Source organism: Huintestinicola butyrica (assembly GCF_025567215.1).
In the GTDB taxonomy this organism is placed as follows: Bacteria; Bacillota; Clostridia; order Oscillospirales; family Ruminococcaceae; genus Huintestinicola; species Huintestinicola butyrica.
The window spans coordinates 406971-463931 of the sequence record NZ_JAOQKB010000001.1; the positions used below are offsets into that span (position 1 = coordinate 406971).

The 56961-nt window shown below is 42.9% G+C and carries 64 protein-coding genes (1 of these 64 cut by a window edge); 50 read left to right on the plus strand and 14 right to left on the minus strand.

All coding sequences use genetic code 11. The features are described from left to right. The 34 genes from OCV68_RS01885 to OCV68_RS02050 form a co-directional block, all read left to right on the plus strand. Positions 1-573: phosphate propanoyltransferase (locus OCV68_RS01885; RefSeq protein WP_262570316.1), on the plus strand; the 573-nt coding region annotated here is incomplete at its 5' end. A 120-nt stretch (positions 574-693) separates the two neighbouring features. Further along, complete coding sequence (locus OCV68_RS01890) at positions 694-1431, plus strand: DUF134 domain-containing protein (protein ID WP_147621771.1); 738 nt, start codon at positions 694-696, stop codon at positions 1429-1431. A 34-nt stretch (positions 1432-1465) separates the two neighbouring features. Then, complete coding sequence (locus OCV68_RS01895) at positions 1466-1663, plus strand: ferredoxin-thioredoxin reductase catalytic domain-containing protein (protein ID WP_022475904.1); 198 nt, start codon at positions 1466-1468, stop codon at positions 1661-1663. Between the two features lie 12 nt (positions 1664-1675). Beyond that, the gene (trxA, locus tag OCV68_RS01900) at positions 1676-1990 is read left to right on the plus strand and encodes a thioredoxin (RefSeq protein ID WP_147621770.1); all 315 of its coding nucleotides are present in this window, start codon (positions 1676-1678) and stop codon (positions 1988-1990) included. A 46-nt stretch (positions 1991-2036) separates the two neighbouring features. Continuing rightward, positions 2037-3176, plus strand: a complete 1140-nt coding sequence (locus tag OCV68_RS01905; protein ID WP_178086055.1) for a D-alanyl-D-alanine carboxypeptidase family protein — start codon at positions 2037-2039, stop codon at positions 3174-3176. Positions 3177-3315: 139 nt separating this feature from the next. Next, positions 3316-4662: a glucose-6-phosphate isomerase gene (locus OCV68_RS01910; protein WP_147621768.1), complete on the plus strand. Its 1347-nt coding sequence runs from the start codon at positions 3316-3318 to the stop codon at positions 4660-4662. Between the two features lie 38 nt (positions 4663-4700). Then, positions 4701-5228, plus strand: a complete 528-nt coding sequence (locus tag OCV68_RS01915) for a hypothetical protein (protein WP_262570319.1) — start codon at positions 4701-4703, stop codon at positions 5226-5228. A gap of 86 nt (positions 5229-5314) precedes the next feature. Next, positions 5315-5758, plus strand: a complete 444-nt coding sequence (locus OCV68_RS01920) for a YceD family protein (protein WP_022475899.1) — start codon at positions 5315-5317, stop codon at positions 5756-5758. A gap of 44 nt (positions 5759-5802) precedes the next feature. Next, a complete protein-coding gene (gene rpmF / locus OCV68_RS01925) occupies positions 5803-5985 on the plus strand; it encodes a 50S ribosomal protein L32 (RefSeq protein WP_022475898.1) in 183 nt (60 codons plus the stop codon). A 76-nt stretch (positions 5986-6061) separates the two neighbouring features. Beyond that, on the plus strand, positions 6062-7363 hold the full coding sequence (locus tag OCV68_RS01930; protein WP_022475897.1) for a DUF512 domain-containing protein: 1302 nt from the start codon (positions 6062-6064) through the stop codon (positions 7361-7363). 17 nt (positions 7364-7380) lie between these two features. Further along, positions 7381-8712, plus strand: coding sequence for a ribosome biogenesis GTPase Der (gene der / locus OCV68_RS01935; RefSeq protein WP_022475896.1), 1332 nt, complete (start codon positions 7381-7383; stop codon positions 8710-8712). 18 nt (positions 8713-8730) lie between these two features. Further along, positions 8731-9438: a glycerol-3-phosphate 1-O-acyltransferase PlsY gene (plsY, locus tag OCV68_RS01940; RefSeq protein WP_022475895.1), complete on the plus strand. Its 708-nt coding sequence runs from the start codon at positions 8731-8733 to the stop codon at positions 9436-9438. 19 nt (positions 9439-9457) lie between these two features. Continuing rightward, complete coding sequence (locus OCV68_RS01945) at positions 9458-10465, plus strand: NAD(P)H-dependent glycerol-3-phosphate dehydrogenase (protein WP_022475894.1); 1008 nt, start codon at positions 9458-9460, stop codon at positions 10463-10465. Between the two features lie 366 nt (positions 10466-10831). Further along, positions 10832-11770 (plus strand): stage III sporulation protein AA, encoded by a 939-nt coding sequence (locus OCV68_RS01950; RefSeq protein WP_262570321.1) that lies wholly within the window; start codon positions 10832-10834, stop codon positions 11768-11770. Then, the gene (locus OCV68_RS01955) at positions 11763-12284 is read left to right on the plus strand and encodes a stage III sporulation protein AB (protein ID WP_022475892.1); all 522 of its coding nucleotides are present in this window, start codon (positions 11763-11765) and stop codon (positions 12282-12284) included. Before OCV68_RS01950 ends, OCV68_RS01955 begins: the two co-directional genes overlap by 8 nt. A gap of 31 nt (positions 12285-12315) precedes the next feature. Beyond that, positions 12316-12510 (plus strand): stage III sporulation protein AC, encoded by a 195-nt coding sequence (gene spoIIIAC, locus OCV68_RS01960; RefSeq protein WP_022475891.1) that lies wholly within the window; start codon positions 12316-12318, stop codon positions 12508-12510. Between the two features lies 1 nt (position 12511). After that, entirely contained in the window at positions 12512-12907 is a 396-nt protein-coding gene (locus OCV68_RS01965) for a stage III sporulation AC/AD family protein (protein WP_147621766.1), read from the plus strand. Positions 12908-12916: 9 nt separating this feature from the next. Continuing rightward, complete coding sequence (locus OCV68_RS01970; protein WP_147621765.1) at positions 12917-14053, plus strand: stage III sporulation protein AE; 1137 nt, start codon at positions 12917-12919, stop codon at positions 14051-14053. A gap of 10 nt (positions 14054-14063) precedes the next feature. After that, entirely contained in the window at positions 14064-14546 is a 483-nt protein-coding gene (locus OCV68_RS01975) for a stage III sporulation protein AF (RefSeq protein WP_262570322.1), read from the plus strand. Further along, the gene (locus OCV68_RS01980; protein ID WP_262570324.1) at positions 14536-15048 is read left to right on the plus strand and encodes a hypothetical protein; all 513 of its coding nucleotides are present in this window, start codon (positions 14536-14538) and stop codon (positions 15046-15048) included. The genes OCV68_RS01975 and OCV68_RS01980 overlap by 11 nt, the downstream gene beginning before the upstream one ends. A 29-nt stretch (positions 15049-15077) precedes the next feature. After that, entirely contained in the window at positions 15078-15653 is a 576-nt protein-coding gene (locus OCV68_RS01985) for a SpoIIIAH-like family protein (protein ID WP_147621762.1), read from the plus strand. 156 nt (positions 15654-15809) lie between these two features. Continuing rightward, positions 15810-16271: a transcription antitermination factor NusB gene (gene nusB, locus OCV68_RS01990; RefSeq protein WP_022475885.1), complete on the plus strand. Its 462-nt coding sequence runs from the start codon at positions 15810-15812 to the stop codon at positions 16269-16271. Next, positions 16271-17221, plus strand: coding sequence for a tRNA (adenosine(37)-N6)-threonylcarbamoyltransferase complex transferase subunit TsaD (locus tag OCV68_RS01995; RefSeq protein WP_022475884.1), 951 nt, complete (start codon positions 16271-16273; stop codon positions 17219-17221). The genes nusB and OCV68_RS01995 overlap by 1 nt, the downstream gene beginning before the upstream one ends. Further along, positions 17222-18427 (plus strand): exodeoxyribonuclease VII large subunit, encoded by a 1206-nt coding sequence (gene xseA, locus OCV68_RS02000; protein ID WP_262570326.1) that lies wholly within the window; start codon positions 17222-17224, stop codon positions 18425-18427. After that, on the plus strand, positions 18427-18612 hold the full coding sequence (gene xseB / locus OCV68_RS02005) for an exodeoxyribonuclease VII small subunit (RefSeq protein ID WP_022475882.1): 186 nt from the start codon (positions 18427-18429) through the stop codon (positions 18610-18612). Before xseA ends, xseB begins: the two co-directional genes overlap by 1 nt. Beyond that, the gene (locus tag OCV68_RS02010) at positions 18612-19490 is read left to right on the plus strand and encodes a polyprenyl synthetase family protein (protein ID WP_022475881.1); all 879 of its coding nucleotides are present in this window, start codon (positions 18612-18614) and stop codon (positions 19488-19490) included. The genes xseB and OCV68_RS02010 overlap by 1 nt, the downstream gene beginning before the upstream one ends. A gap of 45 nt (positions 19491-19535) precedes the next feature. Continuing rightward, the gene (locus tag OCV68_RS02015; protein WP_022475880.1) at positions 19536-20009 is read left to right on the plus strand and encodes a divergent PAP2 family protein; all 474 of its coding nucleotides are present in this window, start codon (positions 19536-19538) and stop codon (positions 20007-20009) included. A gap of 24 nt (positions 20010-20033) precedes the next feature. Further along, positions 20034-21911, plus strand: a complete 1878-nt coding sequence (dxs, locus tag OCV68_RS02020; protein WP_022475879.1) for a 1-deoxy-D-xylulose-5-phosphate synthase — start codon at positions 20034-20036, stop codon at positions 21909-21911. A 4-nt stretch (positions 21912-21915) separates the two neighbouring features. After that, on the plus strand, positions 21916-22701 hold the full coding sequence (locus tag OCV68_RS02025) for a TlyA family RNA methyltransferase (RefSeq protein WP_262570329.1): 786 nt from the start codon (positions 21916-21918) through the stop codon (positions 22699-22701). Positions 22702-22713: 12 nt separating this feature from the next. Further along, the gene (locus OCV68_RS02030) at positions 22714-23574 is read left to right on the plus strand and encodes an NAD(+)/NADH kinase (RefSeq protein WP_022475877.1); all 861 of its coding nucleotides are present in this window, start codon (positions 22714-22716) and stop codon (positions 23572-23574) included. 11 nt (positions 23575-23585) lie between these two features. Next, positions 23586-24035 (plus strand): arginine repressor, encoded by a 450-nt coding sequence (locus OCV68_RS02035; protein WP_022475876.1) that lies wholly within the window; start codon positions 23586-23588, stop codon positions 24033-24035. Next, a complete protein-coding gene (gene recN / locus OCV68_RS02040; RefSeq protein WP_022475875.1) occupies positions 24025-25701 on the plus strand; it encodes a DNA repair protein RecN in 1677 nt (558 codons plus the stop codon). Before OCV68_RS02035 ends, recN begins: the two co-directional genes overlap by 11 nt. Beyond that, positions 25701-26594 carry a helix-turn-helix transcriptional regulator gene (locus OCV68_RS02045; protein WP_022475874.1) on the plus strand — a complete coding sequence of 298 codons (894 nt, stop codon included), beginning with the start codon at positions 25701-25703 and terminating at the stop codon, positions 26592-26594. The genes recN and OCV68_RS02045 overlap by 1 nt, the downstream gene beginning before the upstream one ends. A gap of 2 nt (positions 26595-26596) precedes the next feature. Further along, positions 26597-27043, plus strand: coding sequence for a GNAT family N-acetyltransferase (locus OCV68_RS02050; RefSeq protein ID WP_022475873.1), 447 nt, complete (start codon positions 26597-26599; stop codon positions 27041-27043). Here OCV68_RS02050 and OCV68_RS02055 read toward each other — a convergent pair. The 7 genes from OCV68_RS02055 to OCV68_RS02085 form a co-directional block, all read right to left on the minus strand. Beyond that, a complete protein-coding gene (locus OCV68_RS02055; RefSeq protein WP_262570330.1) occupies positions 27024-27290 on the minus strand; it encodes a recombinase family protein in 267 nt (88 codons plus the stop codon). The genes OCV68_RS02050 and OCV68_RS02055 overlap by 20 nt on opposite strands. Positions 27291-27405: 115 nt before the next feature. After that, entirely contained in the window at positions 27406-27750 is a 345-nt protein-coding gene (locus OCV68_RS02060; RefSeq protein WP_262570331.1) for a sigma factor-like helix-turn-helix DNA-binding protein, read from the minus strand. 126 nt (positions 27751-27876) lie between these two features. Then, a complete protein-coding gene (locus OCV68_RS02065; protein WP_022411892.1) occupies positions 27877-28146 on the minus strand; it encodes a hypothetical protein in 270 nt (89 codons plus the stop codon). 45 nt (positions 28147-28191) lie between these two features. After that, the gene (locus OCV68_RS02070; protein ID WP_022411893.1) at positions 28192-28884 is read right to left on the minus strand and encodes a helix-turn-helix domain-containing protein; all 693 of its coding nucleotides are present in this window, start codon (positions 28882-28884) and stop codon (positions 28192-28194) included. Positions 28885-28927: 43 nt separating this feature from the next. Next, positions 28928-29617, minus strand: a complete 690-nt coding sequence (locus OCV68_RS02075) for a helix-turn-helix domain-containing protein (protein WP_262570334.1) — start codon at positions 29615-29617, stop codon at positions 28928-28930. Between the two features lie 35 nt (positions 29618-29652). Next, positions 29653-30975: a DUF6017 domain-containing protein gene (locus OCV68_RS02080; protein ID WP_262570335.1), complete on the minus strand. Its 1323-nt coding sequence runs from the start codon at positions 30973-30975 to the stop codon at positions 29653-29655. 210 nt (positions 30976-31185) lie between these two features. Next, the gene (locus OCV68_RS02085) at positions 31186-32784 is read right to left on the minus strand and encodes a recombinase family protein (protein WP_262570336.1); all 1599 of its coding nucleotides are present in this window, start codon (positions 32782-32784) and stop codon (positions 31186-31188) included. A 661-nt stretch (positions 32785-33445) separates the two neighbouring features. On the opposite strand from OCV68_RS02085, the gene OCV68_RS02090 reads away from it, so the two are divergent. The 3 genes from OCV68_RS02090 to OCV68_RS02100 are packed head-to-tail and all read left to right on the plus strand — an operon-like array spanning position 33446 to position 35465. Then, entirely contained in the window at positions 33446-33778 is a 333-nt protein-coding gene (locus OCV68_RS02090; RefSeq protein WP_262570337.1) for a MobC family plasmid mobilization relaxosome protein, read from the plus strand. Between the two features lie 14 nt (positions 33779-33792). Beyond that, entirely contained in the window at positions 33793-34122 is a 330-nt protein-coding gene (locus OCV68_RS02095; protein ID WP_177496157.1) for a plasmid mobilization protein, read from the plus strand. Next, positions 34071-35465, plus strand: coding sequence for a relaxase/mobilization nuclease domain-containing protein (locus tag OCV68_RS02100; RefSeq protein WP_177496158.1), 1395 nt, complete (start codon positions 34071-34073; stop codon positions 35463-35465). The genes OCV68_RS02095 and OCV68_RS02100 overlap by 52 nt, the downstream gene beginning before the upstream one ends. Positions 35466-35527: 62 nt before the next feature. On the opposite strand, the gene OCV68_RS02105 is transcribed toward OCV68_RS02100, so the two are convergent. Continuing rightward, positions 35528-36019: a hypothetical protein gene (locus OCV68_RS02105; RefSeq protein ID WP_226942664.1), complete on the minus strand. Its 492-nt coding sequence runs from the start codon at positions 36017-36019 to the stop codon at positions 35528-35530. Between the two features lie 362 nt (positions 36020-36381). On the opposite strand from OCV68_RS02105, the gene OCV68_RS02110 reads away from it, so the two are divergent. The 13 genes from OCV68_RS02110 to OCV68_RS02170 all read left to right on the plus strand — a co-directional run bounded on the left by OCV68_RS02110 (position 36382) and on the right by OCV68_RS02170 (position 43614). Beyond that, positions 36382-36597 carry a hypothetical protein gene (locus OCV68_RS02110; protein ID WP_022411900.1) on the plus strand — a complete coding sequence of 72 codons (216 nt, stop codon included), beginning with the start codon at positions 36382-36384 and terminating at the stop codon, positions 36595-36597. A gap of 18 nt (positions 36598-36615) precedes the next feature. Next, the gene (locus tag OCV68_RS02115; RefSeq protein ID WP_177496159.1) at positions 36616-37023 is read left to right on the plus strand and encodes a hypothetical protein; all 408 of its coding nucleotides are present in this window, start codon (positions 36616-36618) and stop codon (positions 37021-37023) included. A 122-nt stretch (positions 37024-37145) separates the two neighbouring features. Further along, entirely contained in the window at positions 37146-37559 is a 414-nt protein-coding gene (locus tag OCV68_RS02120; protein WP_262570343.1) for a hypothetical protein, read from the plus strand. Between the two features lie 20 nt (positions 37560-37579). Beyond that, positions 37580-38359 carry a ParA family protein gene (locus OCV68_RS02125; protein WP_022411903.1) on the plus strand — a complete coding sequence of 260 codons (780 nt, stop codon included), beginning with the start codon at positions 37580-37582 and terminating at the stop codon, positions 38357-38359. Beyond that, on the plus strand, positions 38343-38663 hold the full coding sequence (locus OCV68_RS02130; RefSeq protein ID WP_262570345.1) for a hypothetical protein: 321 nt from the start codon (positions 38343-38345) through the stop codon (positions 38661-38663). The genes OCV68_RS02125 and OCV68_RS02130 overlap by 17 nt, the downstream gene beginning before the upstream one ends. Positions 38664-38904: 241 nt before the next feature. Then, positions 38905-39297 (plus strand): single-stranded DNA-binding protein, encoded by a 393-nt coding sequence (locus OCV68_RS02135; RefSeq protein WP_022411907.1) that lies wholly within the window; start codon positions 38905-38907, stop codon positions 39295-39297. A gap of 339 nt (positions 39298-39636) precedes the next feature. Beyond that, entirely contained in the window at positions 39637-40635 is a 999-nt protein-coding gene (locus OCV68_RS02140) for a ParB N-terminal domain-containing protein (RefSeq protein WP_262570346.1), read from the plus strand. Continuing rightward, entirely contained in the window at positions 40632-40829 is a 198-nt protein-coding gene (locus OCV68_RS02145; protein ID WP_177496164.1) for a hypothetical protein, read from the plus strand. Before OCV68_RS02140 ends, OCV68_RS02145 begins: the two co-directional genes overlap by 4 nt. Beyond that, positions 40826-41347 (plus strand): hypothetical protein, encoded by a 522-nt coding sequence (locus OCV68_RS02150; protein WP_262570348.1) that lies wholly within the window; start codon positions 40826-40828, stop codon positions 41345-41347. Before OCV68_RS02145 ends, OCV68_RS02150 begins: the two co-directional genes overlap by 4 nt. Beyond that, a complete protein-coding gene (locus tag OCV68_RS02155) occupies positions 41334-42026 on the plus strand; it encodes a conjugal transfer protein TraX (protein ID WP_262570350.1) in 693 nt (230 codons plus the stop codon). Before OCV68_RS02150 ends, OCV68_RS02155 begins: the two co-directional genes overlap by 14 nt. 33 nt (positions 42027-42059) lie before the next feature. Continuing rightward, on the plus strand, positions 42060-42848 hold the full coding sequence (locus OCV68_RS02160; RefSeq protein ID WP_262570351.1) for a hypothetical protein: 789 nt from the start codon (positions 42060-42062) through the stop codon (positions 42846-42848). Continuing rightward, on the plus strand, positions 42832-43248 hold the full coding sequence (locus tag OCV68_RS02165) for a TnpV protein (protein WP_262570352.1): 417 nt from the start codon (positions 42832-42834) through the stop codon (positions 43246-43248). Before OCV68_RS02160 ends, OCV68_RS02165 begins: the two co-directional genes overlap by 17 nt. A gap of 12 nt (positions 43249-43260) precedes the next feature. After that, the gene (locus OCV68_RS02170; protein WP_262570353.1) at positions 43261-43614 is read left to right on the plus strand and encodes a hypothetical protein; all 354 of its coding nucleotides are present in this window, start codon (positions 43261-43263) and stop codon (positions 43612-43614) included. 80 nt (positions 43615-43694) lie between these two features. Here OCV68_RS02170 and OCV68_RS02175 read toward each other — a convergent pair whose 3' ends face one another. The 6 genes from OCV68_RS02175 to OCV68_RS02200 form a co-directional block, all read right to left on the minus strand. Further along, positions 43695-45116, minus strand: coding sequence for a PBECR4 domain-containing protein (locus OCV68_RS02175; protein WP_262570354.1), 1422 nt, complete (start codon positions 45114-45116; stop codon positions 43695-43697). Positions 45117-45533: 417 nt separating this feature from the next. Further along, the gene (locus OCV68_RS02180) at positions 45534-49658 is read right to left on the minus strand and encodes an SNF2-related protein (RefSeq protein WP_262570356.1); all 4125 of its coding nucleotides are present in this window, start codon (positions 49656-49658) and stop codon (positions 45534-45536) included. Positions 49659-49739: 81 nt separating this feature from the next. Next, on the minus strand, positions 49740-53939 hold the full coding sequence (locus OCV68_RS02185) for a toprim domain-containing protein (protein WP_262570357.1): 4200 nt from the start codon (positions 53937-53939) through the stop codon (positions 49740-49742). Positions 53940-53967: 28 nt separating this feature from the next. After that, positions 53968-54228: a hypothetical protein gene (locus OCV68_RS02190; protein WP_262570359.1), complete on the minus strand. Its 261-nt coding sequence runs from the start codon at positions 54226-54228 to the stop codon at positions 53968-53970. After that, positions 54228-56855 carry a MuF-C-terminal domain-containing protein gene (locus tag OCV68_RS02195; RefSeq protein ID WP_262570360.1) on the minus strand — a complete coding sequence of 876 codons (2628 nt, stop codon included), beginning with the start codon at positions 56853-56855 and terminating at the stop codon, positions 54228-54230. The genes OCV68_RS02190 and OCV68_RS02195 overlap by 1 nt, the downstream gene beginning before the upstream one ends. Before the next feature lie 20 nt (positions 56856-56875). Continuing rightward, positions 56876-56961, minus strand: the 3' end of a protein-coding gene (locus tag OCV68_RS02200) for a hypothetical protein (RefSeq protein WP_262570362.1). The gene runs 601 nt beyond the window's last position; 86 of the gene's 687 nt are visible here — the last part of the coding sequence; the start codon falls outside the window, past its right edge; it ends in the stop codon at positions 56876-56878.

Genomic DNA, 56961 nt, shown 5'->3' on the forward strand with positions numbered 1-56961 from the left:
GCAGAATTTATTGTTGAAACTTCCGCACGTCACGTACACGTTACTCAGGAAACTCTTGAGATCCTTTTCGGCAAGGGTGCTACTCTTACAAAGAAGAAGGACCTTTCTCAGCCGGGCCAGTTCGCAAGCGAGCAGAGAGTTGAGGTAGTAGGCCCTAAGAAGTCTCTTGCAAACGTTTCTATCCTCGGCCCTGTAAGAAAGGCTAATCAGGTTGAGCTTTCCGCTACAGACGCACGTTCCATTGGAATCGTTGCTCCTATCAGAGAGAGCGGCGACATTGCAGGTTCAGGCGCATGTAAGCTGGTTGGCCCCTGCGGCGAGGTAGAGCTTTCCGAGGGTGTTATCGTTGCAAAGCGTCATATCCACCTTACTCCCGCTGATGCTGAGGAGCTTGGCGTAAAGGATAAGGAGATCGTTTGGGTAAAGGTCGAGACCAACGGCAGAAAGGCAATCCTCGGCGATGTTGTATGTCGTGTTTCCGAGAACTTTGCAAGAGCTATGCACATCGACACCGATGAATCCAACGCTATTTCCGCAACACCCGACCTTAAGGGTACTATCTACAGAATGTAATAGCTCATATACTGTAACAGGAGCCGCATCATTATTTGGTGCGGCTCTTTTTTTATCCCCTTGACATCTGCATATAAATGTGTTATAATCGACTATAGTCGGAAATAAAGGAGGGACAGTATGCCAAGACCCCAGAGATGCAGAAAGGTGTGCAGTGAGCCTGAATACTCAATGTTCTATCCCGCAGGTTTTGCTTCGGGGGATACGGTAACGCTCACGGTAGATGAGTACGAGGTCATACGTCTCGTTGATCTTGAAAAGCTCACCCACAGTCAGGCGGCGGAGCTTATGGAGATATCACGCACTACTGCTACGGAAATTTACAACATTGCCCGTGAAAAGATAGCGGAATGTATCGTCAACGGCAGACCTCTTGCGGTTTCGGGCGGAAGCTATGTGCTTTGCGGCGGCGGCAAATGCTGCGGCTGCCCCAGGGGAGAGGGCTGCTCCAAGGTAAAATCGAAAGGAAATGGTATTATGAGAATTGCGGTAACATTTGATAACGGAAAGATATTCCAGCATTTTGGTCACACCCGGTTTTTTAAGTTCTATGATGTCACTGACGGCAAGGTAACGGGTTCTGAAGTCATGGCGGCTCCCGAAAGCGGACACGGCGCACTGGCAGGTTTTCTCAAAGAAAACGGCACAGACGTTCTTATCTGCGGAGGTATCGGCGGCGGAGCGCAGAATGCCCTGGCAGCTGCGGGAATAAAGCTTTACGGCGGCGCTGACGGCGATGCGGACGAGGCCGTGAATGCCCTTCTCAACGGCAGTCTCAGCTATGATCCTTTTGTAATGTGCAGTCATCACGACCACGGCGAGGGTCACAACTGCGGCTCGCACAGCTGCACAAAATAAATTTCCCAAGGCATGACATGAAAGGAATGAGCATATGAAAATAACGTTTAATCCCGATGAAGAAGTGGTGAAGCTCATCAAGGAGGGGCTTGCCAAAAAGGGCGGCTACTGCCCATGTCGGCTTGAAAAGACCGAGGACAACAAATGTATGTGCAAGGAGTTCAGGGATCAGATAAAGGATCCTGATTTTGAGGGCTATTGCCATTGTATGCTGTACTATAAATCAAAGTAAAGGAGCATTGCTATGAGTGAGATTATGATAACCTCCGAGAATTTTGACAGAACTGTTATGCAGTCGGAAAAGACTGTGCTTATCGACTTCTGGGCAGGCTGGTGCGGCCCATGCAGAATGCTTGCTCCCATAATCGACGAGATCGCAGAGGAATATGCCGACACCGTTACTGTCGGCAAGATAAATGTTGACGAGCAGCCTCAGCTGGCGGCAGCTTTCGGCGTTGAAAGCATTCCCACGCTCATTGCCTTTAAAAACGGCGTTCCTCTGGGAGCGCTGGTGGGACTTCAGACCAAGGAAAGCGTCATTGACCTGATAACAGGCTGATTGTCCTAATACCAAAATTATCGGCATATTATATATGGGTGATAATATGCTGAAAAAAATTCTGTCGGTAATTTCCGCTTCTGTTATAATGATGAGCGCAGTGAATGTGTCCGCCGAGACCATATCGGAGGAATATTCCCGCAGCTACGTGCTGATGGAGGCGGAGACACATACCGTTATCCGTGAAAACAACGGCGATAAAAGAGTAAAAATGGGCTCGTTCAACAAGCTTATGACAGTTCTCCTTGCGGCGGAAGCCATGGACAGGGGAGAGCTGTCTCTTGAAACAGAGCTTGTTACCAGCGAGCACGCCAACTCTATGCAGGGTGCACAGATATGGCTAATGCCCGGGGAGAAAATGGCCCTCGGCGACCTGCTCAAAGGCGTGATAATAGGCAACGCCAACGATGCCTGCTGTGTTATTGCGGAAAAAATTAGCGGCAGCGAGGAAAAGTTCACGGAGCTTATGAACAGCCGTGCCGCCGAGCTTGGCATGAACGATACTCTTTTTACCGAATGTACGGGCTATTACGGCGATGATGCCCAATATACCACTGCCCATGACGCCGCTCTGCTGCTGTGTGAGCTTTCAAAACACAATGAGCTGACGGAAATGTTCACCTCACGCATTGACGAGCTGAAAGGCGGAGAGGTGCAGCTGGTGACGGCCAACCGAATGGGCCACAGATATAAAGGCTCTGTGGGCTTTAAATGCGGTACGGGCCCGTCATCGGGATATTTTGCCGCCGAGGGTGCAAGGCGTGATGATATCTGCTTTGTGACCGCCGTTATGGACTGCCCCGATGAAGATATCGCCATGGCGCTGGCAAAGGAGCTGCTTGACATCGGCTTTGACGGGTATATGATAACCTCGCCGCCAATACCCGATGACCTGCCCGAAAGTATCCTTGTGAAGCAGGGCTGCGCCGAAAGCGTGCGGCTGGCGGTGGAGCCTGTGGGCAACGTAGTGGTGTCAAAGGGCAGTGCGGGGAACATCACAGCGAGGATATCCCTGCCAACAGGAGTGTATGCTCCGCTGAAAAAGGGCGATAAGGTAGGGGAGCTGCGGCTGTACATCGGCAAAAGGCTCCTAAAGACCTGCGATATCTGTGCGGCAGAGTATATCTGCAAAAAAGATTTCAAAAATGTGTTGTCAGAAATGCTGAAAAATTTGTTTTGCTTTTAGTTAAATCAACTAATTTTCGGCTAATTAAGTTAATGTTGCCAAAAAATCTTGCAAAATCCCCGAAAATATAGTAATATAATAATGGCTATGGAATGATGCGTATGTGCATTTTGTACTGCGCAATATATATTGGAGGATAATGAAAATGGCACCTTTACATCTTAATACAAAGTATCTTGAGAGCTTCATCGCTCCTCATGAAATGGAAGCTGCTAAGGCTCAGGCTGAGCTTGCTGCAAAGATCCTTGAGGATAAGAGCGGCGCTGGAAATGATTTCCTCGGCTGGACCGATCTTCCCGTAAACTACGACAAGGACGAGTTTGCAAGGATCAAGGCTGCTGCCAAGAAGATCCAACAGAATTCCGATATACTTATCGTTATCGGCATCGGCGGTTCCTACCTGGGCGCAAGAGCTGCTATCGAGCTGATGAAGTCTCCTCTTTACAATAATCTGAAGAAAGACACACCTGACATCTACTATGTGGGCAACAACATTTCCCCCACATATCTCAATGAGATCGTTTCTCTCTGCGAGGGCAAGGATTTTTCCGTTAACGTAATTTCCAAGTCCGGTACAACTACCGAGCCTGCTCTTGCTTTCAGAGTATTCAGAGAGATGATCGAGAAGAAGTACGGCAAGGAAGGCGCTAAGGATAGGATCTTCGCCACCACCGATAAGGCGAGAGGAACCCTCAAGGAGCTTTCCGACAAGGAAGGCTACGAGACCTTCGTTATCGCTGACGATATCGGCGGAAGATATTCCGTTCTTACCGCAGTAGGTCTTCTTCCCATCGCTGTTGCAGGCTGCGATATCGACGCTGTTATGGCAGGCGCTGCACAGGCTATGAACGACCTCAAGGCTGATTTTGACAATAACGACTGCTACAAGTACGCAGCTATCAGAAATATCCTTTACAGAAAGGGCAAGTCCGTTGAGATACTGGTTGCTTACGACCCTGCATTCGCAATGATGGCAGAGTGGTTCAAGCAGCTCTTCGGCGAGAGCGAGGGCAAGGACAACAAGGGTCTGTATCCTTCCTCCTGCATCTTCTCCACCGACCTTCACTCTATGGGTCAGTTCATCCAGAGCGGCTCCAGAGTTATGTTTGAGACTGTTGTTGACATCAAGAAGCCCAAGCAGGACTTCTTCCTTGAAGACGACGCTGCAAACCTTGACGGCCTTAACTTCCTCACAAACCAGAATATGTCTGTTGTAAACAGATGCGCATATGAGGGCACTATCCTCGCTCATACCGAGGGCGGCGTTCCCAATGTTGTTCTTGAGCTTGAGGACACTGCTGAAAAGAGCTTCGGCTACATGGTTTACTTCTTCGAGAAGGCTTGCGCCGTAAGCGGATATATGCTCGGCATCAACCCCTTCAACCAGCCCGGCGTTGAGAGCTACAAGAAGAATATGTTTGCTCTCCTCGGCAAGCCCGGCTATGAGGATCAGAAGGCTGCTCTCGAGGCTAAGCTCGACAGATAAAAAAGGCTTCAGCCCCCAACGGGGTGAGTATATAAGGAGTGCTGTGTTTTGAACAGGAGCGATCCTGTTCTGCGGGCAAGACTGCACAGCGGCGTCTTATCCGTCAGCAGAGCCGCTCCGAAAAAATAATCTTCGCCGCTGAGAATGGAGTAATTATGGTAAAGATCATTACAGGTAATAAGGGTTCCGGAAAAACTAAGATTCTGATCGACATGATCAACGCTGCTTCCCAGAACACCGATGGTTACGTTGTTTGCATTGATAAGAGCGATAAGCTCAGATACGATATTCCTCACAGTGTAAGGATCGTTGACACCGACGTTTACAGAATCTATTCCTTTGAAGCTTTCTTCGGCCTTGTTGCAGGACTCGTTGCAGGCAACTACGATATTAAGGATATCTTTGTTGACTCTATCCTCAAGGTAGGCGGAGCTGATTACGATGCTCTGGGCGCTCTTCTCGCAAAGATCGACAAGCTTACAGGCAACGATGTAAACGTAGTATTCACCGTTTCCGCTGATAAGGCTGATCTTCCCGAGAGCGTTACAAAGTACGCTATCAAGTAAAATAATCAAAAAAAATCGTGCAGCCTATTGACATATCAGAAAAATAATGATATAATATAGGCTGTGTGTTGGTACAGGAGCGTTTTATGGTTATCAACTTAAAGCAGCTTTATGAGATACCCGGCGAAAAGCTGGAGCTTGATGCGCAGGTATCCCCCGAAAGGCTGAGTGAAATACATGGTTATAGCTTTATCGGTCCTGTAACTCTGAAGGGCGTTTTTCGCAACCGTGCAGGTATAGTCACATTGGAATATACCGCAGATGTGAAAATCAGCGCCGAGTGCGACCGATGCTTAAGCAGCTTTGAACGCAGTTATTCCTTCGATTTCGAGCACGTTCTCGTAAAGTCCCTTAACAGCGACAATGACGAGTACATCGTTACCGACGGTGATGACCTTGATGTGGACGAGCTTGCTGTAAATGATGTGTTGCTTCAGATGCCGACAAAGCTGCTCTGCAAAGAGGACTGCAAGGGATTGTGTCCTAAATGCGGTGCGGATTTAAACATTTCCGAATGCGGCTGTGAATAACGGCAGTATCGGGTTTATGGCTATTATGATAAGGAGGTGCTGAAATGGCAGTACCAAAGAGAAAGGTATCCAAGGCTAGACGTGATAAGAGACGTTCCGCTGTTTGGAAGCTGGACACCCCCGCTTTTTCCAGATGCTCACACTGCGGCGAGCTGGTCGCTCCTCACAAGGTTTGCAAGAACTGCGGATATTACAAGGGCGTTGAGGTAATTAAGAAGGAAGCGTAATTTCTGTTTCCTCAGAAAGCAGAGCAGGAGCAATCCGCTCTGCTTTTTTCTTAGGTTAGAATTTTCGGAGGTTTTTATGTCTGCTGAGATAACAAATGTAATAGCGGATTCACCTGCCTGGCATCACGGCGTAAAGGCGGGAGACATTCTTGTATCCGTAAACGGACATAAAATTTCTGATGTGCTTGATTATATGTATTATTCTTCGGAAAGCATGGTGACGCTTGCCCTTAAAAGAGGGGATAAGCACATTATTCTCAAATTCCCGAAGAACGAATATGACGATCTGGGGCTTGAATTTGAAACGTTCCTGATGGATAAAAAGCTGAGCTGCTGCAATAAATGCGTGTTCTGCTTTATCGACCAGATGCCCCCGAATATGCGCAAGACCCTTTATTTCAAGGACGATGACGCTCGACTTTCCTTTTTGCAGGGAAACTATGTCACCCTTACAAATCTTGTGCAGAAGGATATCGACAGAATTATTGAGATGAAGCTCAATATCAATGTTTCTGTCCATACCACAAATCCCGAGCTGCGCTGCCTGATGATGCACAATCGCTTTGCGGGTGAGAAGATAGCATTTCTCCGTCAAATGGCTGACGCAGGCATTTCCATGAACTGCCAGATAGTTCTCTGCCCGGGACTTAACGACGGCGACGAGCTTAGAAGAACGCTTACCGACCTTGGCAGCCTTATGCCAAATGTAAACAGCGTTGCTATCGTTCCCGTTGGTCTTACAAAGTTCAGAGAGGGACTTTATCCCCTTACCCTTTTCAATGAAAAAACAGCAGGGGAGGCTATCGACATTATTGAAGGCTTCCAGCAGGAGTTCCTTGAAAAATACGGTACAAGGCTGGTTTTCCCCTCGGACGAATTTTATCTTATTGCAAAAAGACCTCTCCATGATGCTGATTTCTACGAGGAATATCCACAGTATGAAAACGGCGTGGGAATGCTTCGCTCACTGTATGATGAGTTTGAGTCGGCGCTTAAACTTTCCGACCCGCCAGAGGATCAGCGGGAGGTATCCATTGCCACAGGCGCAGCCGCATTCGGGTTTATTTCAGGGCTTGCGCAGATGGCTGAACAGAAGTATAAAAACCTGAAATGCAGGGTATATAAAATTGTGAATGACTTTTTCGGTGAGACCATCACCGTTGCAGGTCTGCTGACAGCGCAGGATATCATGGCTCAGCTGAAAGACAAGCCGCTGGGAACCGAGCTTCTGCTCACAAAATCTATGATAATGCGTGACAGCGATATTTTTCTCGACGATATCACCATACCTCAGGTAGAGGAGGCTCTGGGCGTGAAAATACGCCTGACCGACAACGACGGCTTTTCTCTGCTGGACGGTATCCTTGGTGTTGAATAAAGATAGGAGATGATAATATGTCATTGCCGATAGTTGCGGTGGTGGGCCGACCCAATGTTGGTAAATCCACCCTTTTCAACAAGCTGGTAGGCAAGCGCCTTTCCATTGTTGAAGATACCCCCGGCGTTACCCGTGACCGTATTTATTCCAAATGCGAGTGGCGCAACAGGGAGTTTATGATAGTCGATACAGGCGGAATCGAGCCTGCCAGCGACGATGTTATCCTTGCCCAGATGAGACGTCAGGCACAGGTTGCCATCGAAAAGGCAGATGTTATAGTTTTTCTTACCGATATGCGCTGCGGTGTTACTGCCGATGATTATGAGGTAGCTTCCATGCTCCAGAAGAGCGGTAAGCCCGTTATACTTGCGGTAAACAAGTGCGACGGCATAGGCGAGCCTCCCCCTGAGTTTTATGAGTTCTATAATCTTGGCATGGGCGATCCGTTCCCCGTATCCGCACTTCACGGACACGGTTCGGGCGATCTGCTTGATGAGATATTCAAGTATTTCCCCAAGGAGGACACTCCCGAATATGATGAGGAGTATATCAAGGTAGCTGTTATCGGAAAGCCGAACGTTGGAAAATCCTCCCTTATCAACCGCATTGCAGGCGAGGAGAGAGCTATCGTTTCCGATATTGCGGGAACCACCCGTGACGCTACCGATACTATCATCGAGAATGAGGACGGCAAGTACGTTTTCATTGATACCGCAGGTATCAGAAGAAAGTCCAAGATAACCGAAAAAATAGAGCATTACAGCGTGCTGAGAGCTTATATGGCAGTTGACCGTGCCGACGTGTGCGTTATCGTTATCGACGCACTTGTGGGCTTTACCGATCAGGATTCCAAGGTAGCGGGCTATGCCCATGAGCAGGGCAAGGCGTGCATCGTTGCCGTCAACAAGTGGGACGCTGTTGACAAAAGCACAGGCACTATGGAGGAATATACCAATGACCTGAAGGAAAAGTTCAGCTTCATGTCATATGTTCCTTTCATATTCATCTCCGCAAAAACGGGTCAGCGTGTGGATAAGCTGTTTGAGCTTATAAACAGCGTAAATTCCCAGAACTGCATGAGAATAACCACAGGTATGCTCAACGATGTGCTTTCTTATGCCACCACAAGAGTTCAGCCCCCCTCCGACAAGGGCAGACGACTGAAGATATACTATATGACTCAGGCATCGGTAAGACCGCCCACATTCGTTGTCTTTGTGAACCGTGCAGACCTGTTCCACTTCTCGTATCAGCGATACATTGAAAATCAGATACGCCAGACCTTCGGACTTACAGGAACGCCCGTCCGCTTTGTTATCAGAGAAAGAGACAATCAGGATACTAAGTAATTTTTGGGGGTAGATCAAATGCTGATACTCACATTGCTGCTCACAGCGGTGATATCATATCTGCTGGGAAGCTGCAACTCGGCTATAATAGTTGTAAAGCTTTTAAAGCATGAGGATATAAGAGAACACGGAAGCAAGAACGCAGGGCTTACAAATACCCTGCGCTGCTACGGAAAGGTGCCTGCCCTGCTGACGCTTATCGGCGATCTGGCAAAGGGAGTTGTTGCGGTTCTGATTTCCCTGCAGATAGCAAAGCTGCTTATGGGTGCCGATTTTGAAAGTGTTCATGCTTTGGTGGATAAAAGAACTATCGGATATATCTCGGGACTTTTTTCCATAATCGGTCATATTTTTCCGCTGTACTACGGCTTCAAGGGCGGAAAGGGCGTGCTTGTTTCATGCTCTATCCTGCTGGTCATCGACCCTGTTACATTCTGCATAGTAATACCGTTTTTCATAATCGTGGTTGCTATATCCAGATATGTTTCCCTCGGTTCCATACTCTCGGCAGCGGTATATCCTATAATCACATTCTGCGTGCACATGTTCGTGTATAACGTGGGCATCGAAAGAGCGCTGATACATACGGGACTGGTGCTCTGCACAAGTATCCTGCTCATTTATATGCACCGCTCCAATATCCAGCGCCTCAGAAACGGCACTGAAAACAAATTCGGCAGCAAGAAGAAAACAGACGTAATGAACGATTCGGACGTAGTTAAATAAATTTAGGAGGTTCAGGCGCATGGAAAAAGCAAATATTGCCGTTCTCGGTTCAGGCGGATTCGGATTGAGCCTTGCAGTAATGATGGACAAAATGGGTCATGACGTAACAGTATGGTCAAAGTTCAAGTCCGAGCTTGACGATATCAGGCGTGACGGCGAAAACAAGGCAAAGCTCCCCGGTGTCAAGATAAGCGAGAGCATAAAGCTCACCGATGATATCTCCTGCGTAACGGGCAAGGACCTTGTTATTCTTGGTATCCCCGTTAATTTCGTAAGAAGCGTGGCAAAGGAAGCCGCACCTTTCATCAGCGAAAACACCGTTGTGGTAAACACAGGCAAGGGACTTGAGGGCGGTTCTCTCAAGTTTATAAGTGAAGTCGTAAAGGAAGAGATCGGCAGACCTATTGTTGTGCTCACAGGCCCTTCCCATGCGGAGGAAGTGGCTATCGGAATGCCCACAACAGTGGTCGTAGCTTCCGAGATACCCGAAGAGGCTGACTATGTTCAGAGCGTAATGTCCAGCAGTACTCTCAGAATTTACATAAACGACGATGTAGTAGGCTGCGAAATGGGCGGCGCACTTAAAAATATCATCGCTCTCTGCGCAGGCATATGCGACGGAATGGGCTACGGTGACAACACCAAGGCAGCCCTTATGACAAGAGGTATGTCAGAGATAACCCGTCTGGGAATGGCTCTGGGCGGCAAGCGAGAGACCTTTGCAGGCCTTTCGGGCGTGGGTGACCTTATCGTTACCTGCACCAGTATGCACAGCCGCAACAGGCGTGCAGGCATACTTATCGGCAAGGGCACAGATCCCGCCGAGGCTGTAAAGCAGGTGGGAACCGTTGAGGGCTACTTCTGCACCAAGGCAGCATATGAGATAGCTCAGAAAAACAACATCTGTATGCCTATCACCGAGCAGTGCTACAACGTGCTTTACAACGGCGCTGATCCCCATGACGCTATAAAGTGCCTTATGGGTCGCCCCAAGAAGCATGAGACTGAGCCTAATTTGTTTTTATAATTTCTATGGTTTATAAAAAAATCCTCTGGGAGAAATTCTCTCAGAGGATTTTTTTATCAGTTAATGGAAGAATGACTGTAAATGAAAAATTCCTCCTGACTTTTGTTGTAATACTAATCTTTAATCGTTCTATAGACAAAGCCGACAGATGAAATAAGACCAGTCTAGGAAAGCGACTGCAGGCGGGCTTGTCGCCCGGCAAGGGAGCTTGACGAAGAATGGGCTTATTTCAGCCGAGGATTTGTCTATAGGTTGATTGAGGATTAGTATAAGCCTCAAATGCTTTGTCAAACTCGTTTGCTGCATTTTTGTCATATGTTCCTTTACAGCTGAATAGACTGTACAAAAAGGAAAGGACGAAAAGCTATGGATAACAGTATTCTGAGATATTTTGGCGGCATGGTGTACAAAGCCCTTGCCGCATATGATGAAAGCATGGGAAAGCTCTGCGAAATACGTCTGCGGGCGGGAAAGGCTGTGGGGATAACCACCGAAAAGGGTTATTGTTTTCTGAATGCAAATGGACTTGCTTTGGCGATGAAATCGCCATCTCCTCAGCAGGTGCTGACGGTCACTGCCGATGATATCCGCCGCACCTTTGAGGCTTTGTGCAGATTTTCCGTTCACAGCTGTCAGGGGCAGATAAGCAGGGGATTTATCACCGTTGCAGGGGGACACCGTGCGGGTATCTGCGGAACTGCAGTTTATTCACCTGATGGGCGGGTGGAAAACTTAAAATACATAAGCGGGATAAACTTTCGCATTGCAAGGGAGATAAAAGGTGCGGCGGACAGGCTTTCCGACTGCGTGAAGCGCCCGACGGGAGTGCTTATATGCGGCGAGCCGTGTTCGGGAAAGACCACCGTTCTCCGTGACCTTTGCCGTCAGGCAGGGAACAGGTTCCCCGTTTCCCTCATTGACGAGCGTGGGGAGATCGCTGCTGCCTGCGGCGGAGTGCCCAACAATGACGTTGGAGCAAATACGGACGTGCTGAACGGCTTTTCCAAGGGGGACGGCATAATTACAGCAGTGCGCTCAATGTCACCCAGACTTATAGTCTGCGATGAGATAGGCTCGGAGGAGGATATCCGTGCCCTGCGGCTGGCGTCTCTCAGCGGAGTAAAGGCGGCGGCAGCAGTCCACTGCAGCTCACCCGATGAGTTTATGCGTCGGGAGCATCTCAGGCGGCTCATTGCCGAGGGCGTTTTTGAGTACATAGTTTTTGTTCATCAGCGTGAGATAGTTAAGATATACAGCGGCAGAGAGCTTATCGAAGCCTGCGGAAAGGAGCAGCGCAATGGTTAAGATAACTGGGATAATGCTCCTGCTTTTTATGTCGGCAATGACAGGATTTTTTGCGGCGGACAGCCTCAGGCGCAGGCTCTGCGGACTGAAAGCCCTCAGAAATATGCTTGAATCCTTGCGGCTCATGGTAAGGTACGAAGCGCTGGAGGTCACGGAAATGGTAAGGCGGCTGTGCGAGGGTGAGATATCCTCCGAGATAAGCTTCATATCCGCTCTTAACGAGCTTATACAGTCAGAGGTGGAAACGGGGAATATGACCTTCTCCGAGGCGTGGAGCATGGCGGTAAATGAAAACGGAGGAGCTTTCACCGAAGATGATAAAGCTCTTATCTGTCGGGTGGGAAACGTTCTCGGCTCATGCAGCTGTGACGGTCAGCTTTCCGCACTGTCCCTTGCCTGCGAGGAAACGGACAGGCTCATCATCGACGCAGGCGAGCAGTACAAGGCAAAGGGACGGCTGTACAGGGCGCTGGGAGCCATAGCAGGGGCAGTGATAGCAGTCATCATCGTGTAATACCAAGCAGCTTACGGAGGACAAAAAAGCAATGGATATCGAACTTATTTTCAAGGTGGCAGGCGTGGGGATAATCGTTTCTGTGCTGAACGTTCTGCTCAAAAAGGCGGAGCGTGACGAGCAGGCACTTATGACCACCCTTGCGGGGCTTGTGGTGGTGCTTATGCTTATGATAGACGAGATAGCACAGCTTTTCGAGCGTGTCCGTGACGCTTTCGGGGTGTGATATGACTGCGGACAAGCTGGCGCTGATAGCAGGCGTGTGCATCTTCACGGCGGCGCTTTGTCGGGTGTTTGATAACGGCGCAAAGGAATACGGCGTAATGGTAAAGACTGCTGCGGCAGTGGGGATAATGTGGGCGGTGGTCATGGGTGTAATGCCTGTTATAGAGCGGCTGGAGGCTATTTTTGACCGCAGCGGAGCTGATCCGTTCTATTTTACCGTTCTGTTAAAAGGCTTGGGGATATGCTTTCTGACACGCCTTGCAGGGGATATCTGCCGTGACAGCGGCGAGGGTGCGCTGGCGGTACAGGCGGAGACGGCAGGCAGAACGGCGCTGCTGGTCATAGCCCTGCCGCTGTTTGAAAAGGCGGCTGACCTTGCCGCAGGACTGATATACTGAGGGACTTATATGAAAAAGCTTTTGATGATAATGCTTTGGGCGGCTTTTCTGTTTGTTTTCGGCACAAATGTGGGAGCGGAGGAGCCTGCGGACATATCCTCACTGGCGGAGGATTACGGCGCAAATGACACTGCCGACAGCCTGCCCTATGATGCGGCGGAATTTCTGCGGGAAAATAACATCTCCCCCGATGACCCTGAGGGAATAACCTCACTTTCTCCCAAAACGGTCATTGCCTACATGACCGAAAAGCTGAAACACAGCGCTGCCGCACCTCTGCGGCTCTTCGGAACGGTGATCTCCGTGGTGATACTTGCAGCGGCAGGTGGAGCGGCAGCGGACGTGGTTCAGAGCGGCGGTTCGGAGAAGATATACCGTACAGTGGCGGTTCTGGCGGCGGTGGGAGTAACGGTGCCATCACTTGAAAGCTGCATCGACACGGCGGCTCAGACCCTTGTACAGGGCAGCGACTTCCTTGTGTGCTATGTGCCTGTGTTTACGGGGATAGCGGCGGCATCTGGAAATGTGACCGCTTCCGCAGGGTATAACCTGACGGTGCTTCTGCTGGCGCAGGCAGCGGTGAAAATAGCCTCAGATGTGCTTGTCCCCGTCATATCCGTCTGCATGGCAATGAATATAATCGACGCTGTTAACCCTGCGTTCAGCCTTTCATCAATAACCGGACTGCTGAAAAAATGGACATCTCTTTTCCTTGGGCTGATGATGACCGTATTCACGGGGCTGCTTTCAATTCAGAGCATTGTGGGCACATCTGCCGATACCCTTGGAGTTAAGGCAGCAAAATTCGTGGTATCGAACTTCGTTCCCATAGTGGGAAGCGCCGTGGCGGACGCATACACCACCATGCGCTCGGGACTGGGGCTGCTGCGTGGCGCAACGGGAGCTTTCGGCATAATCGCCCTCTGTGTGACCCTGCTGCCGCCAATTCTGGAAACTCTGTGCCTGTACCTTGCCATGACCGCAGGGGAAGCGGCGGCGGAGCTTTTCGGTGCAAAGGAGCTGGGCAGATTTTTCGGCGGAGCGGCATCTCTGCTGGCAATGACAGGGGCGGTGCTTGCCTGCTTTGTGGTGATGTTCGTTATTTCAACGGTGATACTTATGGCGGCCGGTATGACGGCGGCTTAAAGGAGAAGATATGGACATATTCAGAGGTGCGGCGGCTTCCGCCTGCTTTCTGGGGATAATTTTTTCGGCGCTGAGCGGCATAATGCCCGATGAAAAATTCTCAAAGCATATAAATATGATATTTTCGCTGGTGATGATACTTGCAGTTATCACTCCGTTCATCGGCGCTGACATCAGCTTTGATGACTTTGTGCCCGATGAGGGCATTTCCTCGGACTATGAGGAGATATATGCCAAAGGGCTGAGCGAGACCGTTCAGTCGGAGCTGTGCGGGAATATAGGCGCTTTGCTTGAAGAAAACGGCATAACCGCCGTAAAAATATCCGCAGATGTAAATAATTTTTCCGATGGCAGCATATCTATTAGTAAGGTCACGGTAAGTCTCTCCGACGGGGCGGAAAAAGATAAGACATATAAGCTTCTGCGTGATGCTCTGGGGGAGGATACCGTGGTCGAAGTCAAAAATGAGAGGAGCGCTGAAAATGAGAGCTGATATTCGGGAGCTGGTCAGAAAGCTCCTTTCAAGCAAAAAGGCAATGACAGCCGCAGCAGCCCTTGGCATAATGGGAATGCTGATGATACTTTTTTCGGGAGGGGATAAGAACGAAAATACTGTACAGACACAGGACGTGCCCGAAAGCGCCTCATGGAGCGACTACAGCACGCAGACCGAGGAGCGGCTCGAGACTATCCTATCCGCCATAGACGGCGTAGGCAGGGTAAAGGTCATGGTAACTGTCAGCTCCACGGAGGAATATGTGTATGCCGAAGCCGAAAAGCTCGGGGCAGACAGAGAGGAGCGTGACTATGTTACCGTAAAAGGCTCAGGCGGAGAGGAGGCGCTGGTCAGAAAGATAAATGTGCCCGTTATAACGGGCGTTGTGGCGGTGTGCGACGGCGGAAATTCGGACAAAGTCCGTGAAGATGTTTACCGTGCCGTCACCGCCGCACTGGGGATACCCTCAAATTGTGTATATGTAACAGCGATGGAATAATATCATTATATAAAACGGAGGAATTTATTATGCGCAAACCAAATCTTATCATCGGCAAAAAGCAGATCATACTTGCAAGCCTTACCCTTGTGCTGGGCATTGCGGTGTATATGAACTATGTGTTCGCAGAGGTGGGCAATGACATCGCCGCAGATGCGGAGATACAGTCAGCCGCCGATACTCAGGTAAATTACGGCGATGCGGCATTTGTCGGTGCGGACAGCTCCGACCCTGCGGAGCCTGCCTCAGCGGGAGCTTCCGACTATTTCGCTCAGGCACGCCTTTCCCGAATGACCTCCCGTGATGATGCGGTGCAGACCCTTTCTGCGATCCTTGGCGGCGGCGACCTTACCGAAGAAGAGAATGCAGCTTATACCATGGAAGCGGTAAACCTCTCCCAGCTTTCCGAGAGCGAAAGCAAGGTGGAGTCGCTTATCAGAGCGCAGGGCTTTGAGGACTGCGTGGTATATCTGGACGGCGAAACTGCCAGCATCGTGGTAAAGTCAGAGGGTCTTGCGGCGGAGCAGGCAGCACAGATAAAGGACATTCTGTTAACAGAAGTCACAATTCCTGCGGAAAATATCAGAATTTTTGAGGTTAAGTAGTTGTGTAATTCTTAAAGATGTGATATAATAAATATATTGCAGAAAACAGCCTGTGGAGAATATCAAAAAAAGATATTCTCTCCGGGCTTAAAAGCATTTGTTGAATAGATGATAAATTCCGTTCCGCATTCGGATACGGGGAAGGAATGAATAATTATGGGTAAGCATTTAAAAAGAAGCCACATCAGAGAGGCGGCATTTCTGCTGATATTCGAGAAGCTGTTCAGGGATGATTCCTGCGATGAGATCATTGAGTCAGCCGCAGAAGCGGACGAGTTCGATTTTAACGATGAAGTAAAGCGCCTGTTCAAGGCTGTTGACGAGAAGGCTGGGGAGCTTGACGGCATCATCGGCGAATACAGCGAAAAGAGAAAGGTCAACCGTATCGGAAAGGTGAGCCTTGCCGTGCTGAGACTTGCTATATATGAGTGCCTGTACGAGGAAGAAGTCCCCGTAAATGTTGCCATCAGCGAGGCTGTTCAGATAATGAAGAAGTACGCTTACGATAACGATACTCAGTTTGTAAACGGCGTTCTCGGCGCGTTCTCCAGAAGCGGAAGATGCCCCGAAAAAAAGTCTGATACCAAGGCTGAGGAAAAGACCGAGGCAGAAGAATAATGTCGCTTTTTCTCGGAATAGATACCAGCAACTACACCACCTCTGCCGCTCTTTACGACAGTGACAGCAAAAAAATGCTTTCCGTCAAGAAGCTTCTGCCCGTAAAGGCAGGCGAAGCGGGACTGCGCCAGTCGGACGCTGTGTTCCATCACACAAAGCAGCTGCCCGAGATGTTCGGCAGGCTCTTTTCGGAATACGGCGGAAAGGCGGATATCACCGCTATAGGCGTTTCCTTCAGACCAAGGAATATTGACGGCTCATATATGCCCTGCTTTCTCTGCGGAGAGGGGCTTGCGGACTGCATGGGTGCGGCAATGGGCATTCCTGTTATGAAGACATCTCACCAGATTGGCCATATTCTGGCGGCGCTTTTCTCGGCGGATAAGCTTTCACATATAAATGAGCCGTTCATTGCCTTCCACGTAAGCGGCGGCACTACCGACTGCCTTTACTGTGAGCCAAGCGAAAATGAGCTTATCAAAGTGACGGAGATATCCACCTCCCTTGACCTTAAAGCAGGTCAGCTCATCGACAGGGCAGGGCTTATGCTGGGACTTCGTTTTCCCTGCGGAGCAGAGCTGGAGCGCCTTTCGGACAATGCTTCCGAAACGGTAAAGGCAAGGGCTGTTATGAAAAACGGCTGCTGCTGCCTGTCCGGCTTTGAAAACAAGGTAAGGAAAATGCTGGACGAGGGCGCATCAAAGGAAACTGCCGCAAGATTTGTGCTTGATGCGGTCTTTGCCTCCGTCTATGAGATGACTGTTTTTGCAAGGGAGAAGTACGGAGATATCCCCGTGATATTTGCAGGGGGCGTAATGTCCGACAGGTACATATGCGCAAGGCTTAACGAAAAGCTTGACAAGGTGTATTTCTCCGCACCCGAATTTTCCTGCGACAATGCGGCGGGAACAGCTCTCTACGGATATTATTCATACGAAAGGCAAGTTTAAATGAGCAGTATTTTAACCGTATCACAGCTTAACAGATACATGGCTTTCAAGCTCAAGGAGGACATCAAGCTGAGAGGTCTCCTTGTAAAGGGCGAGATATCGGGCTTTACGCATCATATGCGCACAGGTCACTTTTATTTCACCCTCAAGGACAGGGAGTCGTCCGTAAAGGCGGTCATGTTCAGCAGCTTTGCTTCCCGAATGAGCTTTATGCCCCAGAACGGCATGAGCGTCATAGTTATGGGCAGCTTACAGGTGTTCGAGCGTGACGGCGTTTATCAGATATATGTCACCGATATCCAGCCCGACGGCGTGGGAGCGCAGTTTCTTGCCTTTGAGCAGCTGAAGGAAAAGCTTGCCGCAGAGGGGCTTTTCGATACAGCCTACAAAAAACCACTGCCCCGTTTTCCGTCAAAGATAGGCATTGTAACGGCAAAAGGGGGAGCGGCTTTGCAGGATATCCTGAATATCCTGAGCAGACGTTATCCTGTGGGCGAGGCTGTTATTTTCCCGTGCGTGGTGCAGGGGGATTATGCGGTGGAGTCCATATGCCAGGCACTTGTATTTGCGGACGGCTGCGGCTGTGATGTTATCATCTGCGGCAGAGGCGGCGGTTCGCCCGAAGATCTGGCGGCGTTCAACAGCGAGAAGATAGCACGAACGGTATTTGCCATGCAGACACCTGTTATCTCCGCTGTCGGTCACGAGACGGATACCACGATCATAGATTTTGTTTCCGACCTGCGTGCTCCCACGCCCTCGGCTGCGGCAGAGCTTGCAGTGCCTGAGACCGGTACAATGAAAGGCGTTATCGCAGGCTATGAAAGCGCTCTGGCAGATGCCCTGAAAAGGCTTGTGGCGGAGAAAAAGCATGAGCTCCTTATCCGTGAAGCAAAGCTTAAAAACTATATTCCCTCTGCCGAGATATCGGTGCGCAGGGAAAGGACTATATCATACGAAAAGCGGCTGAACGACGCTGTAAAGGCGTATCTTGACAAGCGCAGAATGCTTGTTGCCGCAAAGGCAGCGGAGCTTGATTCACTCAGTCCGCTGAAAATAATGACAAGGGGCTACAGCCTTGTTTATAAGGACGACAGACTTGTAAGGAATGCGGCGGAGCTTTCGGCAGATGATAAGGTAACGCTTAAATTTTCCGACGGCGAGACGCAGGCGGTAATTCTCGGAACAGATAAGGAGAATGGATAATGAACTTTGAAAATTCGGTAAAAAAGGTGGACGAGATAATCTCAAAGCTTTCCGCAGGAGATGTTCCCCTTGATGAAGCCATTGAATTATATAAAACAGGTGCAAAAGAGCTTGCCGACTGCAAAAAGCAGCTTGACGAGGCTGAAAAGGCTGTTATGAAAGTCACCTGTGCGGAGGACTTATGATGAAAGAGCAGCTTGAAAGATATGCGGCTGTCATAAACCGCAGGCTGGACGAACTTATGGGCGCATACAATGAGGAAAATGCAGGCGCTCAGCTCATCTGCCCCGAAGCTATGAGATATTCTCTCAGCGCAGGGGGAAAGCGCATAAGACCTGTGCTCTGCCTTGAGTTTGCACGCATTTTCGGCGCAGAGGAAAAAGCCCTTGACGCTGCCTGTGCGCTGGAAATGATACATACATTTTCCCTTATCCATGACGATCTTCCCTGCATGGATAATGACGATTTCCGCCGTGGAAAGCCCTCCTGCCACAAGCAGTTTGACGAGGCGCAGGCGCTTCTTGCAGGCGATGCGCTGGAAAACTACGCCTTTGAGGTCATCGCCTCCGATGACAAGCTTTCCTTTGAGCAGAGAGTGAAGCTCATCAAGTGCCTTTCCCGCAATGTGGGCGTTATGGGTATGATAGGCGGTCAGGTCATTGACGTAAAGAACGAGGGCAGCCGTTTAGACGGCGAGTCTCTCCTGAAAATGTATTCCATGAAAACCAGCGCACTGATAAAATGCGCCTGCGAAATGGGCGTTATCTGCGCAGGAAGAGACGATATGCTGCCTGTTGCCGAGGAATACGGCGAGTGCCTGGGACTTGCTTTCCAGATAGTCGATGATATCCTTGACATCACCGCAGATGAAAAGCTGCTTGGCAAGCCCGTCCACAGCGATGAGGAGCAGAACAAATCCACATATCCTGCGATCTTCGGACTGGAAGCCGCAAAGGCAAAGGCAGCAGAGCTTACCGACAGAGCCATGGCAGCCATAGAAAAGCTTCCCGACAACGGATTTATCACCGAGCTTACAGCGTCACTTCTTAAAAGGCAGTATTGATCGGATATTTAGAAAGGAGCAGTGCGGATATCCGCACGAAATCTAATGAAGTATTATAATTATATCCTTGTAACATCTATCGTGGGATGGTGCATAGCCCAGCTTCTTAAAACTATCATCAACCTGATAAAGTATAAGAAGTTCAGCTTTGAAAGGCTTTTCGGAGCAGGGGGCTGGCCCAGCGCACATTCGGCAATGGTATGCTCTGCGGCGGCAGGCGTTTATCGTGTTGACGGCGCAAATTCCACTCAGTTTGCCATAATGTGCATAGTTGCGCTCATAACCATGTATGACGCAATGGGCGTGCGCCGTGCGGCAGGACTGCAGGCAAAGGAGATAAACAAGATAAACCGCTTTCTTGACGAGGTACGCTCCGCCAAGTCCATAGAGCATTTTGCGCAGGCGGCAAACACAGGCGTTGCGGTAATGAAGGAATATCTGGGACACACCCCCTTTGAGGTGGCGAGCGGTGCGGTACTTGGCATTGCGCTGGCATTTGTAATGCCGCTTTATTTGTAACACAGGCAAAGGACAGCGATAGAGATGAGAAATAATTCAACTGTCAGACTGAGCGAGCTGAAGCTTCCCGAGGATCTTAAAAAGCTTACCGTTCCCCAGTGCAAGGCGCTTTGCAGGGAGATAAGAAGTATCCTCATAAATACCGTCAGCGAAAACGGGGGACATCTGGCTTCAAATCTCGGCACAGTGGAGCTTACCATGGCTATCCACCGTGTATTTGACTCGCCCAAGGACAAGATAATATGGGACGTGGGGCATCAGGCATATACTCACAAGCTGCTGACAGGGCGGCTGGATAGGTTTTCCACCCTCAGAACGGAAAGCGGCATATCGGGGTTTGCAAAGCCTTCCGAGTCCGAGCATGACAGCTTCATCAGCGGACACAGCAGCAATTCCATTTCCGCAGCCTGCGGCATCGCAAAGGCAATGAGGCTGAACGGCGACGATCACAACGTTATCGCAGTCATAGGCGACGGCGCATTCACAGGCGGAATGGCATACGAGGGACTTAACAACGCAGGCAAAAGCGATGATAACCTTATTGTAATACTTAACGACAATGAAATGTCCATATCAAAGAATGTGGGCGCATTTGCAAAATATCTTTCCTCTATACGTGGAAAAAAGGCGTATATGGACGTGAAAAAGAACGTTGCGGGTGTTCTTGACAAGACTCCCATTATCGGTGAGCCTATCAAGGAAGTGCTCCTTGCATCAAAGGACACTATGCGCTGGCTTCTCTACCGCTCCAGCGGACTTGTTTCGGGGCCTACCATGTTTGAAAATCTGGGCTTTGTATATCTTGGCCCCGTTGACGGCCATGACCTTGAAAGTTTGGAAGAAAATCTAAGGGCGGCAAAGGCAGCAAAAAAGCCCGTGCTTATCCATGTTAACACCGTCAAGGGCAAGGGCTACACTCCTGCGGAGAACAATCCCGGAGCGTTCCACGGCGTTGCTCCCAATGCTATAAAAAGCGGCAATCCCGAGATAATAAGCAGCGACAGCTTTTCTGCAGTTTTCGGAAAAGAGCTGGCAAAGCTTGCCCAAAGCGACAGGAAGATATGCGCCATAACCGCAGCCATGAAATACGGCACAGGGCTTAATTTCTTTGCGGAAAAATTTCCCGACAGATTTTTTGATGTGGGCATTGCGGAGCAGCACGCCGTGACCTTTGCGGCAGGTCTTGCCGTAAGCGGAATGACCCCTGTTTTTGCGGTGTATTCCAGCTTTTTGCAAAGGGCATACGACCAGCTGATACACGACGCTGCCATCAGCAGGACGCACATCGTTTTGGGCATTGACCGTGCAGGCGTTGTAGGCGAGGACGGCGAGACCCATCAGGGACTTTTCGATGTGCCAATGCTCACCTGCATACCGAATGTAACGGTTTTCTCTCCGTCGGATTATGACGAACTTAGGCTTTGCCTGAGAATGGCGATATATGATACCCCTTCCGTTGCCGCTGTAAGATATCCCAGAGGAGCGGAGGTGCAGGGCGTACATATGGAGCTTGACAGGGAAAATATGTTCTGCTATGAAAAGCACGGCGGAAAGGTGCTTGCAGTCTGCTACGGAAGAACAGGTCTCACGGCAGCTCAGGCAGTAAGGGAAAATGACCTTGAAGCGGATATACTGAAGCTTGTGAGAATTTTCCCCATAGAGCGTGCCGTGACAGATATCTGCATGGAATATGACAGGATAATCGTGTTTGAGGAGTCGCTGAAAAACGGCGGCATAGGCGAGCATCTTACCTCTGCACTGGAGGAAAAGGGCTACAAGGGCGATATCCGTATAAATGCCATGAGCGGATTTGTAAAGCAGGCAAAGACCGAAAGCGTACTTAAAAGATTCCGTCTTGACAAGGACGGGATCACGGAAATTATTAAAAAAATTGGGATATAAATGTATGCGACTTGATGTATATCTTGCAGAAAATAAGATGATAAAAAGCCGAGAGCTTGCTAAGAAGATGATATCCGAGGGCGGCGTAACGGTAAACGGCGAGGTCGTCACAAAGCCCGCCAAGGAGATATCCGAGGAGGACGAGGTAAAGGTGACGGCTGAGCTTCCCGCATATGTGGGCAGGGGAGGCTTAAAGCTTGAAAAAGCCCTCGACAGCTTTCATATAGATGTTTCGGGGCTTGTTTGCATGGATATCGGTGCTTCCACAGGTGGCTTTACCGACTGCCTGCTCCAGCGTGGGGCGGCGTATGTGTATGCCGTTGACGTGGGCCACGGTCAGCTTGACCCCAAGCTTGCGGCAGATGAGCGTGTTGCGAACCTTGAGGGAATGAATATCAGGAACGTTTCTGCTGAGGAGTTTGATAAGCCCATAAGCTTTATCTGCACCGATGTTTCTTTTATATCGCTCACCAAGGTCATACCGAAAATATACGAGCTGCTTGAAAGCGGCGGAAAAGCTGCAATGCTCATAAAGCCACAGTTCGAATGCGGCAGGAGCGATATCGGCAAGAACGGCATAGTCAAGTCGGAAAAGGCTCAGCTCAGGGTCGTAAAGGAGATATACACCTTCTGCGGCTCGGTGGGAATGGGCGTAAAGGGGCTGGAATATTCCCCCATAAAGGGCGGGGACGGGAACATCGAGTTCCTTATCCTTGCCGAAAAGGACGCGCAGAGCGATGTTATCGACTGCGCAAGGGTCGTGTCGGAAGCACGGAAAGCAAAAGCATAAGGAGCGATGATTTTGAAAACGGTCATATACCCCAACTTTTCAAAAAAGAACGCATATGAGACATCTGCAAAGGTGTGCTCGATGCTCCATAATATGGGCTTTGGCGTTATGTGCGACGAGGCGCTGAAAGAGCATTTCCCAAAGGCGGGCTATGTGGAGTTCAAGCCCATTTCCCGGGCGGCTGAGGAGTGCGACCTGATAATCGCAGTAGGCGGTGACGGAACTATCCTTGAAGCCTCCGAATATGCCGCAGGCTTCAATAAGCTGCTGCTGGGAATAAATACGGGCAGACTGGGATTTATGGCTTCCATGGAAACGGACGAGCTTTACAACCTTTCCAAGCTCATGAGCGGCAACTATACCGTTGAGAACCGCATGATGCTTGACTGCGAGTTCGTTCAGGGAGATAAGTCGGAGCATTTTACCGCCCTTAACGATATCGTCATATCCGCACAGTACGCAAGGCTGTCGGATTTCTATGTTACAGCCAACGGCGCAGAGGTAAGCTCCGTCAGGGCGGACGGACTTATTTTCTCCACGCCCACAGGCTCTACGGCGTATGCCTTGTCCGCAGGCGGCCCGATACTGGAGCCTGACCTTGAATGTATCCTTATGACCCCCGTGTGCCCCCACTCGCTGGTGTCAAGGCCAATGCTTTTCTCCACGGGAAAAAAGCTGGAGGTTACGCACAAAATAAGGGACAGCATTTCCCTTTGTCTCAGCGTTGACGGAAGAATGTCGGGAAGCCTCGGCAGGGACGATAAAATAATCGTTTCAAAGTCAGATAAGCTTCTTCGGCTCATAGATATAACGGGCAATTCATTTTACAATGCCGTAAACAGGAAGCTAATCAACCCCATAAAGGGTATGTGACGGAGGCTGTTATGAAAGCAAGCAGGCATGAAACAATCCTTGAAATAGTAAAAAGCTGTCAGGTGGAAACTCAGGAAATGCTGAGGGAAATGCTCCTTGAGCGTGGAATAAACGTTACTCAGGCAACGCTTTCAAGGGATATACGTGAGCTGGGGCTGATAAAGCGTGAGGACAAATATTACGTCCCCGAGAAAAGCTCCGCCGATATACCGCGGCTCCTGAAGGATTCGGTGATCGAAGTGGATCATGCCATGAATACGGTGGTGTTCAAGTGCCATGTGGGAATGGCGAATGCTGCCTGCGCCACATTTGACAGACTTGGATTTTCGGGAGTTGTGGGAACTCTCGCAGGTGATGACACCATTTTTATTCTTATGCGCTCCGAAAAAGAAGCTGCTGCCTTTGTCAAGGAAATGCAGGGAGTAATTTTCAGAGAAAAAGGTGATCTTGATGCTCAGTGAGCTTTATATAAAAAATCTTGCCATAATCGAGGAAGCTACCATTCCTTTTTCCGACCACTTCAATGTGTTCACGGGCGAAACGGGAGCAGGTAAGTCCATACTTATAAACGGAATAAACTCCGTCCTCGGTCAGAGGATAACGAAGGATATCGTCCGTGCAGGCTGCGACAAGGCGGTCATAACGGCGCTTTTCACCGACCTTTCGGACAAGGTGTGCGCAAAGCTGGACGAGCTGGGCATCTCCCACGATGACGGTCAGATAACCCTAACCCGTGAGATAAGCGCAGACGGAGGCAGCGTGGCAAGAATAAATTCAAGGGCTTCCACAGTTTCGGTAATGAAAGAGATAGGCGAGTGCTTAGTAAATATTCACGGTCAGCACGATAATCAGATACTTATGTCCCCCGAGCAGCACATCGGCATACTTGACAGCTACGGCGGACTGGAAGAGCAGCGTGACGACTATCACGAGAGCTTCAAACAGCTCCAGGAGGTTTCACGCAAGCTGAAAAAAATGTCCCTTGAACGCAAGGAAATGCTTGAACGTGAAGAGTCACTTAAAATAAAGGTGGAGGAGATAGGCTCCCTTAATATCGAAGAGGGCGAGGACGAGGAGCTTGAAGCCGAATATCAGATAGCAGGCAGGAGCGAGGATATTCGCAACGGTCTTGGCGAGGCCCACGAATACCTTGCAGGCGTGGAGGACAGCGACGTTCCAGGAGCGCTGGAGCTTATAACCAATGCCTGCGATGACCTTTCCGCCATTGCAGATACCATGGAGCCTGTTAAAAAGCTTTACGACCGCCTTGAAAATGTAAGGGTGGAGCTGGACGACATTATCTCCGAGATATCTTCCGAGCGTGACAATGTGGATATTGACGCAGAGCGCTTCGGATATCTTACCGACAGGATAACCGAGCTTAACCGCATAAAGAAAAAGTACGGCCCCGAGCTTTCGGACGTTCTGGAGTGCTATAACAAGGCTTCTCGGGAACTTAGCGCCCTTGGATATTCTTCCGATGAGATAGAGCGGACTGCCGAGGAGCGGGAGCATCTTCTGGCGCAGGTCTCCGAAAAGGCAAAGAAGCTTTCAGCCGCAAGAAGTCAGGCAGCGGAGAGATTTTCAAAGCAGGTCGAGGAGGAGCTTAACTTCCTTGATATGCCCGGAGTAAAGATAGGCGTTGCCATGGAAAAGGGCAAGCTTACCGCCGCAGGCATGGACACCGTTGAGTTTATGATATCCACCAACAAGGGCGAGGGTATGAAGCCAATGTCAAAGATAGCCTCAGGCGGTGAGCTTTCAAGAATAATGCTGGCGCTGAAAAACGTTATCGCCGAAAAGGACGATATCCACACCCTTATTTTTGATGAGATAGATACAGGCGTCAGCGGACGTGCGGCGCAGAAAATAGGAATAAAGCTCAAAAGTGTGTCTAAAAATCAGCAGGTGCTGTGCGTTACCCATCTGTCGCAGCTGGCGGTAATGGCGGACAATCATCTGCTTATTGAGAAGCAGACAAGAGAGGGCAGGACATTTACCTCTGTTCACAAGCTTGATTTTGAGCAGCGTAAGAGGGAGATCGCCCGCATAATGGTAGGCGAGAACATCACCGACACCGCCCTTATGAATGCCGAGGAAATGCTGCTGGCAGGCAGTGCAGAGTGATGCAGATATCCAGACTTATTGAAATGATACACATTCTGCTTGACAAAAGAGCCGTGACCGCCGCCGAGCTGGCGGAGCATTTCGAGATATCCGTGCGTACGGTCTATCGTGATATCGAAGCTCTTTCGCAGGCGGGATTCCCAGTGTATGCGGAGCGTGGCAGAAGCGGCGGCATAAGGATAACCGAGGGCTATTCCCTTGACAAGTCAGTGCTTACCGACGAGGAAAAGACGGAGCTTATAGGCGCACTGGCAGGCTTTGCCGCACTGGGGGCGTCGGACAGCCGTGCTGCCTCACATATAAGGTCATTTTTCGGCGGTGCGGAAGAGCCTGACTGGGTGCAGATAGATTTCTCCGACTGGGGCAGCTCTCAGCAGGAGCTTTATGCCGACATCAGAAAGTGTATCTTTGAAAAGCGTATGCTTTCCTTTGATTATTATAATTCCATGGGCGAAAAAAGCCGCAGAAGCACATTTCCGGTGCAGCTGCGGTTCAGGAGCAAAACATGGTATCTCAGCGCATATTGCTTTGAAAAACAGGCAATGCGCCTTTTTAAGCTCAGACGAATGAAAAATGCGGCGGTGGGGGATATCTGCGATCGCCCGAACATTTCCGAGGAAATCGCCGAAGCTCCCGATCACAGCTATGCACGCAAAATAACACTGAAAATAAGCGGAAGAATGGCATACCGTGTGTATGACGAATTTGACGAGGATAATATCATCAAAAACGCTGACGGCAGCTTCACCGTGACCTGTTCATATATCGTTGACGACTGGGTCTATGGCATGATACTTTCCTACGGCGAATACTGTGAGGTGTTGTCTCCTGAGGATATCAGGGAGACAGCAAAAGAGAAGATAAACGCAATGAAAAATGTATATGGAGAATAAAAATGACTGAACTGCGCAGACTTTCCGTTGATGATATAGATGAAATAAAATCACTTTTCAGGGATATATTCACATCTGAACCGTGGAACGACGACTGGAGCGATGACGGTCAGCTTGAGGGATACATCATCGACATCATCGGCAACAGAAATTCCCTTGCCCTGGGACTTTATGAAAACGGTGTATTGACAGGGATCTCGCTGGGAAATGTGATGCACTGGTATATGGGTACAAACTATTACATCATCGAGCTTGGCATAAAGCCCGAATGTCAGGGCAGAGGTCTGGGAACGGAATTTCTCAGAATGATAGAAGAGTATATCCATGCAAACGGCATAAGCTGTATTTTTCTGCAAACAGAGAGGGATATGCCCGCATATGATTTTTACAGAAAAAACGGCTTTGACCTTTTAGATGGCCATGTTTCCCTTACAAAATTTCTGAAATAATAATACTAATTGTACCAATCAGACCATTCTCAACATCTGTCATCATTTTTTGAAATGCTGGTCTTTCAAAGTTCGTACCGGAATAGCCATCGTCTGTGTAAAACTGATGGTTTATAAAGCCATGTGTATTTGCATATTCTGCAAGAAGTTCTTTCTGATTGGCAATGCTATTGCTGTCATGCCCCGAATTGCCTTCATCATGAGAAAATCTCGCATATAATGCTGTGATTTTTCCTGTCTGTATCATCCCATAATACCTCTCATTCGTGATGCAGACAGACGGATATAACTGTTTATTTTATTATACCGTATATCCATAGAAAAATCAAGTAATTATACAGGGTAAAACGTTTCTCTTCTATTCAATTGTCAAGGTACTCATTCTCTAAAAACGAAAGATTTTTATACGCCAATTTTCGCAGACGATGAAGATTTCTGTTTAACTTTTCACGAGCAGTGGATTCGGCAATTCCATGCCGTTTTCCTAACTCTTTATGTGTGACTTTTTCACCAAGATAGTAGTCTTCAATCAACTCATAACCTTCTGGGTTTGATAGTCGATACTCATCCATTGCTATCCTAAGAGCTAAAAGCAGCTTGTGTCGATATATTATTTCAGTTTTCTCCAGCTGCTTTTGCTCCCACACATAGTAGTCTATCTCCCACACATGGTAGTCTGCATATGGCGATGACAAAATAACACTCATCCGCATATCGCCCCTTTGAACTATATGCAGACAGATTGTTTTTCTTTGCTGTATATCATTATAGCGTATTTTGCGAAAAAAACAAGTGCCACATTTTTTTCGGTTCGCTATATGAATTCAGAATGATTACCCTACTGCTTTAGAAATCTTTTCGTTAATACTTTTCATGTCTAGGTCTATTACTGCTTTTTCACCTATAAGAAGAATAACTGTTCTTCTATCAGTCAATTTTCTACCATGAATAAAGCGATGTCGGTCAGTTGCTTTTAATTCCATAAAAGCATTTGCATCTTCCATGTTGTCAAAACGCTCTACATTGTATTTCTTATCAAGCTTGTTATAGTAAACACCATAGATACAACCATAAAGCTTGAAATATGTTGCTGAACTCATCATAATAAACAACTCCCTTTAAATATAAAACTTGAACTTTCTTTCTTTTTATTTACCTGAAAACAAGTAAGAATAATCAAGACCTGTAACGTTTTTGATATAAACAAGGTCTGAAAAGTTGAAACCATAATTAAGAGAAGAATCCTTGTTTTCTTTTCCTGTAAGAATGAAATGAAGCTTGTTCTGGTCAATACCGGAAAGAGTAGACAGTTTTTCAGTTCCAAAACCTTTTTCTGAAAGATGGTATAATACAATCCTTGAAAGTTGAATTTGCATAGCCGTATCAATATCATTATCAGGGCAACCGTCCATAATGTCCAGAATTGTAAATAATACGCTGCTATTCATATCAGAAAGCATAGCCTTCGGCTCAAATTTCACTCCATGTTTATTCATAAGCCACCCAATAGAACAACCTACATATTTAGCAATAGCAAGTTTCTGTTCATCAGAAGTTCTCACAACTGCTTGTAGACTGTTAAATCTCTGAGGAACGGAACTGGATTCTTTTAAAACAGATTTCTTGCTACTAAGTCTTACAGATACATTTACATCAGAATCAAGCAAAAAATCTATTGATACATCAAAGTAATCTGCAATTTTCTTTAGTGTTTCTCCATTAGGGATAGTTCCCTTTTTCCAATTGTTTGCTGAACCCGATGATATTTCAAGTTCTTTCAATATTGCATGAGGTTTAATCCCTTTGATTTCTGATAAATACCGAAATTTCTCCCAAAACATAAATAAAAGTTCTCCTTATCTTGCAATGCTTTTGCGATACTCTTTATTCAATGCCGGAAATCATAAACTTAATGCTTTTATTAAAAATATCGCCAAGGGCAAGCAAGTCGGATAGATTAAAAGGATAATTTCTAAGGCTATCCTTTTGTTTCTTGTCGCAAAGAATAAAATCGGCTTTTTCGCTAAGAAATTCATTTGGAATCTGCTCACCAGAACAAATTTCTAGGTTATAAAGGACGATTCTACTAAGTTGCATTTGCATATTTGCAATAAGCGGATGGTCATTAACATTATCAAATATTGCAATAAGATTATCCCAACCACGTTCGCTTATGTTTGCCACTCTTTTATACGGATTCTTTTCAACGACATTCTTATCATTTCCACAAAGAAAGAGGATACTGCAATTAGCGAATAACGCTATTTCATTTATATAATCATCCTTTATGGGTGTGCTGCTATTTAGCGAAATTGTCCTAGCCGAAGTTGCTTCATGTCCCCACAATTCTTGCTTTACTGAAGCTCCTACACCATTATCGTCATATTCTGTTCCAAGTAGAAAACCTACAGTACACTCAAGCTTCTGTGAAATTTTAATAAGCATTTCATAACTAGGATTCCCACCGTTTCTCCAGTTGGTTATGTTACTCTTACTTATTCCAAGTTCGGTTACAAGGCTGCTTGCTGAGTAGCCTTTTTCTTTGCATCTTGTTTTAAATGCTTCAAAATCCATAAATATCACTCCTTTCACTATATCAGAATCAAAAATTATGATTCTTCTACAGGCTGTATCGGAAAGAAATGACTTTCCAGTTCCATAGCCATAGGCTCATCATTATTTTCTGAAACTGTCGATGAAGATGAACCGGACACAGGATACACCTCATCTACGTTGAAATCGGATGTTGCATACTGTGTCGGTGCGTTGTATAAAGCCGTTAAAATATATGACTTTCTGTTTTTTGGCACAGTATTCGTTTTACGCAAATTATCCATAGTAAAAAGCAAGTGCCAACGATTTAGCTTGTTTAACTGTTGCCGAACTGCATTAGCATCCATTTTGACTGAATTGACGTATATATTCTTTTTGACTTTCCACGCCCATGAAATTACAGACTTAATCTCTGTAAGTAAAGCATTGTCGTAGTCATCGTATTTTCGATTTTTTTCAAACATATCCATAAACAAATCAAAAATGCCAGCATTCCTTAACTTCTTCCGGACTTCTGTTTCGTCGGTTAATGCTGCATACGGCGAAGAAATGGATTGTGCTTCATCATGGGAAGTTTCTCGTATTTCATTGCCGAGTTTATTGCCGAGAACTCTTTTTTTCTTTTTTGTTGTATTAAATTCTATATCCACAGATTTGTATAATGCAGCAAGGTAGTAAGCTCTCTTGTCATTGATTCCTTTGCCATGCTTCTTCACATTTCTGATAACATATGCAATATGCTGAGAGGTCAACTTTGAAAATTTCTCTTTTAGGTATTCGTGTTCAATTGTTTCACCATGAACTGAGATGCAATCTGTTGTTGCAATCCATTCAACGATGTCATCAATAAGACAGCTATCAAAATTGGTTTTGAGTTGTTCGGCATTTAGCTGTAACGATAAATTTTCTTTTTCTTTGATAATCTCTTCTTTTCGTTCTTGCTCTGAAAGAGCAGAAGAGAAAGAATCATCATCATAAAAAAAGTTATATGTTTTATTATTGGGTATAGAAAATGTACTACCCGTGTTTGAAAACTGGACTACCGTTTCAAAAAAATAGTCCGATTTTTCTGAATCGGAATCAGCTGCCTTTCTCAAACTTTCAAGGTAGTTCAGGTCTGCTCTATAATGATTACAATCACCTGTTGTTCGTTCCACGATAATCAATTTTTTCTGCACCAACGTTTTGATGTATTTAGAAATAGTTGACCGAGAATTGATTCTCAGCCGATTCATAAAAGTCTTATAACTGCAAAAGCAATCCTTTCCGCTTTTCGTGAATCCATAAATCAGAGCATAAAAATGACGTATACCGTTTCGCAATCCAAGAAAAGTAGACATCCACTCATAGTCGGCTGAATAATTAGTTGTAAATTCCATTGTGTTCTCCTTCCTGTTTACTTTTTCTTAATTTGTTAATGTAATTATACAACCGATAAGCAAAAGAAACCAGTTGCAATATCTGAATCATTTGAGAACTTTTTAAATGTGATTTTGTCGAATATGAATTTTTGAGAAATAGATGGAACAGCATGGCTATTTATTCAAAAAGCATCACTATAAATAAAGCAGCACAACCGCTTTTCTTCTTTATGATAAAATTTTCCCAATTCCCACAAGATAGAAATCAAGAAGTACACTCTTCTTTCCCAATTCATTTTCCTCTCTTATCTCAATTCTATCCACCAAACTATTCACAGCTGTTTCAGAGATTTCATTTAGAGATTCCAAGGAGAATTGATTTAATCTTCTACAAAATAAATCAGCACCTTTGATTTTTTCTTCTGCTGCACAAAGGACATGCTGACATTCTTCGTATTTCGATTTTAGTTGAATTGTTTCTTCGTCCATACTGAACATAATAGAATCAAAGAATTCGTCTGTAATGCGTTTTGAGAGTTTATCTGCGTATGCGGATTTTTTATAATCGCTTACTTCTCGAATTCGATTTTCGACTTTTTCACATTCGGAACGTGCTGCCATTAGTTCAGAGCTGCATTTTGCCCGAAGCAAATATCGTAGTTTTCTTAAAAATGTTTTTTTGTCGTTTTCGTATTCTTGTAGAATTTGATAAAGCAGCTTTTTCAATTCTTGCAGAATTGTTTTTTCCGGAATGTAGTGAGATGAACAAGTCTGATTTTTCTTCTTGCGGTAATTGTTGCAGACATACACGTTATAGATTCCGTCTTTTTGTTTTTTTCTCATTAAGTACATTTTGCATTTGCAGTCATAGCAAAATACTTTTCCATCCAAAATAGGTCTTTCTCTGTTACGAACATATTTTTTCTTTTGAGAAAGTTTTTCCTGTACCGCTTCATAATCTGCACGGCTAACAATTGCAGTTTGTGTATTCTGGTGAATCACCAATTCTGAATCTGGTTTGAATATCACCCGTTTATCTTTATATGATTTCCGTTCTGTTCGGAAATTTACTGTATCACCACAGTATTCCTGTTTAGATAGAATATCTGCAATAGTTCTCCCATTCCATGTATACGGGTCAGTCTGGGCAGAGCTTCCTTTTCTAATCTTACCACGATATGCACTAGGACAAAGTACTTTTTTATCATGCAGCATATCAGCAATTTCTGAAAATCCGTGTCCACTCAAATACATGGTGAAAATGAAACGCACTACTTCTGCTGCATCTTCATCTATAATCCAATGAGATTTATCTTGTGGGTCTGTGCGGTATCCGTATATCGGTCGTGTTGTTACATGTTTACCGCTTTCACCTTTAGCACGAATTGCAGCCCTTTGCTTTCTTGAAATGTCTTGTGCATATAACTCGTTGATAAGATTGAACAGCCCCATCATAATTCTATCGCCATTTTCAGAATTGAAATTTTCCCCGATAGAAATAAACTGAACATTGTAAGTTGCGAATTCATAATCTACATATCTTCCACAGTCTACATAGTTTCTGCCAAATCTGGAGAAGTCTTTTACAATCACTCTTTCAATTTTGCCTTTACGAATATCGTCCATCATTTCCTGAAAAGCTGGGCGATTGAAGTTCACTCCAGTATATCCGTCATCTGCATAAAACTGCGTATTGTAGTAACCGTGTTCTTCGGCATATTTCTCAAGCATAAATTTCTGGTGGATGATACTGTTGCTAACAGCGTCCTCTAAATCATCTTTAGACAGTCTTGCATATAGGGCTGTCTTTTTTCTTTCTGCCAGCATATTTTCCTCCTGACAATCTCACATAAGACATCCACAGAGGAAAAGCAATACAGTAACGGTTCTTGTCTTTCAATATCGGATAACAGCAGCAATGACTGACGACATCAGAATAAAAATCTGTTCTCTCCCTCCTATCATTCTGAGATTCAAGCAGCCGGAATTGCAACGCTTTTTATCTGACATAAGTCTTTCTTTTTTACGCCATGTGCTGATGTGATTGAAAGCTTTTTGTACATTCGAGCGATTCTTATCCTTACTATATTATATCACATTGATAGATGTAAATAATTTGTAAACAATGGAGCAAAAAGCACGTGGAAATGCCTTTTTTCTATCTTATAAGTAGAGGGGTATTTTTTAAGGCATATGTAATCTATGAATTTCATGCTTTGCATGAAAAATGAGCCATGCAGGAGCATGGCGAATATTTCGACAAACCGCAAAGGCGGTTTTCTAAAATAGCAAGCATCGACATTTGTATTACAAATGTCACCGTCTGGCTAATGCCAGACTATGCTTGTTAGGGGTAAAACCCCTAAGACCCCTAAATTTGCCTTCGGCAAAAAAACATGTTCAAACATATGAGGACAAAATTTACCCAATTTAAAGGCTAAAATAGATATTTCATTTTTATGAATAACACAGGAGGATTTCGCTGAAAATGAAAAACAACAAGAAACATATCATGCTTTTTCGAGTAGATGATGAAGACCGTCAACTGATTATGGACAAATGTTCAAAATCCGGTTCAAGCGTGAGTTCTTATCTTCGTCATATGGCTCTTAATGGAAATATAATTGTATATCCTGAAGAAGAATGGCGAGCAATACGCCGTGCTATTAGTAGTGTTGCAAACAACATCAATCAAATAACAGTTCGCTATCATTACAGCAAACAACTGTATCAAGACGACATTAAAGATTTGAAAAATGGAGTGGATGAAATCAACCAACAGTTATGCAGTTTGATTATCAAACTGTCGCAGATTAAGTGAAGGGGCATGACCATATGAAAGATGATAAGAGAGAAATCCTATATCGCTTTAGAGCAAATAAAGCTGAAAGCTCTATGATAGAAGCACGATATATTCAATCAAGCTGTTCCTCTATCAGCGAATTTTTCCGACAGATTGTCATCAATGATATGATAGTTCAGAACAGTGAGGAAGAATTAAAAAATCTAAATCTCCTCTTAAAAAGCATAGCTCAGAGTGTGGACAAGTTATCCGAAGAATCATGTACACATTCCGCAAAGATACAAGAGGTTAAAAGAGAGGTAGATGCTGCATGGCAACAACTTCAGTCCATTCAATTTACGTTACGCAAGCTCAAGCATTAGAGTATATTGTCAATCCTGAAAAAACAGAAGACGGTACATTGGTTCAAAATTTTGCTTGTTCTAACGACCCTGTTATTGCAGCAGAAATGTTTGATGCCGTTAGAAATGAGAAAGGAACAGGACGTGGCATAATCCTTGCAAGACACATTCATCAAAATTTTGCACCCGGTGAAACTACACCAGAAGAAGCAATGCAAATTGGTTTAGAACTGTGTCAAAAGCTTTTTGGAAATGAGTATCAGTTTGTGATTGCAACACATACGGATAAGCAGCATATCCATAATCACATCATAGTAAACAATGTAAATCTTGAAAATGGGAGAACGTTGAATTATCTTGCAGACCGAGGAAAGCAAAACTTGCTTTACCAAAAAATCAGAGATACAAGCGATATGCTTTGCCGAGAACATCAACTTTCTGTTGTAGAAAATCCTGAGTTAGGAAAAAAGCAAAGATGGTATGAATGGTCACAAGAGAAACAAGGTCTTTCATGGAAATCTAAACTTCGCTACGAATTGGATTGCCTAATAATGCGAAGTGATAGTTTTGAAGATTTTCTTGACAAATGCAGAGCTAATAACATCGAAGTTGACTACAATCCAAATCGGAAAATAGATTTGAAGTTTCGTATGCCAGAACAGCAAAAATTTGCAAGAGCAAAAACGCTTGGTTGGTATTATGAAACTTCTCAAATAAAGAAAAGAATTGAAAACTACTTACGACATAAAGAGTTATCACTTGCCTATCGACCACGCACCAAAATTATTGATACAAGTGCAGAACTATTTCAAGAAGCAAAGGGACTGGAACAATGGGCAGATATACGGAATATGCAAGAAGCATCTCGTGTAATAGACATATTAACGCAATATCAGATTGAAAGTACAAAAGAAGTTAAGCCGGCTGCAATTTCTGCTTCAATGCATCGAGCTAAATTAGTCGAAGAATTGAATCATTTACAAAAAGACATTGCTTCTATATCAGAAACTATCGAAGCCTTGCGAGTGTTCCAAAAGTATAGACCTATCATGCAGCAAATGAAGAATTTGCCGGATAGAAAGAAGAAAGGTTTTGCAGAAAAATTCTCAAATGAATTAGAAAAATATCGTGAAGCTGGAACAAAACTAAAAGCTGCTTATCCAGATGGAAAAGTTCCGAGCGAAGAAAATCTCATCAAAAAGAGAAATGAAATGATACAGCAACGTGACAAATCCAATTCCGAATATAAAGCAGTAAATTCAGAATTGAAGGATATTGATTATGCACGTCAAGCGATAGATGATTATCTGAAAACGCAGGATGTTAGTCAGGAACAAAAAAGGAAGAAGGGTGATTTGGAATGATGCTGGCAGAAAAAAGAAAAAAGCACAGGCGGTTTGCTTGTGCTTTGTATCGGTATCTGATTTTATTCATTTTCTTCTTTTTGCGATAGAATCAATTGCTCATATTGCTCTATGGCTTGATTGATAAAGGTGTTTAAACTTATTCCCATACTTTTAGAGATTTCCTGTAGATAAGCTTTTTTGCCTTTAGGGACATAAAGTGAGAATCTATCATAAATGTTGTTGTTATTTTCCGTTGTTTTGCGATACACCTCAGAACGTTCTACGTCTGACATCTCAGTCCTTTTTTGCTTCTTCTGCTGTTGGAAATGTTCCGCAGAACAATCTTCGCAAAAAATTTGATTTCCCGATTTTTTCAAAAACGATTTTTTACAGTTCGGACAGATTGCTTGGCTGCCAACAGCCACAACTAAATCCGGAGTATTTTCACGCTTTTGCTGATAAGTTGCATTACGCTCTACTTGCTTTTTTTTGCGGCATTCAGGACAATATTTTTGAACGTTAGAAGTGCGTTCGCATTCCTTGCCACATTTCTGGCATATCATCGTTGGCATTTTAGTTTCCTTTCTTGTAGAGTTTGACTTTATTTTATTGTATCATATCCCCTATGCTTTGTCAAACTCATAAAAGTGAATCATTTGTAAACATCGAACTTTATATTTAACAAACTGTAAAACACAAGGATTATATCTTGACAATAGCGTTAGTTTATGATATAATCATAGAAGAATCAAAAAGAATAATAAGAATTCGAGCCAAAAAGAAAGCAAATTTGCAATGGAATGTAACATTAGATTATATGGTGGTCGCAAGCAGAGTGACAGCAAGGAAATTTTATTGCTGGTAATGCGGATGGGTAAACGGTCACAATCCCCGATAACCCACAAGCAAATAAAAATGAAAGAGGTGGCGAAGTATGAAGTTTTATGCTGTGACAAACTGTGTTAGTAATTATACAACTCCCACAGTTACAGACACTTGTGATGCAAAGCAAAAGCCGTTGAATACAATTCTTTCTAATGGGGAGAAAGACATACGGCGTATCTGGTTTGATACGTTGGAAGAAGCTCAAGCATATTGTGATATATTTTCTTCTGTTCAGAAAGACATGAGTATTTCTCAGAATGAATAAAACAAAGGAGATGAAGTCATGAGTGAAAATACTCAAAATCTTTTGATTCTTCTAGCTGTTGGTATTCCGACAGCATACATTTATTTGAGAAGACGACAGAATAGAATCAGACAAGAGATGTTGGAACAACGGCAACGTTCTAAGCTGCAATCTTCTCAATCCGGTGATGCAGATTCAATACCGGAAGAAGCCGAGGTCATCCTTGGTGAACTAACTGAGTTGCGGTTGAAGCAAGCAGAAACGCTTGCACAGATTGAAGACATTCAGAATGGTCGAAACGTGGAAGTCAATGTTTGCAGAGAATATGGTCAATCAACCACCTTATCTCAAGAGAGCATTTTACAGGCTTTACAGGTAGAGGACAAAACGCTCTCTCAGCAAATCCGAAGAAAAAGCCTTGAATTTGCTGAAATCGTAAAACAGTAAGGACAAAACGGTAGACAGAACGGTAGACAAATCGAGGGACAAAACCGTGGGGAAGGGGTTGACGAGAGGGGTTCGGGGAAGTGGACAAAACGTGGTAGACAAAACGCAAGAGGAGGGATAGAATGCGTAAATACTGTGATATTTGTGGTATCGAAATTGCTGATACGGATTACGATAGTTGGTATCGTTTTATTAGCGTAAAGTACTGCGATGAATGCCGTATAGATGTTCGCAAAGAGCAGAAAAAAAACAGCAAGAAAAAACAGCAAGTGAAAAAACGAGCTGAAAATGCGGTATCACGAGAAGAACAACGTTTAAGTGAAGCTGAATATGTTGCCCAGTGCAAAACCGAAGCTAATCGTATTAAGGAACAACGTTCCCAAATTCGAGAAGTTCCTTCCATGGAACAGGAACTGAAACGACAGCTCCGGCAAGCTCAAAGGCAGATTCAGAAACTCGAAAATGAACGCAGACAATCCGCAGCAGATTATATCAATCTAATGCGGAGAGTACAAGAGCTTGAAAACTCAAAATGAAATAACAGGAGGAAAAGAAAATGGGAAAAATCATTACAATCAGTAACCAAAAGGGTGGCGTAGGAAAAACTACAACAACGTTTAATCTAGCTGCTGCTCTTTCCAGAAGAGGAAAGAAAGTGCTGTTAGTAGACCTTGACCCACAGGCAAATCTGAGTGAATATCTGGGGTATCAAAAGGATAATAAACCTACCATGACGGAACTGATTTCGGAAGTTTCTACAAAGTCCATGATTCACATTGCTGCTGTGAGAATGGCAATTCGCAAACATGATATGTACGAGTTGGATTACATTCCTGCCGACATCAATTTAGCAAATGCCGAGATGTTGATGATTAACGCCCTTGCGAGAGAGAGTATTTTAAAACGCATTTTGTCCGAAATCTCAGATGACTATGATTACATTTTAATTGATTGCTTGCCCTCTTTGGGAGTATTGCTTATCAATGCAATGACCGCAGCTGATGAAATGCTGATTCCGGTACAGACGCAAAAATTTAGTATGGATGGGCTTGATAGTTTGATTCAATTGTTTAAGCAGATTCAGGCAACTATCAACCCGACAATACAGCTTTCTGGAATACTTCCGACTATGATGGACTATACAACAGTAAGCAGAGCAGCATATCAGAACTTGATGAATAAGTATGGTAGTATCCTTTTCAAGACATACATACATCGCTCTGTGGAAGCTGCTAAAGCCGTAGAGGTAGGGTGTATGATTCCAGCCACAAGCAAGCTTGGAATGGAATATTCAGCTCTTGCAGAGGAGGTGTTGCAGCATGATGTTCAACGGTAAACTTACCGTTACGCACCACCATCGAGCAACGGTACAAGAAATCTCCGTAGAAATGAATGGCTTTTCCTTTCTTTGCTTGTTTGGCAGACATATAAACGGAGCGTACATTTCTATTGTATCGTTGGGGGTAAGTGCAGAACTTTCCCCCAGCAAAAATGGTGTTGGTTACAACTCTGACCGCATTTTTCATGCTTTACAGTTTGCTGATTACAGCCGAAGAGGTATGATAGATGGTTGGGAACGTGACTTTGCAAATGCATTGTCCAGAACAATCACCCCAATGTTATCAACCAAAGCACAATGAAGAAAAGGTTAAAGGTAAAAAGGGATTATGGTGTTACAGTTTACAATTGCTCTACTTGTCGGTACGTTACTTGCAGATTGGGTATGCTATATTTTTGGTCGCAGCGGAAAAGGGTTATTTCATTTTCCAAGAGCCGTTCACATTGCAGAAACCTGCCTACTCATTGTAAGTTTGCTATTGATAGATGTTTATTGTGGTTGGCTACTAACAGCCTTGTTTATCAGGAAATGAAAGGAATATCATGAACATTATCATTTTAACTGGACGTTTAGCGGTAACGCCCGAACTAAAAGAAACCGCAAATGGAAAGATTTTTTGTAGATTCAGAATTGCTGTAGACCGTCACAAGAAATCTGATGGAACAGCAACAACTGACTTTTTTACATGTGTCGCATGGGGAAAAGTTGCAGAAATCCTTGAAAAATGGTTGAATAAAGGCGATGCATTAGAAATCATCGGGCGAATTGAAAATGCAAACTATGAGCTTGATGAAAAGAAGCATTACTGTGACCAAATCCATGTCCGAGAAATTCATTTTTTACCCTCTGGAAAGTCAGAATTGAAAGAAAAAGCTAGTGATGAAGATTTTGCTGCTTTTGAAGATTTGTTAGACGACCCAGATGTATCGTTTTAATGATAGGAGATGGCATCATGAGTGATTTGATAAGAATGCGTCTTTATTGGCGTAACCAGTGTTGGAAAGAACATTCTGTATTGTATGATGTTACAGTAACTGTTTTGAAAGAATGGATTCCAATGCAGGAAGATTCAGAACAACTTTGGTGGTTGTACAATCGGTATTACGTTTTTGGTCAAAGTATAAACTATTGTACAAAAGGAATACGCCACTATTTTCCGCAAACGTGCGAAAATGTTACGGAAAAAGAGGTACGTAACAAACTGGAAAAGCTAAACGAATGCTATACTTATTTAGTAACTTTGGGACAGCCTGTCCAGAATAGGAGATACAGAAATGGCAGCAGCTTTTGACTTAGGAATGATGCTGAATACAGCACCATCAGCGAACATGGTACAGCAAATTGCATGCGATTTACTTACACCATATCATAATCATATGTTTGCTCTCTATGATGGAGAAAGACTGGAAGACATGGTGGAAAGTATCCGCAAAAACGGAGTGCTTACACCTTTGATTGTACAACCTTTAAGTGGTGGAAAGTACGAAATTTTAATCGGTCATAACCGTTGGAATGCCTCTAAAGCAGCAGGGCTTGCAACTGTTCCGGCTATTGTAAAACAGGGATTGACAGCTGATGAAGCTGAGATGTATGTAATAGAATCAAACATCATGCAACGTGGTTTTGACAATCTTAGAATCAGTGAACAAGCAGCGGTTGTAGCACAACGTCACGAAGCAATGTTCTCTCAAGGAAAAAGAAACGACATTATCCGTGAATTGAAACTACTTGAAAACCCAAATCTTGAATCTGAATTGACAGAAACCCCATCTCAAACGACCAGAGATAAGGTCGGTTCTGAATATGGATTAAGTGGAAAAACGGTATCAAGATTGATACGCATAAATCGCTTGATTGATGAGCTAAAAGAGCAAATCGACAACGAGAATATCGCTTTTCTTGCCGGAGTGCGGTTGTCTTATCTGTCAGATGACACACAGGAAACGGTTGCATTACTTGCAGAACAGTACAAAATCAGCATTAAGAAAGCAGAAGAACTACGGAAAAATGCAAGTGATGGAAGCCTATCCGATAAAGAAGTAGAACAGATTCTGTCTGGAAAAACTGATGAACCACAACAACCAAAACCAAAATCTGTGAAAATCAGTCAGGCTTCTTATTCGAGATACTTTAGTAAAAAGGCAACAAGCGAGGAAGTATCAGAAATTATTGAAAAGGCATTGGAAATGTACTTTATGAATCAGGACGATGATACGGATAAGAGCAAAGTTATTGCAACTTTTCCTGATTTTGATAAGGAGCAAGCACGATGAATCAAATGAAGTTATTGGTTTTTCAAGCAGCAGCAAAAGAGCATATAATATATGTCAGAATGCTCAATGATAATGCTGATGAAAGTGCTGTTACGATTCAGCATAACCGTTATCTGGCAATATACAATATCATTCGCTGTGGTTTTATGGAAGACGAATACAAGAGCTGGTACAAGAAGGTGTTATCTAAATGAACAAATCAAAACTACTAGGAAGTAGCTTTGGAAAAGACCTTATGAAAACCGTAAAGCAGATACATTTGTATCAATGCTATCTTGATAATCTAAGTGATTCACCGGAAGAGCATGAGTACAGGTGTTATCTAAAAAGACAGCTAAAGTATAAGTTTGAAGCGTTAGAAGCAATGACTAATGCGATTGCTTTCTTTGCCAGAATCAAATATAAGTATGTAAAAACGCCTAAAGTCTTTGGATTGTATTCTAAGGATAAAAAGGATTGGCTTATTATCATAGGGGGACTTGTTAAGATGCATTCATGTAAAAAATGCTTGCACTGCGAATGTCGTAAATCTAATAAAAGCGGTCAAAATTTTTATTACTGTGGACACCCTGACCAGAAGTACATACATGGGTATTTTAAGTGTCATGACTTAGAAGCAAAATTGACTGGATTTATTGGCATTGTAAAAAGAGAAATTTCTCCTGATTGGTGTCCGTTTCGTAAGAGAGGAGCAGCAATTGTCGTTAAATAGAAATCAACTAAAATATCTTGTAATTGTAGCAATGGTTATTGACCACATTGCAGCTGCCTTCCTTTCTTATGATTCTGGTATAACAGTTATAATGCGGATGATAGGGCGATTGACAGCCCCTACAATGGCTTTTTTCATTGTAGAAGGATATTTTCATACAAAAAACAAAAAGAAATATGCTTTTCGTTTATTTATATTTTCGCTGATTTCATGGCTGCCGTATTCATATTTTGAATACGGCAAAGCCACTTTCCATTTCAGTGTGATTTTTACACTTCTCCTAGGATTGATGATTGTATGGCTGCTTGATTCAAAAATCAATTCTGGATATAAGATTTTTGGCATAGTTCTTATATTGTTTTTTTCCTTTCTTGCTGACTGGATGATATTCGTTCCCTTATGGTGCATATCATTTTTGGCTTTAGAAAGAAACAAGAAAGCAATCGGATACGGATTATATCTAGCGACTGCTATTTTATACTCGTATCTTGTTATAAAAAGTTCTTCAGCATGGACGGGAATTTGGGCAATCGGAGTATTTTTTGTTCTTCCAATGATAAAGCTATTTTATCATGGAGAATCAGGCAGTAAAAAAGCATTTCACAAGTGGTTTTTTTACGCATTTTACCCAGTACATTTGTTATTGCTTCTAGGAGTAAAATGTGTAATTGACTTATAAAGCATTTTATGATAAAATAATGGAGGACAAGTTATGAAAAAAGCAGTCATTTCAATGGGTATGGTTCTTGGCATTGCAGCAGGAATGGCTACAATGCCGATTGGTGTTTATGCTGATGAACAAGTCAATAAGGATTACATTGCCGACTTGATTTGGGAAGAATGGTGGTTTGGTACACCAGAAGACGGCACACAATTTCCTGAAGCATCATATGAACATCATTTGATTGAATCATGGCTTGATGAAAATTTTGATGAGTATAAGGACGATGTTCCGTATGCTATATATGCGTATCGAGAATACTATAAAGACCTTGTTTCTAATTGGGCGTTTGAAGATGATGATAATGGGAATTACTATATTACAGATTTAGACGGAAACATTCTGTACCATTTTAATTTTGTCAACGGCAAATGGAATATGGCTGATGAAAATGGAAACGTAGTAGACAGTTTTATGCCGTTTAACACAGTAGAGTGGGAAAAGGAACAAGAAGCCAAAGAAGAAGCGAATCAGTCCAATTCTAATTCTGAGGAAGAAAGTAAAGATTCATCAACTTCACAACAGCATAAACAAAATAACAATCGCAGCAATAACACCGGAAATTCTGTACATAGAGTTCTTGGAAAAACCACACAACAACCAGCAACCGAAGCTGCTACGGATGAAGTCACAGAAGCTGAACAAGCAACTGTAAAGTCGTCTGCAAAAAGAGGTTTGCTTTGTGGTACGCTTCTTGCAGCAGTTATAATAATAATAATTTTTGTTGTAATGCACAAGAAAAATTATAAGAAAGGGAATGAGCATGATACTAAAAAGTGAAAAAAGGTTCTACGATGACAAAGAAAAGAAGTACAAACAGCCTTTATGCGAATTTGATACAGAGAATCTCATTGTTACAGATACAGATTCTAGCACAGGAGCATCCACACAGAACAGCTTTGTTAGCGTTTATATTCGGCGTTATATTCCATATATGCTGGAACGGAATCCTGACAAGCTTCAGGAACTTGTCAATCAAGGCGAAATATATTCGTATTTGCTGAAATTAGAAACAAGAGCAAAGGATGCAGAGTTTGACCAGATTGAGAAGTGGTTGGCGAGTGATAAGGAATACCTGCTTGCAGTAAAGAATGATGATTTTATGAAACGCACTCAACTGTACAATGCTTTTCAGGAGCAAGCAAGAGAACTGATTTTAGATAGTATAATTTTTGTGTAAGGGAGCAACAATATGTCGATACTTTTATTGCCGTTCAAAATAGTTTTTCTAATAATCGCTTTTATATTAAAAGGTATCCTATACCTACTTGCATTTATTCTAAACTTTATTTCTGAGGTTTTGGTTGCTTTGCAATACATACTCGGAAGTATCTTTGTGCTGATTGCTATTGGAGGAACTGTTGTACTTGTCAAGAGCATTCAAAATGGTTCTCTTACAGGTTTGCAGGGGGGCGTTTTAATAGGCGTTTTGTGGCTAATTTCTATGACATTCAGCTTGATGTTCTATTTAAGTAGTGCAGCAGCAGACTTGTTTGAAAGTATCGGTGATTGGTTAGGCGATACAGCTCTTGGATTTTTCTACTAAGATTCTATTGTGTTAAATAAAAAAGCGATAGACTGCGTAACACAGTTTATCGCTTTTTTCTATATTCAAAGAGCAAATTCTTAATCAAGACTTTGCTGGTTTTTTTTCTTCTTTATTGGGTGCGGTTTCTGTTGTTCTCGTTTTTTCTGGGCGAGTGCATTTTTCCGAAGCTGCGAAACTGACATATATGGTTGTGTCTGTGGCTTGTCCTTTTGAGTAGAACCAGCAGCTATTGTTACAAGTTCTCTTTCAGAAGATTTATCAGATATTTCCGATTTAGAGAATGTTAAAGGCGTTGTTTCATTCGGAATAACGGTGCTTTTCATCTTTTGAATTGCTTTTGAAACTGCCTGTCTTATCTCTGTAAAAAAATCTTCTATTGGTGGTGGAGAAAATGCTTCGGAAGCAGACAATGTTGCTATTCCAGAAAAATTTGAAAATGTTCCGTTGTGAAAATCATTGCTGAATGTTACAATTTTCACTGAAGAGGACGCAGTTTGTTCCGATTGCTTTTTGGAAATTTCTTTTAGTTCGTCTTTTATAATACTGATTATTTGAGCTGCTTCTTCTGAACATGATTGTTCTTCCAGTATTTCTATAGCAGCATTGAGTTTGATTTCATCATCTAAAGTGTTAAGGAACGAATCGAAAGACTGCATATAACTTTCCATATACTCTTCACTGTTAAATGCAACACTTCTTAACTGCATAACTGGAGCTAATTCTTCTGAAATATGCTTTTTTACAGAATGTTCGTAGGATAGAAGAAATTCTCCTAAACATTGACTATTAAATTTAGCTTTATCATTAGAAAAAATCAGTTTTCCTGACAGCCGCATAAATTCATCTGAAAATAACCTATTTCCTATCTTTATGTGCGAATTTAAGAAGTTCAATCTAAATGGTTCAAATTCATTTTTTCTCTCGAAAATTGCTAGAATAGGATATATATCATTTGCAACATCTTTTGCTTTTCCATAGAGAGAAGAAACGGGTATATATCTATGATTTTTATCAGGAATAAGGGCAATTGCACTCATATTTCGATTTATTATAATATCGAATTTTTGATTTCCGTTGTATTTTCCTATATACTCTGCTTTTGCAGCAACTGATGTCAATTGAGATAGATTATTCAGTTTACGTTGGGTATATTTTAGATACTTCTTAGTTTCACTTTCATTCTGCCCTTGAATAAATGATACATCGTTAATTAACTCCGCATCGCTTCCTAATCTATTGTAGAATTCTTCTGCATCTGTTGAAACCCCTGTTACTCCAGAACGTTTTAATGATTGAGTATTCTTATAATCAAGACCAGTTAAATGAAGAAAATTCTTTCTTTCAAATTTTACTTCACGATATGTAATTGCGTTATGCTTATCTATAAATACATACAAAAAACTTTTTCCAACTAAATTTCTCTCATAAAGAAGTTTTTGCTCCTCAGCACGTTTTAGTGCTGCTGCAACACTAGAATATCTTTGCAATTGAGATGCCATATAATCTATTTATCCCTCCTTGTACTTCTTTTATCATAAAATACATGAAAAAAGCCAACAGTTTTACCTGTTGGCTTTAACTTTCAAAACAGCTGATTTTTATAGTCGCTCTGGTCGACCAACTTTCATGCAAGGAGTAATTCTCTTTGCACGGTGCATACTATACTTTCAAGTAGCAGTGAACTTCAGAGTTTCGGATACACGCCATCAGACAATAGATACAATCCATCTCTAATGTGTCCCTCAAGTGTCAGCTACACTAAGAAAAGCTACGGATAACTTTCCTCACTATTATTATATCCGATTTCATCTGAAATGTCAAGGGCTTTTCTATATTTTTTCTTTGCAAAAGAAAAAAATCAGAATAGCTTTTTACATTATACTTTATTTTTCTGTAATCGTCAAGAGCTTTTTATTTCAATCTAAATTCTGCTCTTTCTTTTTTTGTTTTGGCTCAGAGCCTTGCTCCTGTTTAGCTGAAATTGCAGCTTTTCGCATTCTGGCACGTTCAAAATAACAGGTTTTTGGCTTGTCGGGGGCTTCTTTTTTCGCCTGTGCAGCTGATGCAGCAAGTTCTGCGGTAAGTTCCTTTAATGCAGTTTCCATTTCTCCAAGTGTCCTGCCATCCTTACTCAAAAGTTCAAATGGTTCACTAAGAATCTTCTGTGCATTGCTAAAATCAATTTCAAGAGAATTTAATTCATTCTCCGTATGTTGGATACGTTGGTCTATTTTTGCTACACTAGATTCCAGTCGGCGAAGATTAGTATCATAGGAATCAACGAAATCACAAGTGTACTTTGCTGCTCCACTAAGAGATGCAGAAATAGCTGCAACGCTTCCGTTTTCTTGTATTCCAAAGTTTCCAAAGTCCTTTATTGTAACAGATAGTGGAAATCCCATAAATTCACCGATTTCAGTTGGTGTATCACGTTCTTTTACCATGGAAAGCACAGCGTTTCGTAAGGCATCTGCTGCATCCTTCCGGTCAGTGTACATTGTACCAGCTATTGTAATTGCAAATGCAGGACGATTGGTCTTGGCATCAATAGGCAAGCTTCTGACATGCTCTTTATCAGTTTTTAAAGATTCCATCGTGTGTTCTAAATCGCTTTTTGATTGTGGATATGCTGCTACAAGGTCTTGCATATCATAGATTCTGCTATCATGCTCACGTTTTTGTATTCTCATATTTGATACTTCGTTTTCCATATCGGCACGTTGCTTTAGTCTTTCATCACCAATACAAAGAGCTTTTATTTCGCTGTAATTCAAAGCCTGTTGGTCAACATCTTCCGCACTTCTGGACATGGTGTCCGATGTCATAATCTGCGAAATAAAATTTTGTTTGCTTTCCAAAAGCTGATAAGAATATGCATCAAATGTACCTTTTGTAACGTAGCGATATTGATGTACATGCTTATTTTCGTTGCCTTGTCGAACCAGTCTTCCTCGCCGTTGCTCCATATCAGCTGGTCGCCAAGGAATATCCAAATCATGTACTGCAATCAATTTTTGCTGTACATTTACACCAGTACCCATTTTAGATGTTGAACCGAGTAATACTCTAACTTCTCCAGAGCGAACTTTTGAAAATAATTCTTCCTTGTCTTTCTCAGTTTTAGCACTATGTATATATGCAATTTCATCCGGTTGTACTCCTTTTTCGATAAGTTTGTTCCGAATGTCATCATATACACAGAAATCACAAGCTTCTTCTAATGAATCCATATCTGCTGCTGACTTTTCTTCATTTGCAGTCGTTTTGGGACTACTGCCGGACGGTACACCTAAATCGCAGAATATAATTTGTGTAAGCTTATCCGGTGTGGTTTCTTCATAAATCTGATATACGTTTTCTACGCATTGATTCAGTTTTGTGGCTGGATTATCTTCCAATGTTGGGTCAATTAAACGTGGGTCTAATGCTAATTTTCTGCCATCACCAGTTATTTTCAAGGGATTATCTATGCGTGGGTCTGTAACAGTACGATTTTGCAAAGCATCTGCACGGTCAGATAGTTCACCAAGCATATCCTTTTGTTCTTCTGTCGGCTCTACCTGAACAACGTGCATTTCACATTCCGGAACATCCAAATTCAGCATATCAGCTGTGCGAATATCAGCAATTTGCTTAAACATTGCCATTAACTCTGGTATTCCCGTATAGCTCATGTGTACTTTTTGCTTTACATCACTTCCTGTTGTGTTCAGTTGCCAATCTGTTTGCTGTTTACCGAACACACTTATCCAGTTGTCAAAGTTATCAAGTCCCTTGCCTTTTAAGAAGTCATGTTCCAAATATCGCATCATTACATGCAGTTCGGTCATAGAATTGCTTAATGGCGTACCAGTTGCCATAACAATACCCTTACCACCTGTCTTTTCATCGAGATACTGGCATTTTAGGAACAAATCCATAGCCTTTTGAGAAGACGATGTAGAAATGCCGGATACGCCCTGTAATTTTGTCGCTGTAAAGAGATTTTTGAACTCGTGGGCTTCGTCTACGATAAGCTTGTCAATACCCATTTCTTCAAAAGTTACAGTATCATCTTTCGGAGTATCTAATAGCTTGTCCAATCTCTTTTTCAGAGATTTTCTGCTACGTTCTAGGGCTTTTATCTCTACTGAACCGCCATCAGCTTCTTTTAGTTCCTTAATACCTGTTACAATGTCCTGTATCTGCTGTTCCAACAATGCAATTTGTCGTTCTTGTGAAATCGGGATTCTGCCAAGTTGCTGATGACTGATAATTACAGCATCCAAGTCGCTAGTTGCAATTTTCGCAAATAGTTGTTTTCGATTGGATTCCTGAAAATCTTTTGCAGTAGCTACAAGGATATTTGCACCCGGATACAATAAGCGAAAGTCTTCACCGATTTGTTCAGTCAGCTGTTTTGGAACACAAATCATAGGCTTGCTGCACAATCCCAATCTTTTTGATTCCATAGCTGTTGCAATCATTTCAAAAGTTTTTCCAGCACCTACGCAATGTGCAAACAGTGTATTACCGCCAAATAGTGCATGTGCAACTGCATCTTTTTGATGTGGTCTAAGAGAAATATCTGCATTCATTGTAGGAAATGTAAGATTGCTTCCATCAAATTCCCGTGGTTTGATGCAGTTAAACATTTGATTATACTGTTCTACTAATTCATTTCGGCGTTCAGGGTCTTGAAAAATCCATTCTTTAAATGCTTCTCTTATTTTATCTGCTTTTAGGTGTGCTGCTTTTGTTGCTTTATCATCAATTACTCTTTTTTCTTTCGTTTCGCCAAATGGCAGCGTTTCAACTACGACTTTATAGCATTTAGGTTCTCTCAAATTCAGTAGGTCTTCCATGATTTGATAAGCACTTTTATGCTTTGTACTATACTCTTGTTCATGTACTGATAAATTTCTATAACGTGTCGGTTTGGGGGTGATTGACCATTCTCCAGACCTTTCAGAATGCGTTACCTTAATTGCACTTTTCATGCTGGATTCTGCATTTCTATATTGCTTTTGCAGCATATATTTTTTGTAGAATGGAGCATCTTCTAGCTGCTTTTTACAATCATCCATTATCCTTTGCTGAAAATCCACTTGCTTTTCTTCTGACGTACCAAATGTTTCATACATAAACTGACGATAAATTTTTGGGTCAATCCAAGATGCACCAATTTGAATGTCAAGGTCTTCTGCTTTTAGCATAGGTGGTTTGGATTCTTTAAGTACTTGAACATTTTTTTCAAATCTGCTATCTAATGCAGCTGCTTTTTCTGCTGCTTCTAATTTCTCATAGATATTTCCTGATAAATATTCCGCAGCAGTTTGATAAATTTCCTCACCGCTTGAATTTGGCACAAGATATATCTCGCTTTGTAGCTCTTGAAGTAGTTCATCTTTTGTTTCTCCGGTCAGCATTTGCATATATCCAATATCTACTTTAGCTTTTTCGGAAAGAGAAATAGTCAGAGCTTCCATTGCTGTATCAACATGTTCAACTGCCTTTGGCGGTTTTATTGTTCTCTTCGTAAATAAATCAGATTTTTCGGCAGTTCCTTTACTCAAATCATAGCTTTTCTCTAAAGATGCAACCAACGGATAGGATACATCTTCGCCAAACATGGACTTGTTAGCTCTGCTGTGCAAAAGACCATGCTTTTTAGAAAAGCTATCATATTGTGCGTTTAATTGCTCTTGAAGAGAACGAATTACATCATCCGATTGATTTTGTTCCTGTGCAACTAAAAGCTCTCGTGTCGTATCACGAAGTGAAATAAATGCTCTTGCTGCCTGAATCTCTTTATTGCTATGATTGCATTTAGGAACACAGCATCTATCTGTTGTCTTGAAATAAATCTTATGATTCTGCTCGAACAAACTGAAATTACGCAATTCTTCTGGCGGAGTGACCTGCAATCCATCTATTTTTGGATAAACATCATTTGCCTTTACATCAGATATTGTGGCAGATAACTTTGATACAGCTTCTTTCAGCTGTTCTTTTAAATCTGCTCCTTCGATAGGTACACACATTGTTCCATGTCCATACATCTTGTTACCCTCTACCATCTCGCCTAAGACCATATCAGGATGTTCTGAGAAGTATTGATTGATTGGAAGTCCTGTATCTGTTTAGCCAATATGCACCCACTCTGGTTCAATTACAGGCGGTTCAGAACGCTTTTGCAGAAAGATAATATCCGATGTAACATCTGTACCAGCGTTTTTAGAGAATGTCCCTGACGGCATACGAATAGCACCAATCAAATCTGCTTTTTCTGACAACTGTTTTCTAAAGTCTTCGTTTGCTTTATCTAGTGTCCCAGTAGATGTAACAAATGCAACAATACCGCCTTCTTTTACTTTGTCTAATGTTTTTGCAAAGAAATAGTCGTGCAGCTGTTTTGTGCCATATTCTTTGTCAAAAAAGCCCAAATCACCGAAAGGAACATTGCCTACTGCCATGTCAAAACTTCCGGTTTGAAAGTCTGTTTTTTCAAATCCCTTTATTTGAATATCTGCATCAGGATAAAGCTTTTTTGCGATTCTCCCTGAAATACTATCTAGTTCAACACCATATATCTGTGTTTCTTTTTGCAAGTCTGTGGGCATTCTGCCGATAAAATTACCCACTCCGCAAGACGGTTCTAAGAGATTTCCGCCCTCAAATCCAAAACTCTTAGCTGCATCATAAATGCTATCAATTACGATAGGCGGTGTGTAGAAAGAATCCAATACGGAAGCTTTAGCAGAAGTGTATTCACTATCGGTAAGGGCTTCTCGTAATACTGCATATTCTTTTGCCCATTTTTCATTTCCACTGTCAAATGCTTGCGGCATACCGCCCCATCCAACATATTTTGAAAGAACTTCTTTTTCTTCTTCTGTTGCCGGACGATTCTCTGTTTCAAGCGTTTTTAAGGTTTCAATTGCTGCGAGATTTGCCTTAAATTTAGTTTTTGCACCACCTTCGCCCAGATTATCATCTGTAATGGTAAAGTTTGAAGTTTTCTCAACTTGTTCTTTCTGTGGTTCTTCCGGCTTTGCTTCTACTTCAAATTCCTGTGATATGTCTTTGAAATCCTTGTCTTGAACCAACTTTTCAATTTGTTGTGATTGCAATTCGCTTTCTACTTCTGGATTAACAATAGAAGGACTTTCTTCTGTGATACCGGATTCTGCAAAAGCTTCTTCTGTTGTCTGCGATTGTTCTTTTTCTTTGTTAGAATCTTCATCTTGCAGTGTTGGTGATTCAGTTTGCTCAATTTTTGAGGGTAATTCTTCAAACGATTCTGGCATAGTATCTGAAAATGATTCAGCGTTTTCTTCCATTAAGGTTGGATTCTCTAAAACTTTCTCATCAGAAAACGCTGGCATGACTACCTGTTCAACAGTACCTACTTCTTCAATTTCTGAAAGCTGTTCCGGACTGTCAATGTATTTATACAAATCAGTATCTAGCAACTTGCTTTTAGGGAGATTTTCTGTAACTACAAACGCCCCAGATTCTCTTTTTACTGTACAGTCATCTTCATACCAAGGTAAAGCTCCTGCCAAAGAAACAACCTCACATATATCACCTGTACGCAAGTTCTGAAATTTATCACCGATTTTTAATTCATAAGGTTGCGATTCTGCATCGACAACAGAATCGTTTTCTTCTTTCTCATTTTGTAGTTCTTCAGCCGATTCTGATGTTGCTCCCGAATTTTCTTCTTCAACTGATTCAATCAGTTCCTCAACTTTTGTAGAATCTGTTATGGAAACACTGCTCTCATTTTCGGGTTCAACCTCTATATCTGAAAATGACATCTGAATGTTTTGACTACCTATATCTGTAATGTTTTGTTCTGAATCAGAAGCTTCTTTCTCTTCTGATTCAATTGATTTAGAATCAGAATCCAATGATGCAGCTTGCTTTTTTTCTGACAAAAATGTTGTTACTTGTTCTAAGGAATCATTTGTGGTTACAGCTTGACGATACATATCAGAAAAAATAAGTATATCATTTGCGGAAACTGTTTCATCTATCAATTGTTCTATTGCAGCTTGCGGAACTCCAATGTCAAAGGCATGGACTATGGCTGCCTTTTGTTCTTCATTATAGTCATGTCCAGCTGTAATTTCAGAAAGTGTTACATCTTTATCCAACTGACTTTTACATTCTATTAGGCTAAGAAATGACGTATCGGAATTATCTGAAATATACGCTGAAATATGCTGGTTAAGTTGTTGCAATTGTGAAGGAGTGTAAGCAGCATCAATATAAGTTGCAATTAAGCTGGTTTGTCCGGAACGAGCAGAATCTTGTATGCTACTTTTCAATTCTGATAATTGTTCATTAGAAATCCCACGACTTTTTAAATCTCTTTCTATCTGGTTCTGATTTCTTGCAAAAGAAAGTTCTTGCATAAAATCCTTAGCAGAACTTTTTTCTACTACAAACACTAGTTTTTCGTCACGCAGTAAACAAGAATAGGGAATCTTATCCGCACTTTCAAGTAGTGGTTTGATTTCTTGATACTCTTGTGGCTGGAGTGGTGCAGTTAAGTAATAGCAATCCTTAAAATCAGGTTTAGATGGTTCTTGAATAGACTGATTGCTGCTTACTTCTTTTCCTTGTTGCCTATCTTTAGGGATTTGTGCTTTCCGCATCTCCAATATCTTTTCTTTTAGCTCTGACACTCGTTTTCTATCAGCTTCACTAACTGTAATAGTTGATGATATTCTTCCGATTTTTGCAGAGAACTTTATGTTTTCCTGTTCAAGTAATTCTGCAATCTTTAATGCAGTTTGAGTTGGAGCTGCAACATAACTTTTCTGCGGAATATACCGATATTCTGCATTGCCGATAATTTGGTGATTTGGTGGAGTGTATTCTTTTTGCGATTTACGCATTGTAAGTGTTGCTGCATAATCATTACCGAGCAATTCACGAAATTTATCTTCTTCTCTATCGTTGATTGCTACTACTACTGCACCATTTCTTGCAAAAGCATAGTAATTCATACCTGCATTATCAAGTGTTTCTCTATGCTGCAAGAAATCAGATTCTCGCATTTGAAAAATAGTCTTATCTTTATTATTCGTAGCATCATTCCAAAAGTGGTTTCCGTATGTCAGAAGTTCTTGCTTTTTAGCAGGAGATTCTATTGTCTTGGGAATGTCACGCAGTTGGTCATTCCAGTCTTTATACTTTGAATCAGCTGTCAAGCGATGCATTTCAGGATACTTTTTCTGTAATCGCTCTGCAAAATTGTTTCCGGCTTCATCATTATCTGAACACAAGAACACCTTTTCAGGAGAGATATGATACCTTTCCATTGTTGCTTCGACAATATTAGGCTTCACACCCATCATACTAATTAAGCGATGATTATCAAGTTCATTCTGGTGCAGTTGCATATAAGACAGCATATCAATGGAACTTTCAAAGAAAAGAGCATTTTCACCATTTCCCTTTGTTACTTCAAAGCCATATCCAGAAGCAGAACCAACAGCAATTCCTTTGTATTTTTTATCGGATAGCGTTCCTACCTTTTCTGCACCAACAGTTTTACCGAATTCATCTTGAATTAGAAAAACAGCATTTCCAGTTTTTGATTCCTGCTGTATTTTTCCGTCTTGAATAAGACCATGTACCATTTCATAATTTAATCCTCTTGTTTGAGAAAGATATGCAAGTACACGTTTTTGTTCCGTGTCAACGTTGAGATGTATTTCTTCTGGCTTTTGAGGTTCAGTTCTTGGGGTTCTATTTTGTGTAATTGTATCTGCACTATATGAAAGCTCTGGTGTCTGATTGCCATTCAACATTTTTACTGCATCATAGAAATCTTTTCCGAGGAACTGACGAACAAATGAAATACTATCTCCGCCACGCTCTTCACTGAACTGATACCATTTTGCCATTTCACCTTGCACATTATCTTTGATATGAACGCTATCGTGTTCTGACATGATATATTCTTTTCCAACTCGTTTTAAATCAACGCCTTGGCTCATTAAGAAATCGGGCAGATTCACACGTTTGGCAGCGTCTATTTCCTCCTGAGATACTCTTTTGGATAAATGTGACGGTTGGTGTTTTTGATGCTCTGAACGGGCTTGCAATGCTTGTATGACCTCTTGTTTGAAAGAAATTTCAATTTGCATTCTGCGAAAGTTAGAGCTATCAAGAGGGACATTTTGTTTTGTCAATGCTGCCTGATTTTCAGATAACTTTTGTTGTAATCGGGAAATGGCTGTATCATACCCGATTCTTTCAGCAATGTCAAGTAATCTTTCTTTCCTATCAGCATTTCGTTCCATTATAATATCTTGCTGTTCCATGCTGTAAACCTCCTTACTTATTCATTTTTTAAAATGGAGCAATGCTTGTAAATTCATAACTGGCATATGCTTCAAAGATAACAATTTCATCTTCATACTCCGTAATGCTAATGCAATCAATAAAAAGTTTGCAGTCTTTACAATCAAACATTGCAATACCATTTATGTAATCAATAAGCAAATTTCCTTTTAGTACTAGTGGCTTTGAATTGCTGATAGAGGTAGCCTTATCGGTCAAAGAGGGAACATCAGTGTCTACCAAATACATATCACTATAAATTTGTATCATTATAATTCCTCTTTTCCTCGTTTGGTACTTCGATGTTGTGTTTGTTGCTGTTCTTGCTTTTGGGCTTTTTCATGTTGCTGATGCAACTGCTTTCTTGAAAAGAACACAGCCCCTTTATCTTTTTTGTGAATCGTAACTGCCGATTTATTTCCGTCAATCACAGCGGAATGAGAAACTCCTTCTTTTTGCAATTCGGATATGGCTTGACGTGCTTCATCAGCAGTCATACGTTGTGTATATCTATCTTCTTTTGAAAGCTGCTGATAAAATTCCGGATTGATAAATTCTTTTGTCTGCAATTTTTGTGCTTCTGCACGAGCAGATGTTAAGTTTTGAACATCTGATTTTGCTACTGTAATTGCTACAGCTGTTTTTCCTCGTTCTACTGCGGAATATGAAACATCTTGATTGTCCAACGCCTGCATTATTTTTTTTGCACTATCGGGTGAAACAACGGTTGTTACACGTTCAGATTTAGGAATCGAAGCATAATACTCTGGGTTGATTTTAGAAGTATGGACTTCTTCTTTTGGCTTATCTTTTTCGCTTTCTCCTTTTGTAGGGCTTTTTTCAGGTGATAGGAACTCGTCCGCTTTTTCTTGAATGTTTTTCGCTGCAATTGCAGCAAATTCCTGTAATGCAATGTCGTCATGCTTGTCTAATGCAATTGTTACAACGCTATTATCCTGTACGGAAATTGCCGAGAATGCTATGCCCATAGCTGCAAGGCTTTCTAATATCGTCATTGCTTGTTCTGCCGGATACGTTTCCATGTGAAGATTTTCAGGAGAAATTTGATGATAATAATCAGGACGAATAACAAAAGAACCATCCTTATGTATTTCTGCTTTTTCTTCATCTGCTAAGGCAAGCAGAAAACTTTTTTCGGAAGTCTTTTCATCTTCAAGCACTTCTTCCGTATGGCTTTTTTCTATGTTATCTTGTTGTGTTTCTTCCATTTGTTCATCATAAAAATTTTCTTGTTCTGGAGGAAGATTATTGATTACACCGTCAATTTGATTATAATTTTGTTCCATTGACATCTCTGCTGTACGAAGATATTCAGTACCATCTACGGCAACTTCTTCTGCAAGTCGAGATAACGTCATATTATTTGCTGTGCTTTCTATCGTTACACCAGTTTGCTGCATTGCACCGTCAATGTTTTCAGAAGATTGTTCAGAAAAATTGATTGGCAAGCGTTCAATCTTTTCGATACGAGCCGAAAGTTCTTCTCGTCTGTCCTGAATGGCTTTTATTTTTCCTTGGATACTTAATTGTTCAGTCGTATTTTCAGCTTTTTCATATCGTTGGCTTAATCTTGCTATCTGCGTATCACATTTTTCTATCTTAAATGATAGGGAACGTCGAGAAGCATCATGCAGCAAATCCATGCACTGTGCGTATTCTTGTCTGCGTTTTTCTGGATTTAAAACTGCAAAACTTTTTATCACCCCACTCAGCCCCTGCAATTTATCCGCTTTGGCTTGAGAAACAGCAATTTTATGTTCTAATGTAGCAATCCTATCGTTGTGCTTCTCTATCTTTGCTTCACGCTTAGGAATAGAAATATTTTGAATTTTATCTATTTTTCTCTGGTTACGGTCTATCATCAAATTTACAACAGAAGAAGGTACACCGCCAGATAACCCTTTTAGCATTTCATTCGTTGCTTGTAGACGCTCCGCCTTTGCTGATAATTTTTCAATTTGTGCTTCATTTTTCTCTATTTTTCCTTGCCGTGAATCAATCCTGTCACTTAATGATTCAATCCTTTCCTCATGACTTTGATGAATGGAATTTAAAATTGGCAATAACGATTCTTTTTGAACTGGTGCTTGTCTTTTTTCATCAGAAGTCTTGACATTACCCTCTGAATGTGTTATACTATTATTAGATTTAGAGCTGATGGATGTGTTCTCTAGGGGCGATTGTAGCCCGGCAGAATGAAGCATCTCATCAGCTCTTTCTATTTCATTTCGCACACCCTGCATTGTATAGGCAATGCTGTCATCAAAGCTGATAAATGTTTTTTCATCTGGCAATTGTAGTCCCATTGTGTTAAGTAGTTCTTCGGCACGTTCCTGATTCGCTGCAATAAGGTTTCCCTGATTCAGCTGTTTATCCAGATAATTTCCCATATTGTTTCGTCCGTATGCACTTGCTATCCGGTTTACCTCATGGAATCCTTTCTTTTCTGAAAGAGATACAGCTACCATAATGGGACGATTTTCTTTATCTTGCAACTGGGTAATAGCGACTAAACTATTCTCTTTGTTACCCTTTAGTATCATTACTGGATTTCTCAGCTCTGCTGGAAGCTGCTTCATAATATCCGCATCCAGTCCGTGTCCATGGTAGTGTTCATCTGCTTCTGACATACATTTTACGATTGTTCTTGGGGCAATAACGACTTGTAAATCTTGATTCGCTCCAGACAGTGCAAGGGCATTTGATGTATCGCCAATATGTAAAAAATCTGATTTTTTATCAGAACCCAGAAACAAATCAAGTTCATTTGCAAATGATTCATCTTGTTTCAGGTTCTGCTGGATTTTTTCAGACATACTCAGAATTTGATTTTCTTCCGCTGTCAAGGCGGATTTTTCTTTTTCCATTACTGGCATAGTTTCATTTCTCCCTATCGTTAATATGGTTTCTTTGTCCGTTCAAGATGTTCTGTATATTCCTTTTCAGACCTTTGAACGTATTCATTCGATTTTTCTGCTTGTA

Bases quoted from the DNA above. Each gene is read 5' to 3' on its own strand.
- OCV68_RS02090 (WP_262570337.1), top strand. From the start codon at position 33,446: ATGAAAAACAACAAGAAACATATCATGCTTTTTCGAGTAGATGATGAA.
- OCV68_RS01945 (WP_022475894.1), top strand. From the start codon at position 9,458: ATGGAAAAAGCAAATATTGCCGTTCTCGGTTCAGGCGGATTCGGATTG.
- OCV68_RS02175 (WP_262570354.1), bottom strand. From the start codon at position 45,116: ATGGCATCTCAATTGCAAAGATATTCTAGTGTTGCAGCAGCACTAAAA.
- OCV68_RS01975 (WP_262570322.1), top strand. From the start codon at position 14,064: ATGGACATATTCAGAGGTGCGGCGGCTTCCGCCTGCTTTCTGGGGATA.
- OCV68_RS02135 (WP_022411907.1), top strand. From the start codon at position 38,905: ATGAACATTATCATTTTAACTGGACGTTTAGCGGTAACGCCCGAACTA.
- OCV68_RS02075 (WP_262570334.1), bottom strand. From the start codon at position 29,617: ATGGATTTTGAAGCATTTAAAACAAGATGCAAAGAAAAAGGCTACTCA.
- OCV68_RS02145 (WP_177496164.1), top strand. From the start codon at position 40,632: ATGAATCAAATGAAGTTATTGGTTTTTCAAGCAGCAGCAAAAGAGCAT.
- OCV68_RS01970 (WP_147621765.1), top strand. From the start codon at position 12,917: ATGAAAAAGCTTTTGATGATAATGCTTTGGGCGGCTTTTCTGTTTGTT.
- OCV68_RS02070 (WP_022411893.1), bottom strand. From the start codon at position 28,884: ATGTTTTGGGAGAAATTTCGGTATTTATCAGAAATCAAAGGGATTAAA.
- OCV68_RS02160 (WP_262570351.1), top strand. From the start codon at position 42,060: ATGAAAAAAGCAGTCATTTCAATGGGTATGGTTCTTGGCATTGCAGCA.
- OCV68_RS02085 (WP_262570336.1), bottom strand. From the start codon at position 32,784: ATGCTGGCAGAAAGAAAAAAGACAGCCCTATATGCAAGACTGTCTAAA.
- OCV68_RS02195 (WP_262570360.1), bottom strand. From the start codon at position 56,855: ATGCCAGTAATGGAAAAAGAAAAATCCGCCTTGACAGCGGAAGAAAAT.
- OCV68_RS02035 (WP_022475876.1), top strand. From the start codon at position 23,586: ATGAAAGCAAGCAGGCATGAAACAATCCTTGAAATAGTAAAAAGCTGT.
- rpmF (WP_022475898.1), top strand. From the start codon at position 5,803: ATGGCAGTACCAAAGAGAAAGGTATCCAAGGCTAGACGTGATAAGAGA.
- OCV68_RS02180 (WP_262570356.1), bottom strand. From the start codon at position 49,658: ATGTATGGACATGGAACAATGTGTGTACCTATCGAAGGAGCAGATTTA.
- OCV68_RS01955 (WP_022475892.1), top strand. From the start codon at position 11,763: ATGGTTAAGATAACTGGGATAATGCTCCTGCTTTTTATGTCGGCAATG.
- trxA (WP_147621770.1), top strand. From the start codon at position 1,676: ATGAGTGAGATTATGATAACCTCCGAGAATTTTGACAGAACTGTTATG.
- OCV68_RS02125 (WP_022411903.1), top strand. From the start codon at position 37,580: ATGGGAAAAATCATTACAATCAGTAACCAAAAGGGTGGCGTAGGAAAA.
- OCV68_RS01895 (WP_022475904.1), top strand. From the start codon at position 1,466: ATGAAAATAACGTTTAATCCCGATGAAGAAGTGGTGAAGCTCATCAAG.
- OCV68_RS02050 (WP_022475873.1), top strand. From the start codon at position 26,597: ATGACTGAACTGCGCAGACTTTCCGTTGATGATATAGATGAAATAAAA.
- OCV68_RS02150 (WP_262570348.1), top strand. From the start codon at position 40,826: ATGAACAAATCAAAACTACTAGGAAGTAGCTTTGGAAAAGACCTTATG.
- OCV68_RS01920 (WP_022475899.1), top strand. From the start codon at position 5,315: ATGGTTATCAACTTAAAGCAGCTTTATGAGATACCCGGCGAAAAGCTG.
- OCV68_RS02010 (WP_022475881.1), top strand. From the start codon at position 18,612: ATGAAAGAGCAGCTTGAAAGATATGCGGCTGTCATAAACCGCAGGCTG.
- OCV68_RS02130 (WP_262570345.1), top strand. From the start codon at position 38,343: ATGATGTTCAACGGTAAACTTACCGTTACGCACCACCATCGAGCAACG.
- OCV68_RS02105 (WP_226942664.1), bottom strand. From the start codon at position 36,019: ATGCCAACGATGATATGCCAGAAATGTGGCAAGGAATGCGAACGCACT.
- recN (WP_022475875.1), top strand. From the start codon at position 24,025: ATGCTCAGTGAGCTTTATATAAAAAATCTTGCCATAATCGAGGAAGCT.
- OCV68_RS02115 (WP_177496159.1), top strand. From the start codon at position 36,616: ATGAGTGAAAATACTCAAAATCTTTTGATTCTTCTAGCTGTTGGTATT.
- OCV68_RS01985 (WP_147621762.1), top strand. From the start codon at position 15,078: ATGCGCAAACCAAATCTTATCATCGGCAAAAAGCAGATCATACTTGCA.
- OCV68_RS01930 (WP_022475897.1), top strand. From the start codon at position 6,062: ATGTCTGCTGAGATAACAAATGTAATAGCGGATTCACCTGCCTGGCAT.
- OCV68_RS02110 (WP_022411900.1), top strand. From the start codon at position 36,382: ATGAAGTTTTATGCTGTGACAAACTGTGTTAGTAATTATACAACTCCC.
- dxs (WP_022475879.1), top strand. From the start codon at position 20,034: ATGAGAAATAATTCAACTGTCAGACTGAGCGAGCTGAAGCTTCCCGAG.
- xseB (WP_022475882.1), top strand. From the start codon at position 18,427: ATGAACTTTGAAAATTCGGTAAAAAAGGTGGACGAGATAATCTCAAAG.
- xseA (WP_262570326.1), top strand. From the start codon at position 17,222: ATGAGCAGTATTTTAACCGTATCACAGCTTAACAGATACATGGCTTTC.
- OCV68_RS02190 (WP_262570359.1), bottom strand. From the start codon at position 54,228: ATGATACAAATTTATAGTGATATGTATTTGGTAGACACTGATGTTCCC.
- OCV68_RS02025 (WP_262570329.1), top strand. From the start codon at position 21,916: ATGCGACTTGATGTATATCTTGCAGAAAATAAGATGATAAAAAGCCGA.
- OCV68_RS01980 (WP_262570324.1), top strand. From the start codon at position 14,536: ATGAGAGCTGATATTCGGGAGCTGGTCAGAAAGCTCCTTTCAAGCAAA.
- OCV68_RS02120 (WP_262570343.1), top strand. From the start codon at position 37,146: ATGCGTAAATACTGTGATATTTGTGGTATCGAAATTGCTGATACGGAT.
- OCV68_RS02165 (WP_262570352.1), top strand. From the start codon at position 42,832: ATGATACTAAAAAGTGAAAAAAGGTTCTACGATGACAAAGAAAAGAAG.
- OCV68_RS02170 (WP_262570353.1), top strand. From the start codon at position 43,261: ATGTCGATACTTTTATTGCCGTTCAAAATAGTTTTTCTAATAATCGCT.
- OCV68_RS01905 (WP_178086055.1), top strand. From the start codon at position 2,037: ATGCTGAAAAAAATTCTGTCGGTAATTTCCGCTTCTGTTATAATGATG.
- OCV68_RS01950 (WP_262570321.1), top strand. From the start codon at position 10,832: ATGGATAACAGTATTCTGAGATATTTTGGCGGCATGGTGTACAAAGCC.
- OCV68_RS01890 (WP_147621771.1), top strand. From the start codon at position 694: ATGCCAAGACCCCAGAGATGCAGAAAGGTGTGCAGTGAGCCTGAATAC.
- der (WP_022475896.1), top strand. From the start codon at position 7,381: ATGTCATTGCCGATAGTTGCGGTGGTGGGCCGACCCAATGTTGGTAAA.
- OCV68_RS02100 (WP_177496158.1), top strand. From the start codon at position 34,071: ATGGCAACAACTTCAGTCCATTCAATTTACGTTACGCAAGCTCAAGCA.
- plsY (WP_022475895.1), top strand. From the start codon at position 8,731: ATGCTGATACTCACATTGCTGCTCACAGCGGTGATATCATATCTGCTG.
- OCV68_RS02140 (WP_262570346.1), top strand. From the start codon at position 39,637: ATGGCAGCAGCTTTTGACTTAGGAATGATGCTGAATACAGCACCATCA.
- OCV68_RS01995 (WP_022475884.1), top strand. From the start codon at position 16,271: ATGTCGCTTTTTCTCGGAATAGATACCAGCAACTACACCACCTCTGCC.
- spoIIIAC (WP_022475891.1), top strand. From the start codon at position 12,316: ATGGATATCGAACTTATTTTCAAGGTGGCAGGCGTGGGGATAATCGTT.
- OCV68_RS02095 (WP_177496157.1), top strand. From the start codon at position 33,793: ATGAAAGATGATAAGAGAGAAATCCTATATCGCTTTAGAGCAAATAAA.
- OCV68_RS02065 (WP_022411892.1), bottom strand. From the start codon at position 28,146: ATGATGAGTTCAGCAACATATTTCAAGCTTTATGGTTGTATCTATGGT.
- OCV68_RS02185 (WP_262570357.1), bottom strand. From the start codon at position 53,939: ATGGAACAGCAAGATATTATAATGGAACGAAATGCTGATAGGAAAGAA.
- OCV68_RS01910 (WP_147621768.1), top strand. From the start codon at position 3,316: ATGAAAATGGCACCTTTACATCTTAATACAAAGTATCTTGAGAGCTTC.
- OCV68_RS02045 (WP_022475874.1), top strand. From the start codon at position 25,701: ATGCAGATATCCAGACTTATTGAAATGATACACATTCTGCTTGACAAA.
- OCV68_RS02060 (WP_262570331.1), bottom strand. From the start codon at position 27,750: ATGAGTGTTATTTTGTCATCGCCATATGCAGACTACCATGTGTGGGAG.
- nusB (WP_022475885.1), top strand. From the start codon at position 15,810: ATGGGTAAGCATTTAAAAAGAAGCCACATCAGAGAGGCGGCATTTCTG.
- OCV68_RS02015 (WP_022475880.1), top strand. From the start codon at position 19,536: ATGAAGTATTATAATTATATCCTTGTAACATCTATCGTGGGATGGTGC.
- OCV68_RS02080 (WP_262570335.1), bottom strand. From the start codon at position 30,975: ATGGAATTTACAACTAATTATTCAGCCGACTATGAGTGGATGTCTACT.
- OCV68_RS02055 (WP_262570330.1), bottom strand. From the start codon at position 27,290: ATGATACAGACAGGAAAAATCACAGCATTATATGCGAGATTTTCTCAT.
- OCV68_RS01965 (WP_147621766.1), top strand. From the start codon at position 12,512: ATGACTGCGGACAAGCTGGCGCTGATAGCAGGCGTGTGCATCTTCACG.